We start from the raw sequence: 56,579 nt of genomic DNA, 5'->3' as shown, positions 1-56,579 counted from the left end.
ACGAGCCGTCCGACTTCGCCGGACTGCCTGTGGTCGGCGCTGACCCGGCGCACGAAGGCGTCACGATGGCGCCGCCGGACTGGGCCGTGCGGCTGGTCAAGGCAGGCAAAGGCCTGGTGTTCTTCGACGAGCTTTCCTCGGCGCCGCCTGCCGTTCAGGCAGCGTTGCTCAGAGTGGTGCTGGAGCGCCAGGTCGGCAGTCTGCGGCTGCCGGAGACGGTCCGCGTCGTCGCGGCGGCCAATCCGCCGTCCAGCGCGGCGGACGGGTGGCACCTGAGCCCGCCACTGGCCAACCGTTTCGTGCACCTGGACTGGACGTTCGACGCTCGCGTCGTCGCGCGCGGCATGGCGGGCACGTGGCCCGCGCTGTCAGTCCCTGTCGTCGAGCGGAGCAGGACGGCCAACGCCGTCGCGAAAGCACGTGGCACGGTCTCCGGTTTCCTGACCGCACGACCGGGTCTCGTGCACCACCTTCCGTCGGATGCCGAGGCACGTGGGCGGGCATGGCCGTCGCCCAGGACATGGGAGATGGCGCTCAGACTCCTTGCTGTGGGCTACGCCTGCGGCGCCGAGCGTGAACCGCTGGCGACCGCGTTGGTCGGCGCGGTCGGCCAGGCGGCCGGCATGGAGTTCCTGGCGTACATGGAAGAACTCGACCTGCCCGATCCGGACCACGTGCTGGCCGACCCGGCCAGGTTCGCCTTGCCGGATCGTGGCGACCGGCAGTTGGCGTTCCTGACCGCGGTCGTGGCGGCCGTGCAGGGCAGGCTCACGCAACAGCGGTGGGAGGCGGGCTGGACGGTCCTGGCCAAGGCGGTCGACGCGGGTGTGCCGGACGTGGCGGCGAGGGCGGCCACCGATCTGGCCGTGATGCGTAAGCCGGAATGGCCGGTGCCCAGCGGGATCGAGGCGTTCCTTGACCTGCTCGACATGTCCGGTGCGCTGTAATGGAACTCGACCGCACCAAACTGCTGGCAGCGCGGTACCGGGCGGCGAGTGACCGCCCGTATCTGGCCACGGCGATGTACGCACTGTCCATTGTGGTCAGTGAAAACGTGCCGACCATGGGTGTGGACAAGAACTGGCGGTGTTACGTCTCGCCTGCCTTCGTGGCGCGCACGCCGGTCGAGCAACTGGCCGGGGTGTGGATGCACGAGGTCGCCCACCTGTTGCGTGATCACCACGGACGAGCGAGCCGGGTGCCGACCCGCGACCACCACCGGGTCAACGTCGCCCAGGACTGCGAGATCAACGACGACCTGATCACCGACGGCGTCCCCTTGCCGGCGTTCCGGGTCGTCCCCGGCGACTTCGGCCGGTCGGCCGGCCGGCTCTTCGAGGAGTACCTGCCGCACATCCCGCCGACGAAGGGGGACCACGACTGCGGTTCCGGTGCGCACGGACACGCCGCGCCGTGGGAGACCCAGGAAGGTCCTGCCGTCAGCCCCGTCGAGGCGGATGCGATCCGGCGGCAGACGGCCGAGGCCATGCGGGCGCACCACAAGGCCGGCGGCACCCTCCCGAGAGGCTGGCAGCGATGGGCCGGCCAGCTGCTGGAACCGGTGGTCGACTGGCGGGTCGTGCTCGCCGGGGCGGTGCGCGAAGCGGTCGTGTGGGCCAGCGGCGCGATGGACTACACGTATCGGCGTCCGTCACGCAGAGCAAAGGCGATGCCCGGTGTGGTGCTGCCGAGCCTGCGCCGTCCGTTGCCCAGAGTCGCGATCGTCATCGACACGTCCGGATCCATGGGCGAGGCCGAGTTGGCCACGGCGTTGTCCGAGGTCACGGGCGTCCTGCGGGAGGTGGGCATCCGGGGTGACCGAGTCACGGTGCTCGCTTGTGACGCCGACGTGCACACCGTCGCACGCGTGACCAGAACCGCCGACATCGAACTGGCTGGCGGTGGCGGCACCGACATGCGGGTGGGCATCCAGGCCGCGCTGACCGCGCCGGACCGGCCACAGGTGGTCATCGTGCTCACCGACGGCCACACACCGTGGCCGGAGGAGACCCCTTCGTGTCGCGTGATCGCCGGGCTCGTCGGCGACACTCCGCCCGAGCCACCTGCGTGGATCGAGGCCGTGCGTATCCGCCCTAGTTTGCCGGATTCGTCCGCCGGGTAAATGGCCCTTGTGTCCGGCTTCCTCGACTGGATCGACGACCGGCTCGGCGACGGGCTGGAGAAGGTGCTGTGCTCGCACCACGCTCGCCGGTTGCGGCGGCTCGGGTGGGCCGACGTGATGGACACCGCCAAGGGAGGCGGTTTTTCCGAGCACGCGCCGATCCGTGCGGGTTGCCGGGCGGACGTGCTTGTGGACGGTGAGCAGGCGTTGCCCGCCATGGTCGAGGCGATCACCGGCGCACGGTCGCACGTGCATCTCGCGGGCTGGCATTCCAGCCCGGACTTCCGGCCGACCCGTGGACCGGACTCGCGGACCCTGCGGGAGATCCTGTCGTCCGTGACCGGGCACGCGGACGTCCGTGCGCTGCTGTGGGCGGGGCCGCCGGTCCCCGCGTTCGAGCCGACCAGGAAGAGAGCGCGGCTCGCCCGCGAGGAGTTCATGCGGGACACCAAGATCCAGTGTGTTCTTGACTCACGTGAGCGGACCTTGCACTGCCATCACGAGAAGTTGCTGATCGTCGACGACGAGGTCGCGTTTGTCGGCGGGATGGACTTCACCGCGATGGAGGGCGACCGGCACGACAGCCCGAAACACCCGGCGGACCGGCCGATCGGCTGGCACGACCTGACGATGCGGGTCGAGGGACCGGTGGTCGCCGACGTCGCCGAACACTTCCGGCAGCGCTGGATGGAAGTGGCCGGGGAGACGTTGCCGGAGCCGCGCGTGCCGGACCCGGCAGGCGACTCGACGGTCCAGTTCGTCCGCACGATCCCGGAGAAGACCTACGATTTCAAGCCGCGCGGCGACTTCAGCCTGCTCGACGCGTACCTGCGTGCGTTGCGGTCGGCGAAACGCCTGGTGTACTTGGAGAACCAGTTCCTGTGGTCGCCGGAGATCACCGAGGTGCTGATCGACAAGCTGCGTGACCCGCCCGACGACCGGTTCCGAGTGGTCCTGCTGCTGCCCCGCAAACCCAGCAACGGCGCGGACACCACCCGCGGCCAGCTCAGCAGGTTGCTCGACGCCGACGACGGCGGCCACCGCCTCCTGGCGGTCACGCTGACCTCGCACGACGGCGACAACTCGGTGCCCGTGTACGTGCACGCCAAGCTGGGCATCGTCGACGACACCTGGATGACCGTCGGTTCAGCGAACCTCAACGAGCATTCGCTCTTCAACGACACCGAGGCCAACCTCGTCACCGACGACGAGAAACTCATCCGGCAGACCAGACTGCGACTGTGGGCGGAACACCTGGAACTGCCGGAGGAAGAGGTGGGCGGCGATCCCGCGGACGTGGTCGACCACCTGTGGCGCCAGTACGCCGAGCAGCACGATTCCCATCGGCTGACCATGCTGCCCGGCGTCTCACGGCGTTCCGAACGGCTCGAAGGGCCGCTGCGCGGATTGCTGGTCGACGGTTAACCGGCCGCGACCTGCATGCCGCGCAGTTCGTACCCGGCGATGTCCTCCTTGAACGTGATCCGCGGCGGCTGGACCATCCGGATGCCGTCCAACGAGAACATCCTGTGCAGGAAGATGTCCGCCTCCATGATCGCGATGTGCGAGCCGGGGCACTTGTGCGGACCGTCCCCGAAGGACAGACCGGTCGGGCTGCCGCCGTGGGCCATGGACCTGCCCGGGCGCAGCGCCAACGGCTCCTCGCCGACCACTTCGGTGTCCAGGTTGGCGTGGTCGATCTGGATCCGGACGACCGAACCGGACGGCACGGTCACCGAATCGACCTGGATGTCCTTGGTGGTCCGTCGTTTCAGGTGACCGAGGACCGGTTCGAGCCGCAGTACCTCGTGCAGGATCGACAGCCGCTCAGGCTCGTCGGCGGCCACGTACGTGGCCCGCACTTCGTCATTGGTGAACATGTGCCACGCGGCCATCACGATGAACTCACGGGTGGTGACCATTCCCGCCGCCGCGAACGTCAGGCATTCGCCCAGGATCTCGGCGGCCGAGCAGCCTTCGTCGATCAGGTGCGAGATCAGATCGTCCCGCCGCTGCGCCCGCCGGGCCCGCACGGCCGGCCGGACGTCCGCGAAGTAGATCTGGGACCAGCCCCTGAGCTGCCGCCACACCCAGTAGAGGCCGTGCAGGCTGGTGAAACCCGGCGTGCCGAACTTCTCCGGGAAGAAGTAGTCCAGCCGTTGCTTGATCCCCGGTTTGCTGTTGGTCAGGCCGATCACCGCGGACGTGACGTCCACGGCCACCTGGAAGCTCATGTCGGCCAAGTGGACCGCGCCGCCCTTGCGCAGCAACGCGATCTGTTCGTCGGCGACTCGCTCCATCACCGTGCGGTACGCTTCGTCCACCCGTCTGGGCGTGAAGAACCTGGCTGTCTGCTTACGGTGTTCCCGGTGCTCAGGACCGTCCCGGTAGAGCACGGGCCGGCGGATCTTCTCAGGGAACCCTTCCACGGTCTCGATGCCGAGACCTGCCTGGACTGTGTCGTGGTCGCGTAAGAACGCGCGACCGGCCACGTATCCGTTGATCTGCCAGGTCCCGTCCGGATTGTGCTGAACGGGACAGCCGGCCGGTGCCGGGCCTCGATCGACTTTGCGCCCGTCGGCAGCCATGTCTTCTCCCTCTCCTGCAACGACCCGTCAACCATCGTCGGCACCCTCGTGAGTGTTTGTCAGTGTTCTAACACTGACAAACACTCACGAGGGAATGAGATCACACCCCGGCGGCGGACAGGGCCTTGTCGGCGAAGTCGCACGCGACCGGCGCGCGAGGCCCCAGATCCCGGAACGTCGCCAGGTCCTGCCTGCTCGCCCACGTGGTCATGCCCACCGCGGGCAACGGGGCACCCGGCTGGATGTCCAGCAGTACCGCGTAACAGACCTCGTTCTCCTGACCCGAGCCGAGATCCCACTGCGCGTGCCCGACCGTCGCCAGTGGACGGCCGGTCAGCCCGCCGGTCTCCTCGGCGAGGATGCGGCGCACGCTGGTCAGCACGTCCTCGGTCGGCTGCCGACGGCCACTGATGATGTCCAGGCCGCCGCCGAACACGCCGGTGCCGTTGGGCATGGCGCGGAACCACACCTTTCCCTGTGCCACCACCGCGAGGCTGATGATCGCCTGCTGGCCGGGCGCGAACTGCGGCAGCAACAGCTGGTAGCCGTTGGCCGCGGTGACGACCTGGTCCTGCGGCTGCGGCTGGTACCCCGGCGGCATCGCGGCAGGAGGCGGCGGCTGCTGCGGAGGAAGCGGCGGCTGCGGTGGATAGCCCGGAGGCTGTGGCGGCGCGTATCCCTGCGAGGGGTACCCGGGTGGCGGCGGTGCGTACCCTGGCGGTCCGTATCCCTGGGGCCCGGGTCCTGGCGGGGGATAGCCGCCGGGCGGGCCGTAGAACTGGTTCGGCGGCCCCTGCCGCTTGTTCTTGGTGGACACCACGATCACGACCACGACGGCGACCAGGATCAGCGGGGCCAGGACGGTGACCATCAATGCGTTCACCGCCTGATCATGCCGTGTCCGGCCGAAACGGCGTCCGCCGGTCTGCCCTTCTGGGCATGTCGCGGCCCACCGGGGATGCCCTAGCGTCCGCCTGGAGCGTCGAAGGGGCACGTGATGGACAGGCGAATCGGGCAGCAGCCTGAGGATCGGACACCGGCCACATCCGCCTTACCCAGGAGCGTTGCCGGCCTGCAGGGCGCGGGCAACGCGGCGATGTCCCGGCTGCTGTCGGTACAGCGCGACGTGGTGAGCGACGTCGAGGACCGCATGTCCTACGGGGTCACGGATTGGGCGGTCACCGACACCGAGGCCGTGGAGTCGTTGAACGACCTGGCGACTCTTCCCGGGCCCGCGCTGACCGCCGCGTTGGGCAGGCTTTCGCAGACCGCCAAGACCCGCCTGCTGGACAACCTGCCGTCCAGTGCCCGGCAGACGTCCGCGTTCACCAAGGTGCTCGTGGCCATGGGGCCTGACGCCGTCCAGCCGTACGTGGACAGCCTGCTCAGCTACGGTGTTTTCGACTGGGCGATCACCGATGAGGACGCGGCCGGAGTGTTCCGCATCCTCGTCGCGTTGCAACCGGCCCAGCAGACCACGCTCGCGCAGAAACTCGGCAGCACCAGCCGTTCCCGTCTGGCCGAGAACCTCGCCCGCTCGTCGGCGATCGGTGAGGCCGAGCACGGCGCGCTGCGCGTGTTGTTCGACGCCACACCGGATGCCGAAGTCGAGACGCTGAAGCTGTGGATGAGACTGCGGTTCCGGATCGAGTTCGGGACCCAGACCTCCGGCGGCGAGGTCGCCGAGGAATGGGACGGAGCCAGCCTGCGCCGGATGTACAACGTGTTGCAGTCGTTGCCGCCTGGCGCGGTCGAAGGCAACCCCGAACTGCTGCGGATCGACCGCTACCAGGACACCGGACCCGCGGGCGGGTACTACGGCAGCGACCGCCGAATCGCCATGGGCTACGGCGATCTGCGGGCCCGTGACGGCGTTGTCGACGCGACGGCGAACCCTTACGGCGGCGGCATGAGCGTCGTTCCGGCGCCGCTACAGGGCCAGAACCTCTTCGACGGCGTGGTCCGGCACGAGGTCGGCCATGCCGTCGACCGCAGGCTCGGCCTGTCGGACTCGTACTGCATCGGCAACGCCGCGGGCGGCAACTGGCAGGCTCACGGTGACGGTGGTTCGCTGGCCGCGACGCTGGTCTCGGGCAGTGCGGGTGCCATCAACGGCCTGCCGCCGGAACAGAAGACCGCGATCACCGACGCGCTGCAGGACGTCATCAACGACCGCGTCCCTGATCAGATCCAGACGCGCCTCGAAGCGCTGCCGTTCTGGTCGGCCCTCGACGCGGCCACGAAAACAGCGGTTCTCGCCGACGACGCGGTCCGTGCGCTGCAGGTCTGCTTCGCCGACAAGAGCCCCGGTAACCCGTGGTACCGCCCGGCGGACGACGGTGGTGTCGCGATCGGTGGCCGGGTCTACCAGGAGGCGTACGCATCCCAGTGGTGGAGCTACGACCCGGCGACGCGGACCAGGAAGGTGTCGTCGTACCAGTTCCGCGCACCGGGTGAATGGATCGCCGAGGCGTACAACGCGTACTACGCTCCACCGACCAAGGGAGCGATCCTGGCCGCGGCCGACCCGGCGACCAAGGCGTGGTTCGACGTGCACGTCGACCAGGCGACCGGTGGGGAGGGCGCGGCCGGGCCAGGACCCGCGTTGCCGGACGGCAGCACCGGACCCGGCTTCCCCTGACAGTGTGTCTACTGAGGATACTCACGGTCGCGCTGCTGCTCGTGGCGTGCGGTCCAGAAGGAACGGGAATGGTGAACGAGGCAGAGCTGCGAACGGCGTTGCACCGCGAGCTCCGGCTGGACAAGGACCGGATGCGCGTGGACATCGGGCCGGAAGTCCCCGGCTTGCTGGTGTTCCACGCGTACGACCCGCAGGACCCGCGCAGCGGCGCCACCGGGGTCTTCGACGGGAGGCTGCACTTCTCGTTCGAGGAGAACGTGGCCCTTGTCCTGCGAGCCCTCGGCTACGGTGCGCGTGAGGTCGACCCGATGCTGGTCGCCGGGGCGATCGGCAAACTCGAAGGCAACCCGGGAACGCCGTTCCTCACCGGCTTCGCCATCGAGCAGTCCGGCAATCCCGCGGTGATGACGCTGCCGAGACTGGTGTCCGTCGACGGCCAGCAGGTCGTCGAGTACTGGAACATGACTTCGCGCAGGCCCTTCTGGCGTTCCCGGATCCTGCGCGAACCGGACGGCACCTTCGAGGTACGTCAGGAACTGCCCGGCGGGAGGTAGCCATGTCCGTTTTCCGTCCACAGTCGATAGTCTGCACCGCCTGCGGCACAGCGAATGTCGAGACGGTCGCGATGAGCCTGCACGGCTCGCGGGTGCCGCAGATCGTGGCGGCGATCGTCGCGGGCACGTTCCAGTGCTTCACCTGCGCGGGCTGCGGCCTGGAGTATCGCGCGGACGGGCCGCTGATCTACGTCGACTTCGACCGCAAACGCTGGATCGGCGAGTTCCCGCGCACGATGGAACCCGGCTGGGCCAACCTGGAACAGCAGCCGATGGACGTGTTCCGGCAGTCGCTGATCGACCTCGCGCCCGCCTTCCTGCGTGCCGAGGCCGACGGGTTCACGGTCCGGGCGGTCTTCGGCCTCGACGCGCTGGCCGAAAAGATCCGCCTGCTCGACGCCGGCATCGACGACCGCGCGGTCGAGGTCGCCAAACTGGCCATCGTGCAGCAGACCGGTGCGGTCATGTCGCCTGGACGCCGTCCTCGCGTGGTGGAGGCTTCCGCGGAGTCGGTGACCTTCGTGTTGTGGTCGACGGACGGCGAGCAGTTCTGCGTGTCGATGCCCACCACGGAGATCGTCTCGCTGGCGGCCGAGGACGCCTGGCGGTCGCTGTTGCGGGAGATGCGGGTCGGGCCGTACGTCGACCTCGGCCGGATCATGATGGACGGCCGGGCTGAGGTGGCCGTGCCCGCTGGGTGATCGCCGCCGGTCGGTCACGTTCGCTTCCAGCTGAGCAAACGGTTCAGGTGCGGGTCGTTCCCGGCGGTCGACACGTCGGCGTGACCGATGAAGATCGTTCCGCTGGTGCCGTCGATGGTGATCGGCGTGCCTTCGGGGATGGTTCGCGTGCCGATGGTGATCGCGCCGTCAGCGACGGAGAGGGCGGTGACGCCCACGACGGCCGGTTTGCCCATCGACCGTGCGACAACGGCGGCGTGGCTGGCCGGTCCACCTCGTGCGGTCACGATTCCCTTGGCGGCAGCAAGGCCGTGCATGTCGACGGGGGACGTCTCAGGCCGGACGAGGATGACCGGACCCTCGGCGCGGGCGGCTTTGTCCGAAGTGGTCACCACTGCGCCCGCGGCCACCCCGGGACACGCGCCGATCCCACGGCCGAGGACGTTCGCCCCGACGACCCGAGGCGTCCGGGCGTTCCGGATGTCTGTCGTGGACACTCTGTCCACCGCCTCGTCACGACTGATCATTCCTTCGTCCGCGAGGTCGACCGCGAGACGAACCGCCGCGCTCCCGACGAACCTGCCGGGCCGTACTTGCAGGAACCACAGCTCTCCGGCTTCGAACGTGAACTCCACGTAGCAGGCGTCACGGTAGTGCTGTTCGATCCTCGTCAGTGCCTTACGAAGTCCGTCCCACACCTGAGGTTCTCTGGACAGTTCGGTCAGCGGCAACGTGGGCTCGGCCCCGGACACGACGGCGTCCCCCTGCTGTCCGAACAGGACATCTCCGTAGGGAACTGGAGCGCCGGTGTTGGGATTGCGGCTGAACGCTACGCCTGCGCCGCTGTGGTCGTCGCGGTCGCCGTGCACCATCGACTGCACGATCACGGCTGTGCCGAGGTCGTCAGGGATGTCGTGGAGTGCGCGATAAGTCCTGGCGCGTGGTGTGTTCCACGACTCGAACACCGCGGTGACGGCCTGTTCCAACCCGTCGCGCACGTTCAGGACCGTGTTCATCATGCCGGGCATGGAAATCTTGCCGCCGGATCGCACGGAAACAGGGCCGCTGAGGTCCATGCGAGCGAGCTCGGCCGTCAGATCGTCAGGAAACCGTCCGGTGTGAAGGAATTCACGGCATGCCTCCGTCGTGATGACAAACGCAGGTGGCACGGGCAGGCCGAGACGCATCAGTGTCACGAGGCCAAAAGCCTTGCCACCAATGAGATCCGCTGGTTCGTCGAGGTCCGCGGTGAGCTTGTGGATCCACTTCATCGCGGTAACCTGGGCCCGTGTCGAACTCTTCGCATCAGACCACGTCCGATCTTTTGGTGTTGCACACTCTTCGCTGCATCGGCGTGGCGGACCTCGGCCGGATCGCCGACGCCGCCGGGCTCACACCGTCCGCTGTGGAATCCGAGCTCATCGACCTCGCGGTGGACGGGCTCGTCACCCGTGAGCCGGGCGGGTTCGGCGGCTGGAGCGTCACCGACGCCGGCCGTGCGGCGGACTCCGAGCGTGTCGCCGAGGAACTGGAGACCTCGGGCGCCCGGGAGAGGGTGACCAGGGCGTACGAAGACTTCCTCGTCCTCAACCCGGAACTGCTCGACCTGTGCACCGCATGGCAGATGCGTTCGGTCGACGGCGTCGCGACGCTGAACGACCACGCCGACTCGGCGTACGACGCCCGCGTGCTCCGCCTGTTCAACGAGTTCCACCAGCGAGCCGAGGCTGTCTGCGCGGTCCTGACGTCGGCGATCTCGCGGTTCGAGCGCCACCCGATCCGCCTCCGCTCGGCTCTGGCCAGGGCGAACGCGGGCGAGCCGGACTACCTCAGCGAACGGATGGACTCGTACCACTCCGTCTGGTTCCACCTGCACGAAGACCTGCTCACCACCCTCGGCCAGTCTAGATGGTCATAACATCCAGATGATGACGCCATCGTAGCCGACGCTGTGGTTACATGGGGTGTTTCTTCGAGATCCTGGGGGATCGATGCGGATTCTGGGTGTGCTCACGGGTGCCTTGCTGGTCACCGCGACGCTGGCGGCCCCGGCCACAGCGGCCGGAACCGTCACGGTCGGCACGCGGGACGAGCTGATCGCGGCCTTGGCCAACGCGACAGCCGGTGACACTGTGTTCGTCGCCGGTACGGCGTCCATCGACCTGACGGGCCACAAGGGCATCGTGATCCCGGCCGGGGTGACGCTGGCCAGCGACCGCGGCACGAGCGGCGCACCAGGCGCGCTGCTGTACAACACCGAGCTGGACCTTGGCCAAGGCAACGAGTCGTGGGCACAGTTCCGCGTGACCGGCAGCGGCACCCGGGTCACCGGCCTGCGGCTGCGCGGCCCCGACTCGGAGATCAGGGACAACGCGTACCAGTACGACAATTCGCGGGGTATCGAAGCGGTCAGTGCGTCCGATCTGACCGTGGACAACAACGAGTTGTCCGCCTGGTCGCACGGCGCCGTCGTCATCCGCGACACCATCGAGGCGCGGTACAGCCGTAACAACGTCCACCACAACCGGCGCACCGGCTTGGGGTACGGCATCGTGCTGGTGGGCCACTCCAGCGCGGTCATCGAGTACAACACCTTCACGCAGAACCGCCACGCCATCGCGGGCAACGGGATTCGAACCCAGCGTTACGAGGCCAGATACAACCTCGTGGTGGACAACGCTCGCAGCCACGGCTTCGACATGCACGGCGAGGACGAGGCCCTGGGCAACGGCGCGCCGTACGCCGGTGACGTCATCCACATCAAGCACAACACCTTCCGGTCCAAAGTGGAGACCGCGGTCAAGGTTCGTGGCCGGCCTGCCACCGGCGCCTACGTGTCCGGCAACTGCTTCGCGCACACGTCCGCGAGTACCGCGATCCAGCAGACCTTGTTCACCGGCAACATGAACATCGGGCCGAACACGTACAACACCACGACCACCAACTGTCACACGTCGCCGAAACCGGTGGCGTGGCAGCTTTCCGACGGCGGAACGGCGGCGCCGGCCCCGCTCGCGCCGTACACCTTCGACGTCTCCGAGATCGGGCTGGGCGACTTCGACGGCGACGGCCGGACGGACGTCCTGCGCGCCACCGGAGCCCGCTGGTACTACTCGCCGGGCGGCACCGGCCGTTGGGTTCCCGCGGCGCAGTCCGGCACGACCCGGCACAACCTGCGGTTCGGTGACTTCGACGGTGACGGCCGGACGGACACGTTCACCGTGCAGGGAGAGCAGTGGATGTTCTCCTCGGGCGCGGTGACCTCATGGCAGCCGATGGCCACTTCGGCCGTGCCGTTGGCCGACCTGCGGTTCGGCGACTTCGACGGCGACGGCCGGACGGACGTGTTCAAGGTGGACAACGGAAAGTGGTACTTCTCCGCGGCCGGCCGGGCATCGTGGGCACCGCTGGCCGGAGCGAGCCTGCCGGTGGAATCGCTGGGCTTCGGTGACTTCGACGGCGACAGGAAGACCGACGTGTTCGCCATGGTCGACAGTCGCTGGCGTTATTCGGCAGGCGGCGTCAGCCCATGGCAACCGCTTGCGCTCTCCGGCACGCCGGCCTCGGCGCTGAAGTTCGGCGACCTTGACGGCGACGGCCGGACCGACGTGTTCCGTGCGGACAGCAGCGGCTGGTACTTCTCGTCCGGCGGCGCCAAGTCGTGGGCGCAGCTGCGGACTGGGTCGTGCCCGCAGAACAGCCTCGCCCTCGCCGATTTCACCGGTGACGGCAAGGCCGACGTGTTCACCGGCCGCTGCGGCGGCTGATGCCGTGTCAAGGGAAAAGGACACAGAACGGCACCCGATTAACGCGGTGGTATTAGCGGCGTCATGTCGGATATACTCTCCGTAATGATCCTCTTCTCCGGGTGTACGGTATGACGCTGTACTTCGAACTGTCCGAGGCGATCAAGAAGCGTTCCGTCGACCAGGTCGAACAATGGGCTGTCGACGTGCTCGGCGCGGTGGCGTCGGGGCGCCGCCCGATCAGGGCGGTAAAACACCCACTGGGTTTTCTCTGCCTGCCCGTGCATCGGCAAGGTGATGAGGGTGTGTGCATTCACGTATGGGGGCCGCGGTGGCACACATCGCTGACAACGTTACCGACGCATTGTCACAGCTGGGAACTGTTGAGTTGTGTGCTCACCGGGGAGTTGCACAACGAGGTCATCCGGGTGATCGACGACACCGAGGCGCCGACGCACCAGGTTTTCGAAGTGCACAGCAGCGCGGACGGTGACCGGTTGCGGGCGACCGGGCGGCTGGTCCGCTATGAGACGGCAACCGTCGACGTTTACGGTTCCGGCGATTGTTACCAGTTGCCGGCTGGTGTTTTCCACCAGACGGTCGTGCCGGACCGCGACGAACTGGTCGTCACGGTCGCGCTCGGACTGACCAACCCGGAAGCCGTCGACCGTTCGCTGGCCGCCCTGGACGTCGCCGATCACCAGGTCCGGCGGGAAACCTGCGGCGATGAGGAGACCATAGCCGCCGCTGAGGAGGCGAGCAGAGCCATCGCCGATCACGCCATGACCGGCAACGGCTAGGCCGTGTTTCAAATGCCCGATCGCGATAGCCGGGCCGGATGCGGCCCCTGACGCCACCGCGGGACCGCCCAAAGACAACCAGTATTCGCGGCGATCCCGCGGCGACGCCAGGAACCGCCCCACCGAGCCGATTCCGGCCTCCGGCCGGGGCAGACTCTCATCGACCGGGACATTCGAAACACGACCTAACCTAGCTCATCACCACCAGGACGCCGACGGAAGCGACGAGTGCGGTCACCGCGAGGATCGCTCCGGTCCACATGAACCGCCCCATCGGCACCTTCACGCCGGAAGCGTGACACCGTTCGTACCACAGCAACGTCGCCAATGACGCCCACGGCGTGATCACCGGCCCGACGTTCGTGCTGACCAACAGCGCCAGCAACTGGGTGTGGTTGTCCACCGGGATCACGGACTCACCCGCGACGTACGCGGGCAGGTTGTTCACCACGTTCGACAGCCCGGCGCCCGCTGCCGCGGCGCGGGCGGCACCGAGTGCGTTGTCGTCGGTTCCCATCAGGCCGTGCAGCAGCGCGTCCAGGCCGTGCAGGCTGATCGTGTCGATCACCAGGAACAGCCCGATCACGAAGACCAGCAGCCGCCACGGGATGAGCGCCCAGCGCAGCTCCGACTTCCTGCGCACGAGAAACGCGATCAGCAGCGCGCCCGCCGAGATCGACGACGCCACCCCGATCGGCACGCCGACCAGAATCCCGACCACAAAAACCAGGCAGACCACCGCGGCCACGGTGAACAACGGCTTGTCCGCGGGCTCCCGCCTGCGCGGCAGCTCATAGCGGAGCTGCCCGCCGCGCCGGCCTCGCCGCCAGTACCAGATCCACAGGCATGCCGCCGTGACGACGATCGCGGCCAGTTGCGGCGCCCACATCTTGGCGGCGAACTCCGACGGCGACAGCGCGACCCGGTCGGCCGCCAACAGGTTCGTCAGGTTGGAGACCGGCAGCAACAGGCTGGCCGTGTTCGACAACCACACCGTGGTCATCGCCAGCGGCAGCGGCGATATGCCCAATGTGGACGCCAGCGCGAGGATGACCGGCGTCAGCAGCACCGCCGTGGTGTCCAGGTTCAGCGTGATCGTGGTGACCGACGCCAGCGTCACGCACAGCAGGAACAGCAGGACGTACCGGCCGCGGCCGATGATCGACAGCCGGATGGCGACGACGTCGAACACCTCGGCCGCCGCGGTCAGCTCGGCCAGGATGATCACGGAGCCGAGGAACAGCAACAACGGCACGAGCCGGACGACCGTGGCCCGCGCGTCGGCCACCGGCAACGCGCCGAAGGCGACACACAGACAGCCGACGAGCAGCAGTCCGATCGCTATCCAGTCGAGAGCATGCAGGCGAGGCAAACGCCACCGGGAGCGCGTCATCGAGGAGGGCGGCTCCCCGGATGGTTCCGCGGCCTCGTCCTCGTTGATCTGGGCAGCTGACCGCCTTCCTGGCGTTGGCATAGCCGTCATCGTCCCACAGCCACCCTCGGCTGTGAGCGCGTCTTGGTCAGTTCTGACCGACATGGTAAGCGCTAGCCCACGCCTCAGAATGCGTCACTCACCCGAATGCATGAATATCGACCGTACTTCCAGTCGAATGCGAAACGAAAACCCGCTTCCTGCGCTAGTGGTAAGTAGCTAGACTATCCGCCCGAAGCCGCCGTGCTCCTTTGCCGCTGAAGTCGCTCTTCCGTTCGGAAAGGAATCATCGATGACACTGGTGGTCCTGGATGTCGTCGTTGTTCTGCCCCCGGAGTTGCGGCGGGCCTCGCTCGAACTCGGTGACCGGATGGTCGGCCGGATGGCCGAACACGGTCATGCCGCGCACTTCCGGCTGGGGCAGCCGTTCACCTCGGTGGGGGCCGGGGTGTGCGAGCCGCACGTCTCGGTCTTCATGCTCGCCGTCGCCGAGGACGAAATCGGCGAAGTGGTGAACGCGACCCGGCGGCTCGCCGGCACGCTCCCGGTTCTGCCCGCCGAAGGGCAGGAGTATCGGCACAATCCGTTCGGCGCGCCGGAACTGTTTTTTCGCAAGACAGCGAAATGGATCGATCTGCAACGCGCGGTGATCGCGGAGGTGGAGCCGCTGCGGCAGGGACGTCTTCGCGAGACAGACCCGGCCGGACTGCGGCTCCGTGACCTGATCGACGACCCGCGCACGGATCCTGGCCAGCGGGCGCAACTGCGGCGGTTCGGCTACGACGAAGTGACCGACGACGACGGACGGGACCGGTTCAACCCGCATGTGACGTTGGCGTGGCCGGTCGACCCGACGTTCCGGGTGGATCTCAGCGGCCTGCCACCGGCGCGGGACTTCAGCGGGACGCTGACCGAACTGGCCGTGTACGGAATGAGTCCCTATGGCACATGCACGACTCTGTACGGGACAGCACAGTTAGGCGCCGCGGTCGCCGTGGACGACGGAGCTTGATCGGTGTGTCCGTGTCAACGGGCGGGGAGGTACCGTGCGACAGCAGCCGGACAAAGCGACGCTGGCGACCTGGGTCGGCACGCGACGGGAGCGGCTTGGCTGGTCGCTCACGCGCCTGGCACGTGAATGCGAGGTGGCGGGCGGCCATTCCCTGACCGAGGACGCGCTCACCGAGATCGAGAACCAGCTCAGGCCGGTCGGTGTGCACGAGCTCAAAGTGCTCGCGCACGTCTTCGGTGTCCCCGCGGACGAAGCGGCCACGCTGACCGCGTCGGTCACCACGAAGGCGGCCGACCAGGCGTCCGATGTGGACCCTGGTGCCGCGGTGGTCCTCCCGGCCAGGGCGCCGCGCCCGCCCGACTCGGGCACGGTCGACTTCTTCATCAGCTACTCGCTGGCCAACGAGGACTGGGCGACGTGGATCGCCCACGAACTCGAGGACGCCGGCTACCACGTGATGATCCAGTCCTGGGACTTCGTGCCGGGCACGAACTTCTTCGAGTTCATCGACCGGGGCATCCGGGAGGCGTCCGCGGTCATCGCGGTGCTGTCGCAGAACTACCTGGGCTCCAAGTACGGCAAGATGGAGTGGATCGCCGCGCTACAGGCCGCGCACAACGACTCGACGACCAAGCTGCTGCCTGTCCGGATCGAGGAAGTCGTGCTCGACGGGCTGCTGGCGCCGATCACGTTTGTCGACCTGGTCGGGTTGACCGATCCCGCCGTGGCACGGGCCCGGCTGCTCGACCGCATCCGGCATGCGTTGTCCGGCCGCGCGAAGCCGGACGACACCCCCAGGTATCCACGGCTGCCGCAGACGGAACCGCCTGCCGTGAACCGGGTTCCCACGCAGGCGACGCGGTTCCCGCCCTCGATCGCGCACACGTCCGGCGAGCGGCAGCAGGTGAGCATCCTGCATGTCGCCGCCCCGCGGTTCGGCGCCGGACCGGACGGACCGGTCGAACGGTTGGCGCAGTTGCGGTCCGCGCTCGACGAGGCGGCTGACCCTGATCTGATCGTGGTGGGCGGCAGCCTGACGGAGTCCGGATCGCCCGCGCAGTTCGAGCAGGCGATGAGCTTCATCACCGGCTTGCGCTCCATGCTCGGCCTCGAAGCCAACCGGGTCGTGGTCGTTCCCGGCATCGGCGACATCACGGTGGCGGCGTGTGAAGCGTACTTCGCCGACTGCCGGGCGGACGGAATCGAGCCGCAGGCGCCGTACTTCCGCAAGTGGCGGCACTTCAGCCGGTTGTTCGGCCAGCTGTACCCGGACGTCGACAGCCCGGTGTTCGTCGACGGCCTGCCGTGGACGCTGTACGCCGTCGCCGATCTGAGAATCGCCGTGGCGGGGCTCAACTCCACGATCTCGCACACCCACCTGTCGCTCGACGAGCCGGGCTGGCTCGGTCCCGCGCAACTGGACTGGTTCGCGCAGAGCATGGCCGGCTTCGCGCAGTCCGGCCACCTGCGGATCGGGGTCCTGCAGCACGCGCCGACGTCGACGCAGGACCCGGCCGCGGACAAGCTGCGTGACACCGCGGAACTCGACCGGGTGCTCGCGCCGCACCTGAACCTGTTGCTGCACACCGAAGGCGCGTCCGGGCCCGCGGGTGAACTGCCCTCGGGCGTGCCTGTCGTGCGTCCGCCGCGGAATGGTGCGCAGATCCTGACCATCACCCGTGACGGCCTGACGTCCTGGTCGCTGGGAGCCGGGTCCCCAGCCGAGGCGGTTCGCGTGAACCGTCGTTGGCACGCGGTGGATCGGACGTTCCCCGCCGCCGACAGCGGCCCGTTGGACCAGGAACCGCAACCCACCGTGGAACCGGGCGAAGACCCGGTCAGCCTGTTGCTGCAACGGATCACCGAGGTGTGCGAGGTCCGTTACCCGGGCGCCCGGATCCGCCGGCTGGCCGGACGGCCGGCGTCGCTGCTGGTCACCTATCCCGATGGGGAGGCGGTGCACCAGTTCCGGGTGGCGGCTCACGTTGGCGCGCTGAGCGGTGACGACGTGGACGCGTTCGTCCGGGTGCTCCGGGGCAGCGGCACCGAACAGGGGGCCGAACTCGTCTACCAGGGCCCGAACCCGGGAACCGCGCTGCTGGAGGACGCGGTGCGCGACGGCGTGCGGGTACGCAGTTTCGCCGAGTTCCAGGGGCTGCTGGATCTGCGCGACTACGTGACCGCACAGACCGAACGGCTGCGCAAGGACCTCGTCTACCCACCGGATCTGTATGTGCCGCAGCGGTTCCGTGAGGTGGCAGGGGTGGACTCGTCCGTGCGTCAGGACGTCGTGGCCGAGATGATCGAGCTGCTGTCGGCGGACGAAGGCAGTTTCATCCTGCTGATGGGCGACTTCGGCCGGGGCAAGACGTTCGCCATGCGCAAGCTCGCGATGGAGCTGCCCGTCAGGCTGCCGGGAGTGACCCCGATCCTGATCGAGCTGCGCACGCTGGACAAGGCGCACCGGGTCGAGACGTTGGTGGCCGCGCACCTGGCCAACCACGGCGAGGCGCGGATCGACCTGCGCGCTTTCACTTACCTGTTGCGGCAAGGCCGAGTCGTGTTGTTGTTCGACGGGTTCGACGAACTGGCCAGCAGGGTCACCTACGAGCGTGCCGCGGACCACCTGCAGACGCTGCTCGCCGCGGCGCAGGGGCAGGCCAAGATCGTGGTGAGCAGCCGGACGCAGCACTTCCAGAACGACGAGCAGGTCCGTACCGCGCTCGGCGAACGGGTCGGTGTCCTGGCGCACCGCCGGATTCTGCAACTGGAGGACTTCACCCCGGAACAGATGGGCAGGTACCTGGTCAACCGGTACGGCCACGACCAGCGGGCCGCGCACGAACGGCTCGATCTGGTCAGCCGGATCGAGGACCTGGGCGGCCTGGCGCGCAACCCGCGGATGCTCAGCTTCGTCGCCGATCTGGACGCCGACCGGCTCGCGGCGGCGGCCAGGGCACGGCAGGCGATGAGCGCGGCCGGGCTCTACCAGGAGGTTCTGAGCTCGTGGCTCGCCTTCGAGTACCGGCGGGTGCACGGTATGCGGGGCAGCCCCACCGGTCTGTCGATCGACGAGCTCTGGCACGCGGTCACCACGTTGGCCGTGCGGATGTGGGAGTCCAACGAGGTCCTGCTGCGGCTGGACGACGTGGCCGAGATCGCGCAGGCGTTGACCGGCCTGGCCGACACGCCGCTGTCCCCGCCGCAGGCCACGCACGCGGTCGGCGCGGGCAGCCTGCTGGTGCGGACCGAGGAGATGTTCGGCTTCATCCACGGTTCGGTGATGGAGTGGCTGGTGGCCAACGAGATCGCCGCGCAGTTCAACCGTGGCGACGAGAATCCGCCGCTGCTCGGCCGCCAGGTGCTGTCCCAGCTGACCGTCGACTTCCTGTGCGACCTCGCCGATCCGCACCGGCTGCGCGCCTGGGCCATGCACCCGGACAGCGAGCACATCGCGAACACCAACGCCCTCAAGGTGAGCAAGCGGTTGCGGACACCGGCCAAGGCGGATCTGCGGGGTGCGTCGCTGCGCGGCGAGGACTTCTCGTACCGGGATCTCAGCGGAGTCGACCTGACCGGCGCGGACCTGACCGACGCACGGCTGATCGGGACCAAGCTGTCCCGCGCGATCATGCGGGACGCCCAGCTCAGGCGCGTCCGGCTGGACGACGCCGTGTTGTCCGGCGCGGATCTCACCGGGGCGGACCTGACCGAGGCACGGCTCTCCGGAACCGATCTGCGTGGTGTGGAAGCCACGGGATGCCGGTGGTCACGCGCGGCCCTGCTGAACGTCACCGCTGACAACGCTTTGCGGACGTCCGCCCAGTTGGGCGGCGCGGCCGTGGCGCCAGGGCAGCCGGTGCTCGTCGGGTTGCAGCCGTCCGGGGTCGGCGTGCCGTTCGGCTTCGAGGTCGGCCGGCTGCCCCGGCCCCTGGCGTACAGCACGGACGGTTCCCTGCTCGCGGTGGGCAACGGGGACGGCGGCGTGTTGTTGTGCGACACGGACAAAGGCCTGCCGATCCGGACCTTGAAGGGGCATCTCGACCGTGTGTACGCGGTGACGTACGGCGCCAGTGCGTTGGTCACCGGGTCCGCGGACGGCACTGTGCGCTGCTGGGACCCGTCGACCGGCGAACAGCACGCCGTGTTCACCGACCATGAGGCGCCGGTCTGGCCGCTGACACAGGATCGTCGCGGCAAACTGGTCGCGTACGGCGACGCGGCCGGTGTCGTCTGGGTACGCGCCATGCCCGACGGGCAGGTGCTGCAGCAGTTGCCGGGCCACATCGAGCGGATCTGGGCACTGGCCTTCCACCCGGCGCCGGACACCGCGTTGCTCGCCACCGCGGACAACGCCGGGACCGTACGGATCTGGGACCTGGTCACGGGGACCGAGGCACACCGGATGAACGTGCCGGGTGCCGCGGCGATCTACTCGCTCAGCTTCAGCCACGACGGCAGGCTGCTGGCGGCGGGCGGCCGCAACGGCAGACTGTCCATTTGGGACACAGACACCGGCGCCCGCACCCATCACCTGACCGGTCATCCCGGCGACATCTACTCGGTCGAGTTCCACCCGAAACGCGCCCTGTTGGCCACGGGCGACACGGTCGGTGCGGTCCGGCTATGGCAGCTGTCCGGCGCGCAGGCCCGGATGTCGCCGCTGCGTTCCGAGGCCGCGTCCGTGTACCAACTCGCCTTCAGCCCGGACGGCACCGCCCTGGCGAGCGGTGACGCCGACGGCGGGTTGCGTGTCTGGGACATCCCTTCCGGTCAGGAACGGTTCGACGTGCAGGCACACCGCGGAGCGGTGTGGCCGCCCGCGTTCCGGCCGGACTCGCGTCAGATCGCGACCACCGGGAAGGACGGCACAGTACGGATCTGGGAGCCCGAGGACGGCAGGCAGATCCACGAGCTGTACGGCCACGGCCGCCGGATCACCAAGGTGAACTTCAACCCCGCGGGCGACCTGCTCGCGGTCAGCGGGAACGACGGTCGCGTGCGGGTGTGGGACCCGCACCTGGGCAAGCTGGTCACCGATCCGTTGCAGGGGCGGGCCGACCAACTGACCTCCGCGGTGTTCTCGCCGACAAAACCGTTGCTGGCCACCACGAGCAACGACGGCGGCATGCACATGTGGCACCTCGGCAGCTGGGAATCCGACCAGGAACTGGACGTCGAGACCGACCACGTGTGGGCCAGCGCGTTCGACCCCACCGGCAACGTCCTGGCCACGGCCAACGACGACGACTCGGTGCGGCTGTGGTGGCGCCCGACCGGGCGGCGGAAACTGATCCTGCACGACCACCGTGGCCGGGTTCGTTCCGTCGCGTTCAGCCCGGACGGCCGTACCGTGGCAACGGGTTGTGACGACTCGAAGGTCCGGCTGTTCGACGCCGACACCGGTGAGAACCTGAAGGTCCTGTTGGGACACTCGGACCGCGTGTACGAGGTCCAGTTCACCGCGGACGGCACGGTGCTGGCCAGCGTCAGCAACGACGGCACGGCCATTCTCTGGGACGTGGCCACCGGCGCGGCCCTGCACACCCTGGCCGGTCAGCGCGGCAAGCTGTGGACCGGCCGGATCAGCCCGGACGGGCAGGTGTTCGCCACCGCGGGCGACGACACCCTGATCCACCTCTGGGACCTCGGCACCGGTGCGCACCTGCACGCGCTGGCCGGGCACACCCGGCGGATCTGGTCGATCGACTTCAGCCCGGACGGGCGGATGCTGGCCAGCGGGGCCGACGACGGGACGACCCGGTTGTGGGACGTCGGCGACCGGTCACGGCCGCGCTTGTCGCTGACCCTGCTCGGGTTGCGCGGCGCGTGGGCCGCCGTGGCCCCGGACGGGCGGTACAAGACCGAAGGCAAACTCACCAGCGAGTTCTGGCACGTGATCGGGTTGTGCCGGTTCGAGATCGGCGAACTCGACACCGTACTTCGCAACGTGCACACGGTACCCGCCGATGAACCGTTCTGACCGCGGTTCAGCGCACCGCCGCCACGATCAGCGAACCGCCCAGCGTCGGCCAGCGCCGGGCGGCCCACGCCGACCGGATCTCACCGCGCCGCGTGCGCCAGACCACGTAGTTGGACAGCGGCCGCTTCGGCGTCAGCCCCGCCTTGCGCAGGCCGGTGGCCAGCAGTTCGTACGTGAACGGGCGGATGTGCAGGCTGAGGTACTCATGGAACGGGTCGACCTGCCTCGGCGAGCGCCCGAGCAGGAACCGCAACCTGTCCTGTGCCGTGGCCAGATTGGGCGTGGTGATCACGACCACGCCGCCGGGGCGCAGCACGCGACCGCATTCGCGCAGCAGCGAAGCCGGGTCGTAGAGATGCTCGATGATCTCGCCCGCGAGGATGCCGTCCAGGCTGGCCGTCCGGAACGGCAAGGCGGCACCGGCGTCCAAGCCCACCGCGAGCAGGCCGCGGTCACGCGCGGCACGCCGTGCGTCCGGCACGATGTCGCAGGCGATCGGGCGGAAACCTCTGCCGGCCAACGCGCTGCACGCCTGCCCTTCGTTCGCGCCGAGGTCCACGACGGTCCGGCCGGGCCGCAAGTGCTTGGCCAGCACCGTGATCGCCAGTTCGAGCCGACGGCGGTGGTACGGATCAGTCAGGTACCCGGCGACCTCGTCGTGCTGGTACCGCTCCCGGTTCGCCGCCGTGGCACGGGCTTGGATTCGGCTCACTGTCCCAGCATCGCATCCGGAGGGCTCGAGAACTTGGCGATAGACCATATCGTGTGGGACTGGAACGGCACGCTGTTCGACGACGGCTCCGCGCTCGTGCTCGCGACAGCCGACGCGTTCGCCGCCGCCGGCCTGCCGGAAGTGACCACGGAGCGGTACCGGGACCACTTCACCCGGCCGATCACCCTCTTCTACGACAACCTGGCCGGACGGACGTTGAGCGCGGCCGAGCAGGCCACGCTCGACCGGCAGTTCCAACTCTCGTACGCCCGCCGGATGGCCGTCGCGACACTGCACAAGGATGCCGTGAACGCGTTGACGATGTGGCGTGACGCGGGCCGGACGCAGTCGCTGCTGTCGATGTACCCGCACGGTCAGCTCATGGCGATGCGGCAGCTCGGGCCGATCGCGCGGTTCTTCTCCCGGGTGGACGGAACCACCGGCGACGAGATCCACCTCAAGGAACCGCATCTGCGCAAGCACCTGGCACACCTGGACCTCAGCCCGGAACGGGTGCTCATGGTCGGCGACAACGTCGACGACGTGCGTGCCGCCGAAGCCTGTGGCCTCGCCGCCGTGTTCTACCACCCTGGTGATCAGGCATTAGTGAGCCTGGCCAGGGCACAGGACCTTGCCGTGCCCATCGTGTCGAGCCTGTCCGGCGCGGTCCGGTGGGCGTTGACCGTCGTCGACGAGCTCAGTGGTGACACGCATGACAAGTAGTGACAAACCGAAGCGCAGGACACGCTCGCTCAGCCGGACCTTCGTCTGGTACTCGTTCGGGACCGCATGCAGCGTCGCGCTGGCGGTCGGCGTCCTGCTGGCCGCGCTGGACGACGATCTGAGCGCCGAGGACATCTCCTCGGCGATCGGGCTGAACCTGATCGCCAGCGTGGTGTTCGCGTTGATGTTCGTGGCACTGGCCAACTGGGTGCAGGACCGCAACGTGCAGAGCACGATCCGGGACGGCTTCAAGGAACTCGGCGAACAGGTCAGGAACAACGCGGCCACGACCGACCGGCTGTTCGTCCCGCAGAAGACGTACGAGCCGGTCAACCCCGGCAGCAACTACGGCGACGAGTTCAACATCGACGTCACCAGGGACCTGGAGGAGTCGGACTTCTTCGCGTTCAACGGTCCCAGCGCGCGCTACGTCGCCGCCCGGTTGCTGGCCGCGCGGCACCACCCGACGCACATCCGGATCGCGATGATCGGCCCGGCGAACGAGGCGGCCATCCAGCGCCGCGCGTTCGACCGGCGGTCCTGGGTGGGCAACGAAGGCCAGACGATCGACCAGATCAAGCGGGACCTGCGCAGGGAACTGCTGGTCAACGTGGTGGCGCTGTTCGAGTGCCGGCACATCTGCCCGATCGAGATCCTCTACACCGACAGCACGGCGGTCTACCGCTACGTCATGCTGGACCAGGCGGTGTACGTCTCGTGGTACTTCGGGCCGAAGTCGGCGCAGATGGAGCTGCCGGAGTCGTACCGGTTCGGCCGTGAGTCCTTTGTGTACTCCGTGTTCCGGCTGGACCTGATGCGCAAGTTCGAGATGTCCGACGACAAGGTGACCTTCAAGGCCAGCCACGACGACCGGTTCCTGCTCGGGCACCTGCGGCAGATCACCGGGGACGAGATCACCGAGGCCGAGCTGGAGCTCTGGCGGACCGAGCACCGCAAGGACAGCGACTCCTTCAGCGCGTACATGAGACTGCTGTACTCCGGCATCGAATGACGCCGTTAGGGGAAACGCCGGACTGGCGGCGTCCGTCTGGGGCATCATGCACACCGTGACGTACCCGCCACCGCAGCAGCCGCCTGGTCCGTACGGACCCCCTCCTCCCGGTTGGTATCCGCCTCCGCCACCACCGCGGAAGAGCAACACGGGTCTGATCGTGGCGGTGGTCGTGGCGGCGTTGCTGCTGATCGGTGGCGTAGTCACGGTCATTGTGCTGACCACCCGGGATGGCACGCCCACGGCCTCGACTTCGCGGCCGACGGCCAACGACGAGCACGTCCCGACGCCGACCCGGAAACCGACCGCGAAGCCGACCACGGCGCAGAACACAGGCGGCGAGGAAGCGGTCAAGGCGGTGGCACAGGCCTACGCGGATGCCGTGGCCCGTAAGGACGCCGCGGCGGCGAAAGCCCTGGTGTGCCGTCAACGCGACACCGGCGCGATGTACGAGGTCTTCGAGAAGGAGCCCAACCCCAAGTTCGTCGTCGGCAAGGTCACGATGTTCTCCCAGACGTCCGCCACGGTGCAGATGAAGATCGAAGGCGGCTCCAGCGAGGGCGTGCCGCACAGCTACATCTACGAAGGCAACAGCTGGTGTGTGGAGTACTGACCCAGCGGTCACCGACCGAGCAAGAAGCCGGTCAGCACCGGCGTGAGTACGTCGGGCGGAACGACGTGCTGCTGGCCTTCGAGTAGCCGGAAACGCCCGTTCGGCAGCGCTTCCCCGATCTGCCTGCTCGCGTCGATCATCCACGGCGGGCTTGCGTCACCCGCGAGCACGAGTGCCTGTGTCGTGATGCCGCGGGCCTGCTCGACGGGCGTCATGCCGTTCCGGCTTCGAGGGCTCATGACCGCGTAGGGGTCGTACAGGATCGTGGGTGCGTTCGCCTGTATGGCAGGGTCGTTCGCCATGTGGTCGAGAATCTCGGGCGGCATGCCGATCGGGGCGTAGAAGGTTTTGACCGCGTCGGCGTTGCGGCCTTGCGCCAGCAAGTCCGCGATGTGCGCGGCTTCCTTGTCCTCGCGCTGGCGTTCTTCGTCGCTGCCGTCGCCGAAGGGCGGCTCGTGCAGGACGATCTTGTCGATCGGCAGTCCGCGGGCGGCGGCGTGCATCACCAGGGCCGCTCCCGATGAGTGGCCGTAGACCGAGGCCGTGCCACCGCATGCGGCGATGAGTGCCGCCAGGTCTTCGACTTCCCGATCGACGGCGTAGGGCGGCGTGTCCTCGCTGTCACCGCGGCCTCGGCGGTCGTAGCTGATCACGGTGAAGTGCCGCGCGAGCTCTTCCGCCCACGGACGATGACCAGCCCGTCCTTGCAGCGCGCCCGCCACGAGGAGCAGCGGTTGCCCGGTACCCAGCAGCTCGTACGCGATCTGCGTCCCGTCGTGCGATCTCACGTTCATGGCAGCTCCCCGGAAGTTTTATGTGAACTGAACTGTACTGTACAGTTCAGATATGCCGGACGTGAACCCCCGAACCGCGGCCAAGCGGAGTGCGATCCTCGACGCCGCCCGCACCTTGTTCCTGCGCAAGGGATACGGCGGCGCCAGCATGGACGAGGTCGCGGCTGTCGCCGGCGTGTCCAAGGTGACGGTGTACAACCACTTCGCCGACAAGGAACGGCTGTACATCGAGGTCGTCCGGAACGACATCAGCGCGACCGCGGCGCTGACCCACGAGATGGTCGAGGCACTCGCGGACAGCGAAGATCTCCAGGCCGACCTGCGCGAGTTCGCCCGCAGGCACATCGTCGAGGTGACCAAGCCGCACCTGATCCGCCTCCGCCGGTTGATCATCGCGGAGGCCGAGCGGTTCCCCGAGCTGGCCCGTGCCTGGTACGCCGCCGGTGCCGAACGCGCCCATGCCATGCTCGCCACCCAGTTCGAGGCGCTTGCCCGGCGTGGCCTGATGCGGGTGGACGACCCCCTGCTGGCCGCTCAGAACTTCAACTGGCTGGTGCTGTCCATCCCGTTGAACAAGGCCATGTTCCACGGCGACGACACCGGCTTCACCTCGGACGATCTCGACCGGTTCGCTGACGAGGCCGTGCGGGTCTTCCTTGCCGCCTATGCCGTGTGACAGTGCCATCGAACCGCTCTCGGTGAGCGTGGCCCTGTCAGGGCTAGCAAGGCAGCGGTCTGGCCCGGTCTCGCCCAGTGCCGGGAAGCTTGCGGGCATCCCGCGTTGGAGCACACCAGAATCCAAGGAGAAGGCCCGTGATCCGGATCGCGATCATTCTGGGGAGCACCCGTCCCGGGCGCCGCGTCGTGGACGTGGCGCGGTGGGTCGCCGAGGCCGCCGGACGGCACCCCGCCGCCGTGGCTGGAGAAGCCAGCCTCGAACTCGTCGACATTGCCGACTACGAGCTGCCGATGCTGGACGAGCCCGCCCCGGCAGCCACCGGTTACGGCTACCTGAACGCACATACCAAGCGATGGGCGGCCACGATCGACAGGTTCGACGGGTTCGTGTTCGTCACCCCGGAGTACAACAGCGCCATCCCTGCCGCGCTGAAGAACGCCATCGACTACCTGTACGCGGAGTGGAACGACAAGGCCGCCGGAATCGTGAGCTACGGGGCCTTCGGCGGCATCCGCGCCGCCGAACAACTACGGCAGACCATGGGCGAGATCAAAATCGCCGACGTGCACGCCCAGGTCGCGATCAGCCTGTATCACGACTTCGACTTCAGTGACTCTCCACTCGGTGCCGTCGCTCCCGGCGAACGCCACGAAACCACCCTCACCACCATGCTGGACGAAGTCCTCGCATGGTCCCGTGCGCTGCGAGTGCTGCGCACCCCGGCCACGGCCGACAAGTAGGGCCCACGAGGAAAGTGCAGGTATACGAGGACATCGCGTGCCGTGGTGCCGCCTCGGCACGCCCAGGTCCACCAGGCCGGTGCGGAATCCGACGTCGACACCTTGACCGCGCACCGGCTTCGGCGACCGCCCTCTGTCCGCTGAGTCCATCCAGGATGTCGCTTACAACGGTGTGCGCGGGGTCGGCTCGACCGGAGCTCCGGCCAGAGCGTTCTGCTGGGCTCGTGTGATCTGCCGTGCGTCCGCGGCATCCGCACGGCGGATCACGAACAGTTTCGCGAGGGCGAGCATGCTCGGGCCGGTGAACAGCGCGGCCAGCCACGGCTGCCCGTTGATGCCGACGAACACAGCGGATGTCAGCATTCCGATGGCGATGACAAATCCCGCCCCCAGGCCGCACATGTAGCGAACATGGGCCATCCGCGCGAGGCGATGCTCGTGTTCGCGCCGCAGTTCCGGCTCCAGCGCCCTGAGTGCCGCTTCGAGGTGCTTGGGTGGCAGCTTCGCCCACATCTGGGCGATCTGCAAGGCATGCGATGACGGCTTGGCCTGCTGCGGCTCGTCACTCATGGGCGGATCCCCGTGGGTCATCGTCGTAGGTCGGTTCCGGTGGGGTGGTGAGCAACTCGGCCGGCGGCGGGCCAAGTCTGACGAACAGGCGTTCCAGGCCTCTTAGGGTGTTGTCAGCCGCCTGCGCCGCATCCCGGTCCGCGACGGCCAGGTCCTGCGTCGCCGCACGTCCGCGTTGTGCACGGCTCTGCGGGATAGCCAGACTGGGTGAGAATCCGGTCGACCGAGGACGGGCCGAAAACCTGTCCAGGCCCCAGAGAAGAGCTGCCGATGCGGCAAGGGCGACGACTGCGATCGCGGTGTAGGCGACGTTCCCGGCGATAGTCCAGTAGAGGGCGGCAGCGAAGACTCCGATCAGCAGATCGGTTCGTGCCAGCGTTCGCAGTGCAGTGGCGGGCCGCGATGGCGTCCTCGTCTGTCTGCCGGGCTCGAATCCCGGCCACCATTCGGACGGGTTCTCGGACTCGCTGTCCGGAATCCGGATCGGGAGGTACCACTCGCTCTCCTCGCGCCGTCGGTGGGCGTCGCGGAGCCTGGTCCGCCAGGCGTGATACCCATCGACCGCCTCACGGGCGGTCCAGGCGCCGTCGTTGCCTGCGCCCGGCGGCACCTTCCGGCTGGCGCTGATCACCAGCAGCGGGTCGGACCGGCCTGTCTCGTTGCGGACGTCGTTGATCAACCGCAGGAGCTGGTAGCCGCCGTTGGTGACGGTGATGTTGTCCAGCAGCAACACCGGATAGGTCCGCCGCCGGGTGCGCCACACGTGCCACGGCCGCCGCCGGTAGGCCCTGCGCAGGTCCTCCAGAAAGGCGTTGACCAGCAACCGCGAAAGCTGGTCCGGTGATTCCTGCTGAAATACCCCGTAGGCCAGACGCCGGGCAAAGGACAGGAAACTGCCGGACATCGCCGGTGTCAGGTACGGCTGCCGCATGAACCAGCGGTACCGGCTCGGCAACAGTGGCACCCGCCCGGTGGCCGCGAGCCAGAACCACACCGAGGTCAGGACCAGCAGGGGACGCATCCACCAAGGCGTCCTGGCGGGCCCGTGACGGAGGTCGTCGACTGGTGAACCGAACCGCTCCAGCAGAGTGTGCACCTGAATCCGGCGCGACAGCTCGCGGTCCGGCATGAGATCGTCGTGGGGGATCGCCAGGCTCATCAACCATGCGACCAGCGTGAACAGCTTGAACCGCAACCGGCCGCGGAACCAGGAGCTGCTCGTGAGCTGGTCGCTGGCACGCCACAGGATGTCCCGGATGGCTTCAACACCATTGTCAACGCCGTCGTCTCGATCCATGTCAAGGACGACGTGGGCGTGCCGGACAGGCTCCGGTTCCGCCGTCGCCAGCAATCGACTGAGGTGCCCGAGCACGTCCTGGTGCGGGACCGAACGCACCAGACACACTATGGGCAGACCCTGACGACCCGGTGACGGGTCCCGCTTGCCGCCCGATGTCCACCGGCCTGACTCGCTCGACCTGAGGGGGCGTGCACCGGTCCGCGGAGCGCGAGACAACTCATCGATCAGCTCGGTCAGCTGGTCGGCTCCGTCGAAGCGCATCGGACGAGAACTCTGCAAAGGTTTCTCTCCTCCCGCCGGTGTGCCGACACGATGCCACAGGTCCGCCGCCGCACTTGCCGGTGGTCACCCGCGTTCGCGCAGGTTCGCGACCAGCTCCGAATCCCCTCAGTCGACCAGGTCGAACTCCTTGCGTCCGAACGACTCGCCGTTGATCTGGATCTCCAGGCCGTGTCTGCCCGGGTGGTAGACGCGCGTGGTGATCGGCTTGAACGAGTGGGCACGGTCCACAGTGAACTGTTCGCCACCCGCGAGCTTCCGGGTGACGAGCTTGAACACCTTGGGCGTCTGCGTGCCGTTGGCCTTGCGGTGGTGCACGACGTAGTCGATCACCAGGTTCGCCGGGGCCGAGCCGGTGTTGTGCACGGTGAACGAGAACGCCAGCCGATCGCCGATCCGCACGACGTCCACGGGTAAGGCCGGCCCGGTCAGCGTGATGCCTTCGGGCCGCGTGAATCCCAGCAGTTCCAGCGCGGGCGGATACCCCTTCTTGATCAGGGTACGTAGCCCGTGCTTGATCAGTTGCGGGCTGCCGTCGGCCGACCAGCGTGCGGCGACCTCGACGGCCAGGTCCGGGTCGGCCTTGCTGATGTCGTTGAGGTGGTTGGCCACCGAGCGCCGGACGTACGCGGACTCGTCCCGGTACAGGGCGTCGAGGATCGGGACCGCCGCCGACGGACGGCCGACGATCGCCTTGACGCGCCGTGCCCAGGGCAGGAACGGCCGCGTGCCCTCGGAGGCCAGCCGCCGGACGTGCTCGTTCGGGTGTCCCGTCCACTTGAGCACGATCGGCAGCGCGCGATCCAGGTCGGCGTCCAGCAGCGCACGAATCCCGAACTCGGCGGTCAGCCGGGTGGTGAGCGAGGCCTGTAACCCGAGCGCGGACGTGAACGCCTTGGCACCGCCGTGGTCCAGCGCGCTGACGGACACCGCCTCGGTCACCGGCCACAGCATCCACCCGGTGAACGCCGGGTCGGTCAGGCACTGACGGACCAACGCCTCCAGGTCCGGCCAGCCGCCCGCGTCCGCCAGCAGCGCGTCCCGCACCAGGTCCACGCGCTCGCGCAGGGTCAGCCCCGCCAGCTTGACGCCCTTGACCTTGCCCGGTGTGCGCCCGGCCCGCGCCAGGCACTGGGCCAGCGCTTTGACCACGTCGGCACCGAGCATCTCGTCGGCGAACGGCATCCCACGACCTCCACTCTCGTCCCGATGTAGTGATAGCGGAGGGGTACGACAGTTCAGAGGAAGGTGCGGACGAGCAGGAACACGTTGAGCCCCGACACGACCACGGCCGCCGCAGCTCCGATCGCCGTGACCAGGGGTTTGTTCGCGTGTACGCCCATCACGTCCCGGCGTTTGCCGAGCAGCACGAGCGGGACGAGGGCGAACGGGATGCCGAAGGACAACACGACCTGGCTGATCACCAGCGCCTGCGTGGGGTCCGCGCCGAGGGCGAGAATGGCCAACGCGGGCGCCATGGTGGCGAGCCTGCGCAGGCCCAGCGGGATACGGCGGCGCAGGAACCCCTCCATCACCACTTGCCCGGAGTACGTGCCGACGCTGGACGCCGCCAGCCCCGAGGCCAGCAACGCCAACGCGAACGCCAGCGAGGCCCCCGGCCCGAGCAGAGCGCCGAGGCCGCTGTGCATCTGCTCAAGCGATTCCGGCGGAGCGGACGTTCCGGTGTGGAACGCACCCGCTGCCACGACGAGCATGCTGACGTTGACAGCACCGGCGATGGTGAGCGCCACGGCGATGTCCGCCTTGCTGGTCCGCAGCGCACGGTCGGTCAGTTGGGGGTTGTGGTGTTGCTGGGTCAGCGCCGAGTGCAGGTAGATGACGTGCGGCATCACGGTGGCACCGAGCATGCCGGTGGCCAGCAGCACGCTGTCCGCGCCGTCGAAGCCGGGCAGCAGGCCGCTCGCGGCGCCGGTCAACGGGCCGAGTTGCAGGGTCTGGTAGAGGAACCCGCCGAGCACGACCGCGAGCAGCCCGACGATGACCGACTCGAACCGCCTGCGCCGCAACGGTTGCAGCACAAGGATACCGGCCGACACGATCGCGGTGATGATCGCCGCGGGCAGCAGCGGTATGCCGAACAGCAGGTTGAGCGCCACCGCCGCGCCGACGAACTCGGCGAGATCGGTGGCCATCGCGACCAGTTCGGCCTGCACCCACAACATGCCCGTCACCGGCCGGGAATAGTGCTCACGGCACAACTGCGGCAGGTTGCGCCCGGTGACGACGCCGAGTTTGGCTGACTGGTACTGGATGAACATGGCCAGCAGGCTCGCGCTGACGATCACCCAGAGCAGCAGGTAACCGTGTGCGGCGCCGCCGGCCATGTTGGTGGCGAAGTTGCCGGGATCGACGTAGGCGACCGCGACGACAAACGCCGGACCCATCACCACGGCCGCCGAGCGCAGCCTCGCCATGACGGGTGTTCGCACTGAAGTGGCGACCATGCAAGCGTTCTCCTCGACACGAAGGCGCCGGCCGCCGGAGACCGGCGGCCGGCGGGACACAGCCGCGTGAAGGCCGGTTCACGGCGGCCGCGTCACTGCGGACACCTCAGGTGAGCTTCTTGATCGCCTTCTCGATCAGGCCGAGGTTCTCCGGGCTGGTCGCGTACAGCAACGGGTCCGGCTTGGGAGCCGATGCCTTGCCGCCCAGCGGTTCCGCGTCCATCTTGTACGAGAACTCGTGCATGCCGTCCGGGGCCGGTCCGCTGGCCCACCGGCCCTCGGGGCCGTGCGTGCCGTCGGAGTTGTGCCAGATCGTGCCCGCGTGCTCCTGGTGCTCCTCGTCGAACAGCGTGCTCGGGCTGACCGGGCCTTCCAGCCCGTCCTCCTGGAGCTCCTCGATCGCCGCGAGCCACATGTTCTGGTGCGCGGTGTCCCTGGCGAGGTTGAACTTGAGCATGTCGCGCACGCCCGGGTCGTCGGTCATGTTGTACAGCCGTGCGGTCTGCAGCCTGCCCTGCGCCTCGGCCGCCACGTTCGCCCGGAAGTCGGCCATCAGGTTGCCGCTGGCCACGATGAACCGGCCGTTCCACGGCACCCCGTTGCTGTCGGACAACGTCGGCCCGCCGCCGCTGACGATCGCCTGCTGCGGGTCCATCCCGCCGATCACCGCGGCCACCACCGGGTCGTTGTCCACCATCGCCGCGGTCGTCTCGGCGGGCGCGCCCTCCAGCAGCCGGGCGACCATGGTGGCGAGCATCTCGACGTGGCCGATCTCCTCGGTCGCCACGTCCATGATCAGGTCCTTGTACTTGCCCTCGATCCGGCAGTTCCAGCCCTGGAACAGGTACTGCATGGTCACGGTCATCTCGCCGTACGCACCGCCGATGAGTTCCTGGAGCTTGCGGGCGTAGAGCGCGTCCGGGCGCGCGGGCCTGGCCTCGAACTGCAACCTGCTGGTGTGCAGGAACATGTTGCCTCCCTTTGGATTCGACGGTCGCAGACGTTAGGAACGGCGTGTGATCGCGGCGCCTCGCCCGTGCCACCGCCGCGCGACGGGCGCGTCACCGCCGCAGCTCAGCAGGCCGAAAATTTCCGCCGATTCCCGTGTTACAGCACGTTTCGTGGGCATCCGACGGGTCTGACAGCCAACTTGAACCGATGGGCGACCCCGATGACAGACACCTCGCCACCGCCCCGGATCCGCCTGCTCGGCGGTTTCCGCCTCGACTGCGACAGCCGGCCCGTGCACGTGGTGCCTGGCGTCCGCAGACTCCTGGCCTTGCTCGCGCTGCAGGAAACTCCCATCGAACGCACGGCCGCGGCCGCCTTGTTGTGGCCGGACGCCACCGCGAGGCGTGCCGCGGCGTGCCTGCGGTCGATGCTGTGGCGGTTGGTCAAACCGTCCCAACCGCTGGTGCTGTCCAACGAGAACATGCTCGAACTCGGCTCCGGTGTCGAGGTCGACTTCCACCGGGCTCGCCGGCTCGCGGCCGTGGTCGCGGCGCGCGAGTCCCCCTCGGAAGAAGGCGCCGTCACGCTGCTGAAAGCCGATCTGTTGCCGGGCTGGGACCACGACTGGGTGCAGGCGGAGCAGGACTGGTGGCGGCAGGCGCGGTTGCGTGCGTTGGAGGCGCTGAGCCACCGGCTGTGGTCGTCCGGCGACCGGTACCAGGCGTATGCGGCGGCCATGGCGGTGGTGCGGACGGATCCGTTGCGGGAAAGCGCGCACCGGACCTTGGTCGAGCTGCACATCGCCGACGGCAATCCGGCCGCCGCGGTGCGCCAGTACGCGACCTACCGCACCCGCTTGCGCGACGAACTCGGGCTCAGCCCGTCGCCACAGATCCACGACCTGGTCAGGCCGCTGCTCAGGCACGTCTAGTTTTCCGGGCGCCGCGCCGGGTAGCCGAAGACATGCGCACCCTCTTCCCGTCCGCCTGCCTGCTGCTCGGCCTGGGGATCGGCGGGTTCATCGACGGGATCGTGCTGCACCAGCTGCTGGAGTGGCACCACATGCTGTCCGGCTGGTACCCGCGGGACATGCAGGCCAACATGCTCGCCGACGGCCTGTTCCACCTGCTGTGCCTGATTCTGGTGATGGCAGGTGTCGCGCTGCTGGTCCGGGCGGCGCCGCAGGCCCCGCCGGACCGTGGCAGGCGTGCGTTCGGCTGGATACTCGCCGGCTGGGGCTGGTTCAACCTGGTCGAAGGCGTCATCGACCACCTCGTGCTCGGTGTCCACCATGTCCGTTCCGGTGCGGGGCAACTCGCGTACGACCTGGCTTTCCTGGCCTTCGGGGCCGCGCTCGTCGCGATCGGCACTCTGCTCGGCCGGGGGCGGGTGAGGGAGCCGGGGTGACGGTCGACGGCGGTGGCTTCCGGATGCTGGCGGGCTTGCTCGAAGCGAGCCACCTGGCGTCCATGGAAGCGCTGCCCGCGCTGGTCACCAGGCATTGCGCGGCGGCCGGGTTCTCCGGCGTGACGATCCTGGTCCCCGACCTGCGCCAGGAGAACCTGATCATGCTGGACCCATCCATGGGTCGTACCGAGGTGTCGCCGGTGGACGCGGGCATGGCGGGCCGGTGTTACCGGCACGTCGAACTGATCGCGTCCGACCGGGGGACCGCCGGCCACCACTTCTGGCTTCCGCTGCTGGACGGGACCGAACGGGTCGGCGTGCTCGGCGTGGTCGCGCCCGTGCACGACAAGTCCACAGTGGAACGACTGCGTGCGCTCGCGTCAGCGGTCGCCTTGATCCTGGTCAGCAAGAAGCCGCACAGCGACTCCTACGCCGAACTCGTGCGGAGCCGGCCCATGTCGGTGTCCGCCGACCTGGTGTGGCCGCTGATCCCGCCGCTGGCGTTCGCCACCGAGGACGTCGTGGTCACGGGCAAGCTCGAACCCGCCTACGAGATCGGCGGCGACGCGCTGGACTACGCGATGACCGGTGACGCCGTGCACCTGTCGATCTTCGACGCCATGGGCCATGACCGGGCGGCGGGCCTGACCGTCGCGCTCGCGGTCGGTACGTGCCGGAATTCCCGGCGGCGGAACAAGAGCCTGACGGAGACGAGTGTGGCCATCGACGAGGCGATCGCCGAGCAGTTCGGCAGGCGCAGGTTCGCCACCGGCATCCTGGCCCACCTGGACCACCGGACCGGGATGTTCAGCTGGGTCAACCGCGGCCACCCACCGCCGTTGCTGATCCGGCAGGGCCGCTGGCTGAAGGAGTTGTCCTGCCGGACGAGCCCGCCGATGGGGTTCCGGTTGCCGCAGGAGCCCGTGGAATGCGGGCAGCACCTGGAACCGGGCGACCGCCTGCTGTTCTACACCGACGGGATCGTGGAGGCCCGCGCCCCGTCAGGCACGCTGTTCGGCCTGCAACGCTTCGCCGACTTCGTGGTCCGGCGGGAGGCCGACGGGCTGTCCGCGCCGGAGACCCTGCGCCGCCTGATGCACGAGATCCTCGAATACCAGCACGGCGAGTTGCAGGACGACGCGACAGTGCTGTTGGTGGAATGGCGCAGTCACCGCGAACGCCGTATGGTCACGTCCCGTCGCGTGAACTGGCGACAAGCGCAGCGGTGAGACCGCCTCGCCGGAACGGGAACGTATGCGCGCCGGGAGCCGTGATCACCCGCTCGCCGGCCAGGTCACGGCACCACTCCGCCGGGCTGAAGGCGTCGTGCCGGCCGCGGATGACCGTGACCGGGCAGCCGATCGACTTGATCACCTCCTCGGGCCGGTCCTGTTGCGCGGACCGGACGAACCTCGTCAGGGCAACGGGACCGCCCCTGAGGTAGTACGGCCAGGTGATCGGGATCAACCCTTGCGGCTCGTAGCGGGAGTTGCGCATGAACGCCCTGAGAAGGGCTTTCGGCTCGCGCAAGGCGGGCGGGAACGTCGGCCCGGCCAGCACCACCGAACGTACCGACTCCGGCGCTGATCGGGCCACGTGCAGCGCCACCTGAGCACCCGTCGAGTGTCCGAAAAGGACCACCGGACGCCTGGCCACCGCGCGTAACCAGTCGACGGTCAACGCCGCGATATCCGGCAGCTCAGGGGGACAGGGCCGGGGCCGCCGATGCCCGAACCCGGGCACGTCCACGAGAAACGCCGGGCCCGAGACCGAACATCCCAGCATCGTGTCGATGAGGTAGCCCAGTGCGCCGAGCCCGGGAACCAGCACCACAGGCGGCGCCGTGCCGTCGCCATTGCTCGCGGTCAAACTCCGGACCTTGCGGCCGCCCACGTCGTCCCAACGTGCCTCGTACGGTGACATGGCACTGGACTACCCCGAAAACGTTCACAGCAAGACCTGGATCGTCAGCTCACCGGAAAGGCCGCCGACCGGCTCACCTCGGCCCATTCCTCGACCTCCGCGCCGCGGATCTGGTCCGACCTCCGCACCGCTTCGACCGCGTCGGCACCGAGCAGCAGCCGCAACGGAGGCGTCTCCAGGTTGACCAGGTCGACGAGGATGCCGGCACCGCGTACCGGGTCACCCGGCTGCTTGCCGTCGCTCGCGTCACGCAACCTGTGCATTTCGCCGACCGACGCGTCGTACTCCGGCCGGACCGAGGCACGCTCCATCGACGCGCCCTGCCAGTCCGTGCGGAACGCGCCCGGCTCGACGATGGTGACCCGGATGCCCAGCGGCTTCACCTCGTTGGTGAGCACTTCGGAGAAGCCCTCGACGGCGAACTTGGCGGCCTGGTAGGCCCCGAGGCCCGGCGATCCGCCGACGCGGCCGCCGACCGACGAGAACTGCATGAAGTACCCCGAGCGCTGCTCCCTGAAGACCGGCAGAGCCGCGCGGGTGACGTTGACCACGCCGAAGAAGTTCGCTGCGACCTGCGCCCGGAAGTCGTCCTCCGGCATGTCCTCGATGGGCGCGCTGTTGGCGTAACCGGCGTTGTTGACCACGACGTCGAGCCCGCCGAACTCGCGTATCGCGAACGCCACGGCTTCACGCGCGGCGGCCGGGTCGGTGACGTCCAGCGCGAACGTCCGCACCGCGGCACCGTGTTCAGCCACCAGCTCGTTGAGCTGTTCCGGCCGCCGGGCGGTGGCGACCACTTTGTCGCCGGCCTTGAGCGCCGCCCGGGCCAGCTCCAGCCCGAACCCGCGAGAACTGCCGGTGATCAGCCAGGTCCTGCTCATGATGTCCTCTTCCACTCGACCAACTAACTGGTTAGTTGCTTCCAGGGAACACCGCGCTGAGGCGTTTGTCAACCAACCGGTTAGTTACTAGGCTGGGCGGCATGAGAGACGCGGCGGAGACGAAGCGCAAACTGCTGGCCGCGGCCACCGAGGAGTTCGCGGAGCGAGGCATCGCAGGCGCCCGCGTCGACCGCATAGCGGCCGCGGCGGGCTGCAACAAGGCGATGATCTACAGCTACTTCGGCAGCAAGGACGACCTGTTCGACGCCGTGTTCGGCGAGGCCGTCGCCCGCTTCGTCGCCGACGTCCCGATGGACACCGACGACCTGCCTGGCTACGCGGGCAGGCTCTTCGACCGCTACGAGCAACGCCCCGAGGCGCTGCGGTTGTCGATCTGGCACCGGCTGGAACGCCCGAAAGGCAAGGGCCTCAACGAGGTCATGCAGGCGAACGACGTGCGCCTGCACGACCTTCGGCGTGCGCAGGAGGAAGGACGTCTGTCCACTCACTACACGCCCGTCGAACTGCTGGTGCTGATCCAGTCCGTCTCAACCGCATGGACAACGACCAATCCGGAACTCGACGAACACGCCGCCATCCCTCGGGAGCAACGCCGTGCCCTCGTGGTGGACGCGATCCGGCGGTTGATCGCGGAGAACTGACAGTCCTCAGCCGAGGACGGTCGTGACCTGCGAGGCCGGGCCGTCCAACGCGGGAAAACGTTCGCGCGTCCGCCCGTCGTGGCCGGGCACGATCGTCCCTCCCGTTTCGGCTGCCAGCCGGTTGAGGAACGACAGGGCGCGACGCATCTCGTCCAGATCGGTGAACGCGAAGAACGGCCACTCGTGCTCGATCTGCTCGTAGAAATGCGCCGCGTCCGAGGCGAGGATCAGCGGGCCCGACCGGCCTTGGACCACGGCGACCAGCTCGCCGGGACAGTGCCCGCCGACCGGGTGGACCGTCACGCCCGGATGGACCTCGGTCGCGCGCTCGACGAGCCGCAGGCGGCCCCGTTCCTCGGCTTTCCAGACCGCGTCGAGGTGTTCGGCCGTGGCGAACTCGCCTGCGAGCTTGCCGTCGCGCCACTTGCCGTGCCAGTACTCGTACTCCGCCGCTCCCGCGACGACCTGGGCGTTGGGGAACAGGCCGAGGTGTCCGATGTGGTCATAGTGGAAGTGCGAGGTGACGACCATCGACACGGCGGCCGGGTCGATGTCCAGCAGGCGCAGCGCGTCCGGTGTGGAGATGACCGGCTGCTCGCCGAGCCAGTCGCGTTCGCTGATGTCGTAGCCGGTGTCCAGCAGGATCGTGGTGGACGCGTCGCGCAGGACCCAGAAGTTGTAATCCATCTGCAGATCGCCGTCCGGCTGGCCATACGAGGCATAGTCGTGCAGCACAACGCTTTTCTGGGTCACGCGTTCCCCGTAGCGGACCTGGAGCACTTCGAATCCGGTCACCGCGCGGCCTCTTCCTCCAGGATCGGGGCGGCGACGGTCGCCGCGTGGATGCCGATCACGCTGACGATCTCCAGCACCTCCATGATCTCCTCCTTGGTCGCGCCGTACCGCACCGCGTTGCGGATGTGCAGTTTCAGCCCGGGGACGTAGAGATGCGTCGCGGAGGCGTCGAACGCCGTGTAGATCAGCTCCTTGACCTTCGGTGACAGCACGCCGGTCCGCCACGGCACCGAGGAGAACTCGGTGTACGCCTCGAACAGGTCCGGGTCCAGTTCCAGCAGGCCGTCCCAGAACGAGTGCCAGTAGCCGCGGTTCTCGGTGAACTCGGCCTTGAGCTTCTCCTGCCGCTCGTCCAGCGGCGCGGGCCCGGTGCGGAGTCCTTCCTCCTCCAGGACTTCCAGCAGCAGCGGGACGCCGATGTTCGCGGCGTGGATGCCGAGCGTGGAGGTCAGTTCGAGCACCTCCATGATCTCCTCTTTCGTCGCACCGAAAGCGAGCGCGGCACGGATGTGCTGCCGGATTCCGGGCGTGTAGAGGTGCGTAGCGGCGGCGTCCGCGGCGATGTAGACGAACTCCTTGACCTTGTCCTCGAGGTGGTTGCGGCGCCACGGCACGGCGGAGAACTTCAGGTACGCCTCAAGGAAACCGGGGTCGAGCCGCAGGATGCTCTCCCAGGCGTCGCTCCAGGTGCCGCGCACCTTGATGAACTCCGCCTTCAGTTCCTCCTGGCGTGTCGTCAGGTTCGTGGTCATGGACGTTCCTCCCGGTGCTGCGAGGCCTGAAGCCAACGGACGATCTCGGTGTGGTCGGCCGTGGGCGGCAGGTCCTCGGCCGCCTTGGCCCACAGTTCGACGGCGGACTCGCCGAGCAGCGAAGGCGCGCCGGTCTCCCGGGCGAGCTCGACGGCGATGCGCATGTCCTTGAGCATCAGGCGAAGCCCGAAGCCGGAGTCGAACGTGCCGGGCAGGACGAACTTCGGCCACTTCGCCTCGGTGGAGCCGCTGCGGCCGCTCGATCCGTTGACCACGTCCAGCATCACGGCCGGATCGAGGCCGAATTCCTGGCCCGCGAGCAGCGCCTCCGAACTGACCAGCAAGTGGGTGGCCGACATGAGGTTGTTCAGCGCCTTCAACGCGTGACCCGCGCCGACGGCGCCGACGTGCTGCACCTTGCCGAACCGCTCCAGCACCGGACGCACGCGTTCGACGTCACCGGCCGCGCCGCCGGCCATCACGGTCAGCGTGCCGGCCTCGGCGCCGTCGACTCCGCCGGACACCGGGGCGTCGACCACTGGAACACCGCGCGCGGCGGCCCGTTCGGCGAGAGTCCGGGTCGAGTGCGGCCGGGAGGACCCCAGATCGACCAGTACGGTGCCCCGGCGCACGGCTTCGAGCAGACCTTCCTGGTAGACCACGTGTTCCACGACGTCCGAGTTGGGCAGCATGAGCAGGATCGCATCCGCGCCCGCCGTCACCTCGTCCAGAGTGGACACGGTGATCCCGTTGTGGCGAGCCGGATCGGTGTCGAAACCGCGCACGGTGTACCCGGCCTCGACGAGCCGCCGGGCCATCGGGGTACCCATGTTGCCCAGTCCGACGAAGCCGATCACCGCGCCGGGGGCCAGTGGCGCGTTCACTGGACCTCGATCCCCTCGGCGGCGAGATCCGTGAGCACCTTCTCGGCGACCCGGAACGACTCCAGCGCGGCCGGGACTCCACAGTAGATCGCGGACTGCAACAGGGCTTCCTGGATCTCGGCCTGGGTGCAGCCGTTGCGCACCGCGCCCCGGACGTGTACACCGAGCTCGTGCATCCGGTTCAGCGCCGTGAGCATCACCAGGTTGAGCAGGCTGCGTGTCCGCTTGGGCAGCCCGTCACGCGTCCACACCTCACCCCAGCAGTACTCGGTGACGAGCTCCTGCACCGGCCGGCTGAAGTCCGTCACCTTGGCCAGCGAACGCTCGACGTGCTCGGCGCCGAGCACCTCCTTGCGTGTCGCCAGGCCCGCTTCGAACCGTTCCTTGTCCATGGTTCCCCCTTTCCTCTTCACCGCTGTGCGGCGAGATAGTCGTCCTCACTGACCGGTGTCTCCCACTGGGTGGTGCCGAGTGAGATGGCCACGTGTGACATCGCGCAACCGGTGCTCGCGCCATGCCAGTGCCGTTCGCCGGGTGGTACCCACACCACGTCACCGGGCTGGAGTCGTTGCGGCGCTTCCCCTTCGCTGCACACCCAGCCGCTGCCCGTGGTCACCTGAAGGATCTGGCCGCGTTCGTGACGGTGCCAGTGGGTGCGGGCGCCGGGCGTGAAGTAGACGGAGTTGATCGTGACGCCGTCGGTGGTGGGCAGAATCGGGTCCGCCCATACCGTGCCGTCGAACGTCGCACCCCGCTGTTCGGTCTGTGCGCCCTCGGCCCTGCCGTGGATGATCTTCATGCTTTCTCCTGGTCGTGCAGGCGCACGCCGCCCGCGGCGTCGCCGATCGCGTCGACGACACGGTTGCTGATCTGGTCGGCGTATCCGAGCGAGTTCGCCAGCGCGAAACTCGCCATCGGTCCCGAGGCGTTGAGCGTCGGCACGCCCAGCTCACGCAGCCGGTTCACGTACAGCACGATGTCCTTCATCATCAGCGTGCTGGTCAGCCCGCCTTCGAGGTAGTCACCGTCGACGATGTGCGGGAACCGGTTCAGCGTGGCGAAGTTGATGCCGGTGCTGGCGTTGAACACGTCCAGCAGCTGGTGCATGTCCAGGCCCGCCTTGCGCCCGGCGACGAGCACCTCGGCGGTCGCGGCGAGGCTGACGGCGTTGAGGAAGTTGTTGAGCACCTTGGTGGTGTGCCCGGCGCCGCTGCCTCCCATCGCGAACACCCTGGCACTGAACGGTTCCAGCGTCGGTTTCAGGGCGTCGATGGCCGCGGCGGAACCGCCGACCATCAGCGTCAGCGTGCCCTTCTCGGCCGCGGCCGCGCCGCCCGAGATGCCCGCGTCGACGAACTCCACGCCACGCTCGGCGAAGGCCGCGTGCAGCTTGACCGTCGAGGACGGCTCGGCGGTGCTGAGATCCACCACGATCTGTCCCGCACGACAGTGTGCGAGCACACCGTCCTCGCCCAGAACTACCTTTTCGACCACTGGAGTGTCCGGAAGGGACAGCAGCAGGTGGTCGGCGGCCTCGGTCACCTCGGCGATCGAGCCGGCGGCCTCGGCGCCCGCTTCCTCGGCACGCCCGGAGACCGGGTCGTAGCCGATCACCGTTTGTCCACTGTCGACTATCCGGCGGGTGATCCGGCCGCCCATGTTGCCCAGACCGATCACGCCGACCCTTGGCGTACTCATTGTTTCTCCGTTTCGAACGACACCCGGCGGTCGACCTCCGCGGTGTCCCAAGCGCCCGCACCACCGGACGGGCGCACTGTGCTGACGATCGCGGAACCACCGTCGACCGAGATGACCTCACCGTGGACGTAGGAGGCGTCATCGCTGAGCAGGAACGCCACGACAGCGGCGATCTCGTCGGGTGAACCGGTACGGCGCAACGGCACCGTCGTGCCACGCCGGATCATGTCGTCCCCGCCGCCCGTGGCTGTCTGGTTCGCGGCGAACAGGCCGGTCGGGACCAGACCGGGAGCGACCGCGTTGACCCGGACACCCAGCGGTCCGCCGTACATCGCCGCGCCCCGCATCAACCCGAGCACACCGTGTTTGGTGGTCTGATACGGGAGCAGGTCGTGGCTTCCCCGCAGGCTCGCGATGGACGCGGTGATCACGATCGCGCCGCCGCCGCCTTGGCCGGCGTACTGGCGGAAAGCCGCGCGCACACCGAGAAACGGCCCACGCAGGTTCACACCCACGACCCGGTCGAAGTCCTCGACGCTCATCTCGGGCAGTTCGGTGAACGGACCGGTGATACCGGCGTTGAGGTGGTGCAGATCGAGCCGCCCGAACTCCTCGACGGCCGACCGCACGTACCGCTCGACGTCCTCCTCCCGGGACACGTCGCCCGGGACGGCGAGCGACCGGCCCGGAACGTCGGCGGCGACCTGCCGGGCGCCGTCGGCGTCGACGTCCACCAGGACGACACTCGCGCCCGCACCGGACAGCCGCCGTGCGGTCGCCGCACCGATCCCGCTCGCGGCGCCCGTGACCACGGCGACCTTGCCGTCCAGCGACCGTGTCATGAGCTTTTCCTTTCCGTGCGTGGGCTGACCCGGACCGCGAAGCCCGGATCGGCCGGGTCCCACGGTTCGAACCGGTCGAGCACCAGCGGGTCGTGGCCGGGCAGCAGCACGGTGTCCGGCCGCGCGGCCAGTGCGCCGAGCTCGTCGAAGCCCTGGTACATCGCCCGCAGGTCGGCGACCACGAAGAACGGCCGGTCGCGCTCAAGTTCCTCGTAGTAGTGCACGGCATCGGAGGCGAGCACGACCGTTCCGCCGTCGGTCCGGATCACGGCGGCCAGCTGACCGGGCGTGTGGCCGCCGATCTCGCGTAGCTCGATGCCGGGGGCGAGGTCATGTCGTGCGGACAGGCGGGTGACCCGGCCGTCGCGGTCCGCCTTGGTGATCGCCGCGATGTCAGGCGGTTCGGCGGAGTGTCCGAACTGGAGGCGTCCGGCGTACGGACTGGTCCAGAAGTCCAGCTCCCGGGCGGAGATCAGGATCTGGGCCAGGGGGAACAGGTCCACGTTGCCGGTGTGGTCGTAGTGGGCGTGGGTGATCACGACCTGCTCGACCCGCCGCGGGTCGATGTCCAGTCGCGTCAGGGCTTCCGGGACCGGGCATGTGATGGTACGGCCGCGCCGCTCGCCGACCTCAGGGGTGAAACCGGTGTCCACGATGATGGTGCGCTTGTCGTCGCGTACCACCCAGAAGAAGTAGTCCATCCCGAGTGGACGGTCTGGTTCGTGGTACAGGTGGTAGTTCAGGTAGACCTGGCTGGCCACCGTCTGCCGCGTGCCGTAACGCACGGCGATCACCTCGTAGGTGTCCTCCATCAAGTTGCCTCTCGCACCCGTTCGTCCACAGTGACAGGTTCATCATCGGCGCCGATGTGCCTGCCCGCCGTCTCCGGCAGGAACTTCCACAGGAACGCGGTGGCCACGAGGGCGACGAGCACCATGTAGGACGCGGGCCAGACGCTGCTGCCCGTGGCACTGGCGATCGCGCTCGCGATCAGGGGGCCGGGGCCGGCCACGAACGCGAGCGCGATGTTGAACCCGGTGGCGCTACCGCTGGAGCGGGTCGCGGCGGGGAACAGCTCGACGAGCATGACCACAGTGGTGACGCTGACCAGGGACTGCGGGACGATCAGCAGCAGCATGCCGAGCAGGACCGGCACCGTGCCGCCCTGGCCCATCAGGACGAACGCGGGCAGGCCGAGGATCACGTAGCCGACGCTGCCGGTCAGGTTGACGCGGCGGCGGCCGTACCGGTCGGAGATCGCGCCCGCAACAGGGCACAGTGCCATGTAGACGGTCAGGCCGATCACGCTCAGCGTCAGTGCCTCGGTGCGCGACAGCTGCACGGTCTGGGACAGGTAGTTCACCACGTAAGTGGCCAGGTAGTAGAACCCGAGGCCCTGCACCGCGGCGATGGCCAGGGTGAGCAGCACCGGCTTCAGATCACGCTTGCCTGCCGTGCGCAGGGGTTTGTCGACGACCTTGTCGAGGACCTTGAGCTCCTGGAACACCGGCGTCTCGTCGAGCTTGAGCCGCACGTACAGGCCGATCACGGTGAGCGGGGCGGCGAGCAGGAACGGGATGCGCCAGCCCCACGAGGCCATCGCGTCGGCGCTCAGCGTGGACTGCAACAGCAGTGCGACGAGGCTGCCTGCCACGGTGGCCAGTGCCGCGGTGGCCGAGATGACGCTGGCGAAGATGCCGCGCCGATGGCTGGGCGTCGACTCCAGCAGGAACGCCGCCGATCCGGTCCATTCCCCGCCTGCCGAGAAGCCCTGGAGGCATCGCAGGACCACCAGCAGTACGGGTGCGAGCACGCCTACTTGCGCGTAGGTGGGCAGTGCCGCGATGAGCGTCGTCGTCACGCCCATCATCAGCACCGATGCCGACAGCGTGAACCGCCGTCCGCGCCGGTCGCCCAGCGAACCGAGCACCAGCCCGCCGACCGGCCGGAAGAAGAACGCCACGCCGAACACGGCCAGCGAGGCCAGCAGCCCGGTGGTCGCGTCGCCCGCGGGGAAGAAGACTTTGCCCATGATCGGCGCGAAGAAGCCGTAGACGGCGAAGTCGAACCACTCCATGAAGTTGCCGACGCCGACGGCGAGCGCCGCCTTGCGTCGTTCTCGGCCCAAGGCCGGGGACTGCGTTGTCATCACTCGGCTCCCACGATCAACCTTGATCGAGTGTCCACTCAGCGGACAGAACATTCATTGAGTGGACGAATTGGGCTAAAGCTAGGCGGGCGATACGCTGATGTCAATGCTCACGGATGTCCGCTGAGTGATAAGCTTGTCCACTATGCGAAGCGCTGTGGAGCCGCCGAGCGGGACCGTCGCGCGTGTCATGGCGGTGTTCCGCGCGGTCGTCGAGGCACCTGGGGACATCAGCGTCGCCGAGCTGACCGAGCAGCTGGGACTGCCGCGCCCGACCGTGCACCGGCTGCTGGATCTGCTGGCCAAGGAGGACATGCTGGAACCGGACCCGGCCACCCGGCGCTGGCGGCCCACCGCGGAGTGCCAGCGGCTGGGCGCGTTGCTGACCAGCAAGCGTGACCTGGTCGCGCTGGCCCGCCCGGTCCTTGCCGAGGTGGTGAGGCGCAGTGAGGAAGCCTGTCTCCTGGGTGTGTACCTGCCGCGCCGCCGGGAGATGTTCTACGCGGCGGAGCACACCTCGCCGAACCCGCTCTCGTACCGGATCGAGCTGAACTCACCCGTGTCGGTGATGTGGGGTGCGTCCGGCCGCGCGATCCTCGCCTTCCTGCCCGAGGAGGAGATCGAAGCCATCCTCGCCGACCGCACGCCCGCGCCCGGCTCCGGCGAGAAACCGCCGAGCCCGGCCGCGCTGCGCCGGGAACTGGCGCTGATCAGGGCGAAGGGCTACGCCTTCTCCCGCGGCGAGAAGATCGTCGGCTCGCGTGGCATCTCGGCGCCCATCCTCGGCGCGGACTGTGTCGCGGTCGGCAGTCTGACGTTGACCATCCCGGAGATGCGGTTCCGCGAGGAAGCCAAGGAACAACTCGCCGAGATGGTGATCGGTGGCGCCCGCCGGCTCAGCTCCACCCTGGGATATCCGCACGGCGGCTGACGTCCGTCCTCATCGGACCTTCGCGGAAACCGGGTGAAAACCGGTCGCCGATGCGGGACACTCACGCGGTGCTCCTGACCATGACCACGACCCGTCAGCCCGCGACCGACCTCGGCTTCCTGCTGCACAAGCATCCCGAGAAGGCACAGTCGTTCGCGGTCGCGGCAGGCACGGCGCACGTGTTCTACCCCACGGCACGTGAGGACGAATGCACCGCGGCGCTGCTGCTCGACATCGACCCGGTCGAGTTGGTCCGTGGCAGGCACGACCGTGCGTTCACCTTGAACCAGTACGTCAACGACCGGCCGTACGCCGCCGGGTCGATGATGGCGGTCGCGCTGAGCTCGGTGTTCAAGACCGCGATGAACGGCATCGCGAAGTCGCACCAGGAGCTCGCCGACACGGCCATCCCGCTGGCCGTCCACCTCCCGGCGCTGCCGTCACGCGGTGGTCCGGACCTGGTCACGGCGTTGTTCGAACCACTCGGCTGGCAGGTCGACGCGACGGCTGTGCCGCTGGACCCGGAGTTCCCCGACTGGGGCGACTCGCCGTACCTGGACGTCCGGCTGACCGGGACCCACCGCGTTTCCGAAGCGCTCAGGCACCTGTACGTGCTGTTGCCGGTGCTGGACAACGCGAAGCATTACTGGGTGACCGAGGAGGAGGTCGGCAAGCTGCTGCGGGCGGGTGAGGGCTGGCTGGCCGACCATCCGAGGCGGGAGCTGATCAGTCAGCGGTACCTCAAGCACCGCAAGGCCTACGTGCGCTTCGCGCTGAGCCGGTTGGCGGAGGCGGACGAATCCGACGAAGAGCAGCTCGACAACGCGCTCGACGAGCCGGTGGTCGCCGAGGAACCGGACCGCTCGGTGCCGCTTGCCGTGCAGCGCAGGGGAAGCGTTGTCGCCGTGCTCAAAGCGGCCGGTGCGCGCCGAGTGCTCGACCTCGGTTGCGGCGGTGGCGCGCTTCTGCGTGACTTGATCAAGGAGCCGTCCTTCACCGAGATCGTCGGTGTGGACGTGTCCGCGCGTGCGCTGGAAGTCGCCGCTCGACGGTTCGAGCGGACTCCGGAACGGGTGCGTAGCCGCCTGACGCTCAGGCAATCCGCTTTGACCTATGTGGACAAGTCGCTCGCCGGGTACGACGCCGCCGTGTTGATGGAGGTGATCGAGCACGTCGACGAGCCGCGCCTTCCTGCGTTGGAGTACAGCGTTTTCGGTGCGGCAAGGCCGGGTACGGTCGTGGTCACGACGCCGAACGTCGAATACAACGTCCGGTTTCCGACCTTGCCCGTGGGCAGGATGCGCCACTCGGACCACCGTTTCGAGTGGACTCGTGCCCAGTTCCGTACGTGGGCGGATGGCGTGGCGCAACGCTACGGCTACACCGTCCGTTACCTGCCGGTCGGCCAAGAAGATCCGGAAGTAGGCCCGCCGACCCAGCTTGCCGTGTTCGAGGTGTCCCGATGAAACTGTCCATTCCAGACATGGCACTGGTCGTGCTCGTCGGCGCGTCCGGCTCAGGCAAGTCCACCTTCGCGCACAAGCACTTCCGGTCGACGCAGGTGCTGTCCAGCGACTTCTTCCGCGGCCTGGTCTCCGACGACGAGAACGACCAGACCGTCTCCGAGGCGGCGTTCGACGCGTTGCACTACGTCGCCGCCAAGCGGATGACCGCGGGCAAGGTGACCGTGATCGACGCGACGAACGTGCAGCGGACGTCGCGTGGTCACCTCATCGCCTTGGCCAAGAAGCACCACGTGCTGCCGGTGGCGATCGTGCTCGACATGCCCGAAGGGCTGTGCATCGAGCGCAACGCGGCGCGACCGGACCGCGACTTCGGCGCGCACGTCATCCGACGGCACCGCAACGAGCTGCGGAAGTCGTTGCGGTCGTTGGAGAAGGAAGGCTTCCGGCGGGTGTACGTGCTGCGCACGCCCGAGGAGGTCGAGGCCGCCGAGATCGAGATCGAGCCGCTGCTGAACGACAAGCGGTCCGAGACCGGGCCGTTCGACGTGATCGGCGACGTGCACGGCTGCCGCGCCGAACTGGAGGAACTGCTCGAGAAGCTGGGCTACGTGCTGGACCGGGACGCCGAAGGCCGCCCGGTCGGCGCCGTGCACCCGGAAGGGCGTCGCGCGGTGTTCGTGGGCGACCTCGTCGACCGTGGCCCGGACACGCCTGGCGTGCTGCGCCTGGCGATGGGCATGATCGAGGCGGGCAACGCCTTGTGCGTCTGCGGGAACCACGAGCAGAAGCTTGTCCGGGCGTTGCGCGGGCGCAATGTCCGGGTGTCGCACGGGCTTGCGGAGTCGCTGGAGCAGCTGGGCGCGGAGCCCGAGGAGTTCCGCAAGCGAGTCGAGGCGTTCTGCGGCGGCCTGATCGCGCATTACGTGCTGGACGGCGGAAATCTCGTGGTCTCGCACGCCGGTCTGCCGGAGAACTACCACGGCCGGGCGTCGGGCGCGGTCCGCAGTTTCGCGCTCTACGGCGACACCACCGGCGAGACGGACGAGTATGGCCTGCCGGTGCGCTACCCGTGGGCACAGGACTACCGTGGTCGCGCCATGGTCCTATATGGACACACCCCCACGCCGGTCGCGGAGTGGATCAACGGGACCATGTGCCTGGACACCGGATGCGTGTTCGGTGGACGGCTGACCGCCTTGCGTTACCCGGAGCGTGAAGTCGTCTCGGTTGCCGCACACAAGGTCTGGTACGAACCAACCAAGCCGTTGCTGCCCCCGTCGGAGCTGCCGCCGCCCGCGGTCGCCCGGCGTGATCCCGACGTGCTCGACCTGGACGACGTGATCGGCCGCCGGATCGTCGAGACACAGCACCACGGCCGCGTTTCGGTCCGTGAGGAGCAGGCCGCGGCGGCACTGGAGGTGATGAGCCGGTTCGCGGTCGACCCCCGGTGGCTGCTCTACCTGCCGCCGACGATGAGTCCGGTCGCGACTTCACCGCTTCCTGACGTGCTGGAGCATCCCCGTGAGGCCTTCGAGGGGTACCGCGCTGACGGCGTCCAGTCCGTTGTGTGCGAGGAGAAGCACATGGGTTCCCGGGCGGTCGTGCTGGTGTGCCGGGACTCCGGCGCGGCCCGGTTCGGCATCGACGGCGCGGGCGCGGTCTACACCCGCACCGGACGGTCGTTCTTCTCGCCGGAGTTGACCGAGCAGTTGCTTGCCCGCGTCCGGGCCGCGGCCGACGGCCTGTGGGACGAACTCCGGACGGACTGGCTGCTGCTGGACGCCGAGCTGATGCCGTGGAGCGCCAAGGCAAGCGGGCTGATCACCCGGCAGTACGCGCCGGTCGGTGCGGCGGCTTCGGCGGCCCTTTCGGCGTCACTGGCGGCGTTGTCCTCAGCCGAGGACCGCGGCGTGGATGTCGGTTCGCTGCTGGCTTCCACGCGGTCGCGGGCGTCGAACGCCGCTGGTTTCCGTGCCGCCTACCGGCGTTACTGCTGGCCTGTCGACGGACTGGACGGCGTCCGCCTGGCGCCGTTCCAGCTGCTGGCCGCCGAGGGACGCTCGTTCGCGACCGAGCCCCATTCCTGGCATCTGGCCATCGCGGACCGGCTGGTCGCGGCGGACCCTTCGCTGTTCGTTTCCACCAAGCGCTTGTTCGTGGACACGACCTCCGAAGAGTCGGTCGCCGCGGGCATCGCGTGGTGGGAGGAGATGACCGGCGCCGGTGGCGAAGGCATGGTCGTCAAGCCCGCCGCGAACCTCGTCCGCGGTGCCAAAGGCCTGGTGCAGCCGGGAATGAAGGTCCGTGGCCGGGAGTACCTGCGCATCATCTACGGCCCGGACTACACCGAGCCGCACCACATCAAGCGGCTCAGGCAACGTGGCCTGGGACGCAAACGGTCGCTCGCCGGCCGGGAATATGCCCTCGGGCTGGAGGCCCTTGACCGAGTCGCCCGCAACGAGCCGCTTTGGCGCGTACACGAATGCGTGTTCGCCGTGCTCGCACTGGAGTCGGAACCAGTCGATCCCCGGCTTTAGGGCCCTGGCCGACGCCAGGGGCCTTCGGACCGGAACCGGCCCGGTCGATCGATGATCGGCCGGGTCCGCCCGTCGTCAGGCGTTGGGAAAGTCCCGGCGTTGTGAGTACGCGACGGGATGGGGCTTCGAGATCGCGCCCATCAGCTCCGCGAAACGCTTGGCTTCAGGGTTGCCACGGGTCGCCTGCACAGCGTCCATGTCGCGCCACGTGGTGCAGTTCAGGACGTGTGTTCCGTCGTCGCTGGGCAGGATCATCCCGTCGATGTATCCGTCCTGACGACTGAGCACCTCACCGAGGCTCCCGCTCATGAGCTCCACGAGCTTCGCCTGGTTCTCCGGCGCCACATCGAAGCGTATGACCATGGTGACGTAACCGTTGCCCATCGTTCTCCTAAGGCATGACAGAAAAGACTTACTGAGTGACATTTCGGAGGCGCCCGTCAGAGTACGAGGCGTGCCCTGAGAAAAAATGGCGAGTTTCAGCAAGGATCACCGGCTGTCGCACTGTTCTCCGGGCGTGGCTTCGCCCGGACCAGACGCGGTGGCGGCGGAAGCCATGTCAACCGCGCTAAGATCCGATGTCGGCCTCAGTGGAAGCCTTCGGGGCATGTCACACCCAGGAGCGTGCTATGCGCATCGGTGAACTGGCATCACGATCAGGCGTGAGCATCCGGTCCCTGCGTTACTACGAGGAGCAGGGACTGCTGGCCAGCACCCGCAGCGCGACCGGGCAACGGCACTACACGACCGACCAGATCGAGCGGGTCGACTTCATTCAGCGGCTGTTCGCGGCCGGCCTCTCCAGCCGTACCATCGCCGAACTGCTTCCCTGCGTCGAATCCCCCAGCGAGGGCAACTCGGACGCCGCCTTCGAACGAATGATGCTGGAACGCGACCGGCTGACGGCCCACATCGCCGACCTGCAACGCACCCGCGACTCGCTCGACAACCTCATCGCCGCGAACCGGGCCCACCGCGAGACCCTGCAAGCGGCAGCGGTCAGCCAGTGATCCGGAGTCGCACCGCGGCTCCCCGACGTCATCCGCCGACCCGCTCGCGCGTGTGAACCCCGTCACTCCCGGTTGCCCCTCACATCAATGTCAGTGCCTAGCTTTGCGGCCGTTGTCCCAACCGCAGGCTAGGAGGAATTCATGGACATCAAGGGAGTAGTCGCGCTGGTGACTGGTGCCAACCGTGGCATCGGCCGTCACTTCGTACAGCAACTGCTTGAGCGTGGGGCGACGAAGGTCTACGCCACGGCACGCAATCCGGAACGTGTCGACATAGCCGGAGCACATGTTCTGCAGCTGGACGTCACCGACCCGTCGTCCGTCGCGGCGGCTGCGGCAGCGTCGCCGGACGTCACGCTGCTGATCAACAACGCCGGGGTCTCCTTGAGCCAGAACTACCTCGACGGGAATCTCGACGACATCCGGCTGGAGCTGGAGACGCTCTTCTGGGGCACGTTGAACACGACCCGCGCGTTCGCGCCGGTGCTCGCCGCGAACGGGGGCGGCGCGGTCCTCAACGTGCTGTCGGCCATGTCGTGGTTCTCCTACGACGGCGCGAACTCCTACGCGTCCGCCAAGGCCGCGCAATGGGCGCTGACCAACGGCACCCGCCTGGAACTGGCCCGTCAAGGCACCTTGGTCACCGCCTTGCACATGGGTTTGGTCGACACCGACATGGCGGCTGGTTACGACGTGGACAAGCTGGACCCGGCCGACGTCGTGCGCACCGCTCTCGACGGCGTGGCGGCCGGAGCGCTGGAGATCCTGGTGGACGACGCCAGCCGACAGGTCAAAGCCGCGCTCGCCCTCGATCCCAGTGCCCTGTACCCGCAGACAGCGGCCGCTGCGTGACCGCGTTCCCCACCTCCCCCTGACACCCCACCCTCGTGAGTGTTTATCGGTGTTCTAACCCTGATAAACACTCACGAGGGGTCCTGAGAAGAGAGACAACAATGAACTCAGTGCGGGATGCCGCCACCGCGGACACGAACGCCGCCCCGACGACCGTGGTTCTTGCCGGCCGGGTCTTCGTTCCTCCCGGTGATCTCGAGACGTTCATCGCCGAGGCGCGGACGGTGTACCCGGTCGCGGCGGCGAACCCGGGAAACGTGCTGATGTCGTTCAGCGTCGAGGACGCGGCGGCCGGGATCGTCACCGTGCTGGAGAAATGGACGTCCCAGGAGGCGCTCGATCGGCACGTGGCCACGCCGGTGGTCACGGCGCTCCTCACCAAGTGGGGCCCGCGCATCCGCAACGAGGTTCAGCGGTTCGACGTACTCGACCCGAGCGGCCCCGGTGGACAGGAACAGCCCGGTGGCGCGCTTCCACCGGCGATGCAGATGATCCAGTTGCTCGGCGGGTTCCAGCTCGCGCAGGCGCTGTACGTCATGGCCAAGCTCGACATCGCCACGCGACTCGACGACGGGCCGAGGACCGTGGCTGATCTGGCGGCTGCCAGTGGGGCGCAGCCGGAGCCGTTGGGCAGGCTGATCCGGTCCCTCGCCACGGTCGGTGTTTTCCGGCACCTGCCTGACGGGACCGTCGAGACCACACCGCTCGGTGCGACGCTGTCCGCGAACCGCCCGGACTCCGCACGAGCCGCTGCCCTGTACTGGATGGAGACGCACTACCTCCCGTTCAGCGACCTGCTGCACAACGTCCGCACGGGCGAGACGGCTGCCAACCACTACTACGGGGAGCCGTTCTTCGACTGGATCGTCAAGAAACCCGAGCTGGTCGAGTTGCAGACGAGCACGATGGCCAACGTGACCGGCGGCCTGCGCGCCGGGATGTTCGATGACTACCGGCTTCCCGCCGGTGCGGTCGTGGCCGACATCGGCGGAGCGAACGGTTCGGTGCTCGTGCGATTCCTCGCCAAGGAGCCGGACCGGCGGGGCATCGTGTTCGACCTGCCCGAGGTCGTTCCCGGCGCCCGGCGGCACATCGAGGAGCAGGGGCTCGCCGACCGTGTCGATGTGGTGGCCGGTGACTTCTTCGAATCGGTGCCACCCGCGGATGTCTACGTCCTGGCGTACGTTCTGCACGACTGGGACGACGAGAAGTGCCGGCGCATCCTGGGCAGCATCGAGGCCGCCGCCAAACCCGGTGCCCGGCTGGTGATCGTCGAAGGCCTGGTGCCCGCAGGCGACGAGCCGCACCTCACCAAGATGATCGACCTGATCATGCTCGCCATGGGAGGAGGCAAGGAGCGCAGCGCGGACGAGTTCGAGCAGTTGCTCTCCTCGGCCGGGTTCACGCTGGACCGCATCGTGCCGACCCCGACCCCGTTCTCCTTCATCGAAGCCACCGTGCGGCCCTGACCACCCCCAGCTCACCCCTCGTGAGTGTTTATCAGGGTTAGAACACGGATAAGCACTCACGAGGGGGTTCGGGGTGTGGGGGTCAGCCCTCGGTGATGACGATCGAGGTTTTCGCGGCCCGGTGCCTGAGGTCCCGCAGCGGGCGGTACTCGGGGGACTCGTAGAAGTCGAGAACGCGCTTCGCCGAAGGGAACTCGATCAACGCCACCACCCCTGGGTCCCAGGAGCCCTCGATCACCCGTGTCGTGCCGCGCGGAACCAGGAAGACACCGTCGAACTGCTTGACCACACCGTCCACATTGGCGGCATAGTGCCGCATGGCGTCCGGGTCGATCATTTCCTCGATCGTGACGATCATGTATGCGGACATGCCGACTCCTTGGAGGGATTGAACTTCTGGGTACGAAACCGCGGGGTCGACGTCATGACCCCGCCGGGGCGAGGAACCGCTCAAGGGTGCCGACGAACCAGTCCGGGACCTCCTCGGCGATGAAGTGGCCGCTCGGTGCCGCGACGCCGGAGACGTGCGGGACGTACGGACGCAAGGGCGCGGCCACGTCCACATCACCGACGTGGCGCCCTGCCGCGACGACGAGCACCGGCATCGGCAGGCCGTCGCGTCCGGCGAGCAGTGCCCGGTTGGCCGTCCCGTCCTCAAGCAGGGTCCGGTACTGCTCGAACCCGCCGCGCAACCGGTCCTTTCCTTGGTAGGCCTTGGCGTAGTAGGCGAGGTCGTCGTCGGTGAACGTCCCCGGAGTGCTCAGCGCGCCGAACGTCGCGGAGACGAATTCGAGCTCGTGGCCGTCGAACAGCATCTCGGGGATCTCCGGAGCCATGAAGAACCCGAAGTGCCACATCCCGCCCTCGGCGACGTTCATCGCCTCCTCCAGGCCCAGCCCGGGGATCAGGGCATCGAGCAGGACGAGCGCGCTGACGTCGCCGGGATGCGAAGCGGCCCAGGCGAAAGCGACCATGGCGCCGATGTCATGGCCGACGACGACAGCCGGGCCGGTGAGCCCGAGCTCGGCGAGGACGCCCCGCATGTCGTCGGCCTGGTTGGTCTTGGCGTAGCCGCCCGCTGGCCGGTCACTGGCACCGGCGCCACGCAAATCGGGAACAACGACGGTGTGGCGCTGGGCGAGCGCGGGCATGACGCGCCGCCACGCCCGCGAGGTCTGGGGCCACCCGTGCAGCAGCACCATCGGGGGACCGGTTCCACCGACAGCGGCGGCGATCCGTGTTCCGTTCGTGCTGATCCGGTGCACCTCGAAGGCAATCGGCAGCCAGTCAGGACGGGCCGTGGTCTCCGCACCGGGGAGCTCGTGCTGTCGCAGGGTCATGTCGTGCCTCATCCACTCTCCCGGGCGCGGCCACGCAGGGGCCCGAGCCCTTGTCAGCCGCGTGCGGGCTCGGGCGCCACCGCCGGCACGATCACGTGCTCGATCAGGCGGCGAAGGAGGTCGGGGTCGAGCTTTCCGGGAGTTTCGAAAACGAGCCGGAAGAACGCCGTCGCCGGGACCACGCTGCTGATCAGCTCGATGTCGACGTCCGGCCGCAGCTGCCCGCGCTCCGCGGCCCGCTGCAGCAGTGCGCGCAGATGCGCCGTCCCGAGGTCGACCACTTTCTGCCGGATCGCCTCGTGGACCTCGGGTTCGCGGTACACCGCCGTGGCGAGCCCGCCGACGAGCCGCGTGCCCTTGACGTCGAAGTAACCCTCGACCCCGGCCAGGGCGAGCAAGTCCGAGCGGAGCGAGCCGGTGTCGGGTAGTTCGAGGTCCGACGGCGCCAGCAGCGCGACCGCGTCGGTCACCAACGCGGCCTTCGACGCCCAGCGCCGGTACAGGGTCGCCTTGCTCGACCTCGTCCGGGCCGCCACGGCATCGAGCGTCAACCTGTCGTAGCCGATTTCGACGAGGAGAGCCAGCGCGCCGAGCAGTACCTCCCGCTCACGCGCGCCCTCCATCCGTTGTCGGGCCACTGATTCCGGCATCTCCGCACCTCCCGCCGACCAATATAGAACGAAACCGTTTCGTACACAACGTGAGGACGGCTCGACTTCTCGTCTTGCCGCCACAGCGACCTAGCTCGCCGGTTTGCCGAACCAGTGGGCGGCGGCCTGCGCGAACTCGTCGCGATCGGGGGCGTCCTCGTCGACCCAAGCCACAACGCCGTCAGGACGGACGAGCAGGGCGCGAAATCCCAGGTCCTCGCGCACCTGACCGGCTGCATACCGGATCCGGCCCGCCCAGCCCTTGGCCGTGGTCTCCAGCACGTGGTCGCTGCCGAATTCGAGCGCGATGCCCTGGCCCTGGCGCATCAGGTCGCCGAGGCGGGTGCCGTCCTCGAAGCGGAAGTCCGGGGCGGTCCGGCCGACGAGCGGGTGCTTGCCGCCCAGGTCGTAGCGGTGGAACAGGCCAGAGGTCTGCCGGTACACGTGTGTCGTTCCGTCGGGGGTGTTCATCAGGTCGTGGACCAGTCGCCGCAGTGCGAGGGCGTTGGGACCCGGCTGCATGGTGGCCACTTGGGCGCGCGACCAGTCGAGCACCGAGGCACCGACCGGGTGGCGCTCGCTGTGGTACGTGTCGAGCAGGCCGTCGGGCGCGTGCCCGTGCACGGTGGCGGCGAGCTTCCAGCCGAGATTCACGGCGTCGCCGATGCCGAGGTTGAGTCCCTGGCCGCCGAGGGGCGAGTGGATGTGCGCCGCGTCGCCCGCGAGCAGCACGCGGCCCTTGCGGTAGGCGGTCACGTGCATCGCACGGTCCGTGAAGCTGGAGGCCAGATGGACCTTGGTCAGCGTTACGTCGGTGCCGGAGATGCGGCGCAGGACCGTTTCGAGGTGCTCGCGGGTCGGTGGCTGGGAACGGTCGAATGTGCCGCCGTCGAAGTCCATCATGCCCAGATAGCCTTCGAACGGCGTGCGCAGGTACATGCCGTTCGGCGTCAGAGTGAACCCGAGCGGCAGCCGATGCGGGTCGCCGAACGTGATGTTGGCGACGTAGCCGGTGAACAGCGGCTCGGTGCCCTCGAAGTCGAAGCCCACGAGTTCGCGAACCGCGCTGCGGCCGCCGTCGCATCCCACCAGCCAGCGCGCCGCGTACTCCTGTCCGCCCGCCGTGGCGACCACGGCCTCGTCGTCCTGGGCCACGGCCGTGACGGCAACACCCCGGATGATATCCACACCGAGCGCGGCGGCCCACCGCGACAGCACCGCCGTGACTGCTTCAAGGCTGGTCATGAAGCCTTCCATCGCCGGGCTGGGCAGCCGGAACGAGAGGGCGGACGCGTCGATGGTGGCCGCGTCGAGGCCCAGGCCCGCGAAATGGCTCACCCCACGGGGAACCGGCACTCCCACCGCTTCGGGGTCCGCGCCGACCTCGTTCTCGTCGGCGCCCGAAGCCTTCACCACCGCTGCGAGCAGTCCGCGGCGGTAGAACGCCTCGGCCGACCCTGCGGTCAGGCCCCGTAACCCGAGCGGGAGCGTCTTCAGCGGCGAGCCGGGTTCCTGGTCCCGTTCGAGGACAAGCACCGAGCAGCCGGCCAGGGCGAGCTCGCCTGCCAGGAACAGGCCGACCGGACCGCCGCCGGCGATCAGTACGTCATGCATCAGAGAGACTCCTGCTTGGGAAGATCGGACTGGGCTAGCGGAGATGGGTGAGACCGGCGAGGACGATGGCGATGCCGGTGAGGAACTGGTCGCGGTCGTCGTGCTGCTTTGTCTGGCCCACGATGGCGTGCATGAACGGGTAGTTCTCGGGATCGAGCTCCTGCCACGCCGTGGACGTCGCGTCGAAGAACTCTTCGCGATCCATGTCGGGCTGGATGCCTGAGGTGTCCCCGTCCATGCGGGCGTTCTGGCTGACGGCTCCGAGGATGTAGTGCACGAGCGTCGACGTCGCGTCGAACCAGGAGGCTCGCGGCACGCCCA

54 protein-coding genes (2 of these 54 cut by a window edge) are annotated in these 56,579 nt (G+C 68.4%); 26 read left to right on the top strand and 28 right to left on the bottom strand.

The window, feature by feature from the left end:
- The 3 genes in view from GC106_RS31930 to GC106_RS31920 are tightly spaced (each overlapping or abutting the next) and all read left to right on the top strand, a layout consistent with a single transcriptional unit that may run on beyond the window.
- On the top strand, positions 1-947 hold the 3' portion of the coding sequence (locus GC106_RS31930; protein ID WP_173138337.1) for an AAA family ATPase. The gene continues 223 nt to the left of window position 1, outside the view; the window shows 947 of its 1,170 coding nt (coding positions 224-1,170); its start codon lies beyond the left edge, outside the window; it ends in the stop codon at positions 945-947.
- Positions 947-2,122 (top strand): vWA domain-containing protein, encoded by a 1,176-nt coding sequence (locus tag GC106_RS31925; RefSeq protein WP_173138335.1) that lies wholly within the window; start codon positions 947-949, stop codon positions 2,120-2,122. Before GC106_RS31930 ends, GC106_RS31925 begins: the two co-directional genes overlap by 1 nt.
- Positions 2,123-3,547, top strand: coding sequence for a phospholipase D-like domain-containing protein (locus GC106_RS31920; RefSeq protein WP_173138333.1), 1,425 nt, complete (start codon positions 2,123-2,125; stop codon positions 3,545-3,547). It abuts the gene before it with no gap.
- Here the strand turns inward: GC106_RS31920 and GC106_RS31915 are convergent.
- Both GC106_RS31915 and GC106_RS47135 read right to left on the bottom strand, forming a co-directional pair.
- A complete protein-coding gene (locus tag GC106_RS31915) occupies positions 3,544-4,710 on the bottom strand; it encodes a cytochrome P450 (RefSeq protein WP_173138331.1) in 1,167 nt (388 codons plus the stop codon). The two genes, GC106_RS31920 and GC106_RS31915, sit on opposite strands and share 4 nt — an antisense overlap.
- Positions 4,711-4,810: 100 nt before the next feature.
- Complete coding sequence (locus tag GC106_RS47135; RefSeq protein WP_217281243.1) at positions 4,811-5,593, bottom strand: NUDIX hydrolase; 783 nt, start codon at positions 5,591-5,593, stop codon at positions 4,811-4,813.
- Positions 5,594-5,707: 114 nt separating this feature from the next.
- Here GC106_RS47135 and GC106_RS31905 point away from each other — a divergent pair, with 114 nt between their 5' ends.
- From GC106_RS31905 to GC106_RS31895, 3 genes are all read left to right on the top strand, one after another.
- Positions 5,708-7,351 carry a hypothetical protein gene (locus GC106_RS31905; protein WP_173138329.1) on the top strand — a complete coding sequence of 548 codons (1,644 nt, stop codon included), beginning with the start codon at positions 5,708-5,710 and terminating at the stop codon, positions 7,349-7,351.
- A gap of 68 nt (positions 7,352-7,419) precedes the next feature.
- Positions 7,420-7,905 carry a hypothetical protein gene (locus GC106_RS31900; RefSeq protein WP_173138327.1) on the top strand — a complete coding sequence of 162 codons (486 nt, stop codon included), beginning with the start codon at positions 7,420-7,422 and terminating at the stop codon, positions 7,903-7,905.
- A 2-nt stretch (positions 7,906-7,907) separates the two neighbouring features.
- Positions 7,908-8,606, top strand: coding sequence for a CpXC domain-containing protein (locus GC106_RS31895; protein ID WP_173138325.1), 699 nt, complete (start codon positions 7,908-7,910; stop codon positions 8,604-8,606).
- Positions 8,607-8,620: 14 nt separating this feature from the next.
- Here the strand turns inward: GC106_RS31895 and GC106_RS31890 are convergent, their stop codons facing one another.
- Positions 8,621-9,856 (bottom strand): PEP/pyruvate-binding domain-containing protein, encoded by a 1,236-nt coding sequence (locus GC106_RS31890; protein WP_173138323.1) that lies wholly within the window; start codon positions 9,854-9,856, stop codon positions 8,621-8,623.
- Between the two features lie 17 nt (positions 9,857-9,873).
- Here GC106_RS31890 and GC106_RS31885 point away from each other — a divergent pair, with 17 nt between their 5' ends.
- The 3 genes from GC106_RS31885 to GC106_RS31875 all read left to right on the top strand — a co-directional run bounded on the left by GC106_RS31885 (position 9,874) and on the right by GC106_RS31875 (position 13,131).
- The gene (locus tag GC106_RS31885) at positions 9,874-10,503 is read left to right on the top strand and encodes a helix-turn-helix domain-containing protein (RefSeq protein ID WP_173138321.1); all 630 of its coding nucleotides are present in this window, start codon (positions 9,874-9,876) and stop codon (positions 10,501-10,503) included.
- Between the two features lie 73 nt (positions 10,504-10,576).
- Complete coding sequence (locus GC106_RS31880; protein ID WP_173138319.1) at positions 10,577-12,352, top strand: FG-GAP-like repeat-containing protein; 1,776 nt, start codon at positions 10,577-10,579, stop codon at positions 12,350-12,352.
- Positions 12,353-12,462: 110 nt separating this feature from the next.
- Positions 12,463-13,131, top strand: a complete 669-nt coding sequence (locus GC106_RS31875; protein ID WP_173138317.1) for a hypothetical protein — start codon at positions 12,463-12,465, stop codon at positions 13,129-13,131.
- Between the two features lie 190 nt (positions 13,132-13,321).
- On the opposite strand, the gene GC106_RS31870 is transcribed toward GC106_RS31875, so the two are convergent.
- Complete coding sequence (locus tag GC106_RS31870; protein WP_173138315.1) at positions 13,322-14,524, bottom strand: ArsB/NhaD family transporter; 1,203 nt, start codon at positions 14,522-14,524, stop codon at positions 13,322-13,324.
- A gap of 331 nt (positions 14,525-14,855) precedes the next feature.
- Here GC106_RS31870 and GC106_RS31865 point away from each other — a divergent pair, with 331 nt between their 5' ends.
- A complete protein-coding gene (locus GC106_RS31865) occupies positions 14,856-15,575 on the top strand; it encodes a hypothetical protein (protein WP_173138313.1) in 720 nt (239 codons plus the stop codon).
- A gap of 34 nt (positions 15,576-15,609) precedes the next feature.
- Positions 15,610-21,558 carry a WD40 domain-containing protein gene (locus tag GC106_RS31860; protein ID WP_217281242.1) on the top strand — a complete coding sequence of 1,983 codons (5,949 nt, stop codon included), beginning with the start codon at positions 15,610-15,612 and terminating at the stop codon, positions 21,556-21,558.
- 7 nt (positions 21,559-21,565) lie between these two features.
- Here GC106_RS31860 and GC106_RS31855 read toward each other — a convergent pair whose 3' ends face one another.
- Positions 21,566-22,270, bottom strand: coding sequence for a class I SAM-dependent methyltransferase (locus GC106_RS31855; RefSeq protein WP_217281241.1), 705 nt, complete (start codon positions 22,268-22,270; stop codon positions 21,566-21,568).
- A 33-nt stretch (positions 22,271-22,303) separates the two neighbouring features.
- On the opposite strand from GC106_RS31855, the gene GC106_RS31850 reads away from it, so the two are divergent.
- The 3 genes from GC106_RS31850 to GC106_RS31840 all read left to right on the top strand — a co-directional run bounded on the left by GC106_RS31850 (position 22,304) and on the right by GC106_RS31840 (position 24,618).
- Positions 22,304-22,993: an HAD family hydrolase gene (locus GC106_RS31850; RefSeq protein WP_173138309.1), complete on the top strand. Its 690-nt coding sequence runs from the start codon at positions 22,304-22,306 to the stop codon at positions 22,991-22,993.
- Positions 22,983-24,005, top strand: a complete 1,023-nt coding sequence (locus GC106_RS31845; RefSeq protein ID WP_173138307.1) for a hypothetical protein — start codon at positions 22,983-22,985, stop codon at positions 24,003-24,005. Before GC106_RS31850 ends, GC106_RS31845 begins: the two co-directional genes overlap by 11 nt.
- Before the next feature lie 160 nt (positions 24,006-24,165).
- Positions 24,166-24,618: a hypothetical protein gene (locus GC106_RS31840; RefSeq protein ID WP_173138305.1), complete on the top strand. Its 453-nt coding sequence runs from the start codon at positions 24,166-24,168 to the stop codon at positions 24,616-24,618.
- Positions 24,619-24,626: 8 nt separating this feature from the next.
- Here GC106_RS31840 and GC106_RS31835 read toward each other — a convergent pair whose 3' ends face one another.
- Positions 24,627-25,412, bottom strand: coding sequence for an alpha/beta fold hydrolase (locus GC106_RS31835; RefSeq protein ID WP_173138303.1), 786 nt, complete (start codon positions 25,410-25,412; stop codon positions 24,627-24,629).
- A gap of 52 nt (positions 25,413-25,464) precedes the next feature.
- On the opposite strand from GC106_RS31835, the gene GC106_RS31830 reads away from it, so the two are divergent.
- Positions 25,465-26,088 carry a TetR/AcrR family transcriptional regulator gene (locus GC106_RS31830; RefSeq protein ID WP_173138301.1) on the top strand — a complete coding sequence of 208 codons (624 nt, stop codon included), beginning with the start codon at positions 25,465-25,467 and terminating at the stop codon, positions 26,086-26,088.
- Between the two features lie 137 nt (positions 26,089-26,225).
- Positions 26,226-26,831 carry an NADPH-dependent FMN reductase gene (locus GC106_RS31825; protein ID WP_173138299.1) on the top strand — a complete coding sequence of 202 codons (606 nt, stop codon included), beginning with the start codon at positions 26,226-26,228 and terminating at the stop codon, positions 26,829-26,831.
- A 162-nt stretch (positions 26,832-26,993) separates the two neighbouring features.
- Here GC106_RS31825 and GC106_RS31820 read toward each other — a convergent pair whose 3' ends face one another.
- From GC106_RS31820 to GC106_RS31800, 5 genes are all read right to left on the bottom strand, one after another.
- A complete protein-coding gene (locus GC106_RS31820) occupies positions 26,994-27,401 on the bottom strand; it encodes a hypothetical protein (protein WP_173138297.1) in 408 nt (135 codons plus the stop codon).
- On the bottom strand, positions 27,394-28,797 hold the full coding sequence (locus tag GC106_RS31815; RefSeq protein WP_173138295.1) for a hypothetical protein: 1,404 nt from the start codon (positions 28,795-28,797) through the stop codon (positions 27,394-27,396). Before GC106_RS31815 ends, GC106_RS31820 begins: the two co-directional genes overlap by 8 nt.
- 291 nt (positions 28,798-29,088) lie before the next feature.
- A complete protein-coding gene (locus GC106_RS31810; protein WP_173138293.1) occupies positions 29,089-30,165 on the bottom strand; it encodes a DNA alkylation repair protein in 1,077 nt (358 codons plus the stop codon).
- 53 nt (positions 30,166-30,218) lie between these two features.
- Entirely contained in the window at positions 30,219-31,445 is a 1,227-nt protein-coding gene (locus tag GC106_RS31805; protein ID WP_173138291.1) for an Nramp family divalent metal transporter, read from the bottom strand.
- 106 nt (positions 31,446-31,551) lie between these two features.
- Positions 31,552-32,415, bottom strand: coding sequence for a manganese catalase (locus GC106_RS31800; protein WP_173138289.1), 864 nt, complete (start codon positions 32,413-32,415; stop codon positions 31,552-31,554).
- Between the two features lie 201 nt (positions 32,416-32,616).
- Here GC106_RS31800 and GC106_RS31795 point away from each other — a divergent pair, with 201 nt between their 5' ends.
- The 3 genes from GC106_RS31795 to GC106_RS49500 are packed head-to-tail and all read left to right on the top strand — an operon-like array spanning position 32,617 to position 35,032.
- Positions 32,617-33,327: an AfsR/SARP family transcriptional regulator gene (locus tag GC106_RS31795; RefSeq protein WP_173138287.1), complete on the top strand. Its 711-nt coding sequence runs from the start codon at positions 32,617-32,619 to the stop codon at positions 33,325-33,327.
- A gap of 32 nt (positions 33,328-33,359) precedes the next feature.
- Positions 33,360-33,803, top strand: a complete 444-nt coding sequence (locus GC106_RS31790; protein WP_173138285.1) for a DUF2243 domain-containing protein — start codon at positions 33,360-33,362, stop codon at positions 33,801-33,803.
- Positions 33,800-35,032 (top strand): PP2C family protein-serine/threonine phosphatase, encoded by a 1,233-nt coding sequence (locus GC106_RS49500; RefSeq protein ID WP_217281239.1) that lies wholly within the window; start codon positions 33,800-33,802, stop codon positions 35,030-35,032. Before GC106_RS31790 ends, GC106_RS49500 begins: the two co-directional genes overlap by 4 nt.
- Here the strand turns inward: GC106_RS49500 and GC106_RS31780 are convergent.
- The gene (locus tag GC106_RS31780; RefSeq protein ID WP_173138283.1) at positions 34,992-35,726 is read right to left on the bottom strand and encodes an alpha/beta fold hydrolase; all 735 of its coding nucleotides are present in this window, start codon (positions 35,724-35,726) and stop codon (positions 34,992-34,994) included. The genes GC106_RS49500 and GC106_RS31780 overlap by 41 nt on opposite strands.
- Positions 35,727-35,770: 44 nt before the next feature.
- Complete coding sequence (locus tag GC106_RS31775; RefSeq protein WP_173138281.1) at positions 35,771-36,607, bottom strand: oxidoreductase; 837 nt, start codon at positions 36,605-36,607, stop codon at positions 35,771-35,773.
- 101 nt (positions 36,608-36,708) lie between these two features.
- On the opposite strand from GC106_RS31775, the gene GC106_RS31770 reads away from it, so the two are divergent.
- On the top strand, positions 36,709-37,269 hold the full coding sequence (locus tag GC106_RS31770; RefSeq protein ID WP_173138280.1) for a TetR/AcrR family transcriptional regulator: 561 nt from the start codon (positions 36,709-36,711) through the stop codon (positions 37,267-37,269).
- A 6-nt stretch (positions 37,270-37,275) separates the two neighbouring features.
- Here GC106_RS31770 and GC106_RS31765 read toward each other — a convergent pair whose 3' ends face one another.
- Genes GC106_RS31765 through GC106_RS31725 form a run of 9 tightly spaced genes read right to left on the bottom strand, consistent with a single transcriptional unit; the run spans position 37,276 to position 44,389 of the window.
- Positions 37,276-38,064, bottom strand: a complete 789-nt coding sequence (locus GC106_RS31765) for an N-acyl homoserine lactonase family protein (RefSeq protein ID WP_173138279.1) — start codon at positions 38,062-38,064, stop codon at positions 37,276-37,278.
- Positions 38,061-38,816, bottom strand: coding sequence for a carboxymuconolactone decarboxylase family protein (locus GC106_RS48205; protein ID WP_173138278.1), 756 nt, complete (start codon positions 38,814-38,816; stop codon positions 38,061-38,063). Before GC106_RS48205 ends, GC106_RS31765 begins: the two co-directional genes overlap by 4 nt.
- Positions 38,813-39,700, bottom strand: coding sequence for an NAD(P)-dependent oxidoreductase (locus GC106_RS31755; protein WP_217281238.1), 888 nt, complete (start codon positions 39,698-39,700; stop codon positions 38,813-38,815). Before GC106_RS31755 ends, GC106_RS48205 begins: the two co-directional genes overlap by 4 nt.
- The gene (pcaC, locus tag GC106_RS31750; protein WP_173138277.1) at positions 39,697-40,092 is read right to left on the bottom strand and encodes a 4-carboxymuconolactone decarboxylase; all 396 of its coding nucleotides are present in this window, start codon (positions 40,090-40,092) and stop codon (positions 39,697-39,699) included. Before pcaC ends, GC106_RS31755 begins: the two co-directional genes overlap by 4 nt.
- A 17-nt stretch (positions 40,093-40,109) precedes the next feature.
- A complete protein-coding gene (locus GC106_RS31745; protein WP_173138276.1) occupies positions 40,110-40,499 on the bottom strand; it encodes a cupin domain-containing protein in 390 nt (129 codons plus the stop codon).
- Entirely contained in the window at positions 40,496-41,398 is a 903-nt protein-coding gene (locus GC106_RS31740) for an NAD(P)-dependent oxidoreductase (protein WP_173138275.1), read from the bottom strand. Before GC106_RS31740 ends, GC106_RS31745 begins: the two co-directional genes overlap by 4 nt.
- Positions 41,395-42,240, bottom strand: coding sequence for an SDR family NAD(P)-dependent oxidoreductase (locus GC106_RS31735; RefSeq protein WP_173138274.1), 846 nt, complete (start codon positions 42,238-42,240; stop codon positions 41,395-41,397). Before GC106_RS31735 ends, GC106_RS31740 begins: the two co-directional genes overlap by 4 nt.
- Positions 42,237-43,052, bottom strand: coding sequence for an N-acyl homoserine lactonase family protein (locus GC106_RS31730; protein ID WP_173138273.1), 816 nt, complete (start codon positions 43,050-43,052; stop codon positions 42,237-42,239). Before GC106_RS31730 ends, GC106_RS31735 begins: the two co-directional genes overlap by 4 nt.
- Positions 43,052-44,389: an MFS transporter gene (locus tag GC106_RS31725; RefSeq protein ID WP_173138272.1), complete on the bottom strand. Its 1,338-nt coding sequence runs from the start codon at positions 44,387-44,389 to the stop codon at positions 43,052-43,054. The genes GC106_RS31730 and GC106_RS31725 overlap by 1 nt, the downstream gene beginning before the upstream one ends.
- 145 nt (positions 44,390-44,534) lie before the next feature.
- Between GC106_RS31725 and GC106_RS31720 the strand changes: the two genes are divergently transcribed.
- The 3 genes from GC106_RS31720 (at position 44,535) to GC106_RS31710 (ending at position 49,323) form a co-directional block, all read left to right on the top strand.
- The gene (locus GC106_RS31720) at positions 44,535-45,320 is read left to right on the top strand and encodes an IclR family transcriptional regulator (RefSeq protein ID WP_173138271.1); all 786 of its coding nucleotides are present in this window, start codon (positions 44,535-44,537) and stop codon (positions 45,318-45,320) included.
- 68 nt (positions 45,321-45,388) lie between these two features.
- Positions 45,389-46,786: a 3' terminal RNA ribose 2'-O-methyltransferase Hen1 gene (locus tag GC106_RS31715; protein ID WP_173138270.1), complete on the top strand. Its 1,398-nt coding sequence runs from the start codon at positions 45,389-45,391 to the stop codon at positions 46,784-46,786.
- A complete protein-coding gene (locus GC106_RS31710; protein ID WP_173138269.1) occupies positions 46,783-49,323 on the top strand; it encodes a polynucleotide kinase-phosphatase in 2,541 nt (846 codons plus the stop codon). Before GC106_RS31715 ends, GC106_RS31710 begins: the two co-directional genes overlap by 4 nt.
- A gap of 75 nt (positions 49,324-49,398) precedes the next feature.
- Here the strand turns inward: GC106_RS31710 and GC106_RS31705 are convergent, their stop codons facing one another.
- Entirely contained in the window at positions 49,399-49,707 is a 309-nt protein-coding gene (locus GC106_RS31705) for an antibiotic biosynthesis monooxygenase family protein (protein ID WP_173138268.1), read from the bottom strand.
- 245 nt (positions 49,708-49,952) lie between these two features.
- On the opposite strand from GC106_RS31705, the gene GC106_RS31700 reads away from it, so the two are divergent.
- From GC106_RS31700 to GC106_RS31690, 3 genes are all read left to right on the top strand, one after another.
- A complete protein-coding gene (locus tag GC106_RS31700) occupies positions 49,953-50,333 on the top strand; it encodes a MerR family transcriptional regulator (RefSeq protein ID WP_173138267.1) in 381 nt (126 codons plus the stop codon).
- 141 nt (positions 50,334-50,474) lie between these two features.
- Positions 50,475-51,185 (top strand): SDR family oxidoreductase, encoded by a 711-nt coding sequence (locus tag GC106_RS31695; protein ID WP_173138266.1) that lies wholly within the window; start codon positions 50,475-50,477, stop codon positions 51,183-51,185.
- Between the two features lie 101 nt (positions 51,186-51,286).
- Positions 51,287-52,654, top strand: coding sequence for a methyltransferase (locus GC106_RS31690; RefSeq protein ID WP_173138265.1), 1,368 nt, complete (start codon positions 51,287-51,289; stop codon positions 52,652-52,654).
- A gap of 82 nt (positions 52,655-52,736) precedes the next feature.
- On the opposite strand, the gene GC106_RS31685 is transcribed toward GC106_RS31690, so the two are convergent.
- From GC106_RS31685 to GC106_RS31665, 5 genes are all read right to left on the bottom strand, one after another.
- The gene (locus tag GC106_RS31685) at positions 52,737-53,024 is read right to left on the bottom strand and encodes a DUF1330 domain-containing protein (RefSeq protein WP_173138263.1); all 288 of its coding nucleotides are present in this window, start codon (positions 53,022-53,024) and stop codon (positions 52,737-52,739) included.
- A 52-nt stretch (positions 53,025-53,076) separates the two neighbouring features.
- Positions 53,077-53,994 (bottom strand): alpha/beta fold hydrolase, encoded by a 918-nt coding sequence (locus GC106_RS31680; protein ID WP_217281236.1) that lies wholly within the window; start codon positions 53,992-53,994, stop codon positions 53,077-53,079.
- A gap of 53 nt (positions 53,995-54,047) precedes the next feature.
- Positions 54,048-54,644, bottom strand: coding sequence for a TetR/AcrR family transcriptional regulator (locus GC106_RS31675; protein WP_173138261.1), 597 nt, complete (start codon positions 54,642-54,644; stop codon positions 54,048-54,050).
- Between the two features lie 90 nt (positions 54,645-54,734).
- Positions 54,735-56,258: an FAD-dependent oxidoreductase gene (locus GC106_RS31670; RefSeq protein WP_173138259.1), complete on the bottom strand. Its 1,524-nt coding sequence runs from the start codon at positions 56,256-56,258 to the stop codon at positions 54,735-54,737.
- A 34-nt stretch (positions 56,259-56,292) separates the two neighbouring features.
- On the bottom strand, positions 56,293-56,579 hold the 3' portion of the coding sequence (locus GC106_RS31665; RefSeq protein ID WP_173138257.1) for a TetR/AcrR family transcriptional regulator. It continues 415 nt past the right edge of the window; 287 of the gene's 702 nt are visible here — the last part of the coding sequence; its start codon lies beyond the right edge, outside the window — the gene reads right to left on this strand; the stop codon is at positions 56,293-56,295.

The organism is Kibdelosporangium persicum, from assembly GCF_013280595.1.
Taxonomy (GTDB): domain Bacteria; phylum Actinomycetota; class Actinomycetes; order Mycobacteriales; family Pseudonocardiaceae; genus Kibdelosporangium; species Kibdelosporangium persicum.
This window is presented reverse-complemented; position numbering and strand designations above follow the sequence as displayed.

What these genes read in the sequence shown, in the direction of transcription:
- GC106_RS31875 (WP_173138317.1), top strand. Translation starts at nt 12,463, where the DNA reads ATGACGCTGTACTTCGAACTGTCCGAGGCGATCAAGAAGCGTTCCGTC.
- pcaC (WP_173138277.1), bottom strand. Translation starts at nt 40,092, where the DNA reads ATGGACAAGGAACGGTTCGAAGCGGGCCTGGCGACACGCAAGGAGGTG.
- GC106_RS31695 (WP_173138266.1), top strand. Translation starts at nt 50,475, where the DNA reads ATGGACATCAAGGGAGTAGTCGCGCTGGTGACTGGTGCCAACCGTGGC.
- GC106_RS31925 (WP_173138335.1), top strand. Translation starts at nt 947, where the DNA reads ATGGAACTCGACCGCACCAAACTGCTGGCAGCGCGGTACCGGGCGGCG.
- GC106_RS31725 (WP_173138272.1), bottom strand. Translation starts at nt 44,389, where the DNA reads ATGACAACGCAGTCCCCGGCCTTGGGCCGAGAACGACGCAAGGCGGCG.
- GC106_RS31700 (WP_173138267.1), top strand. Translation starts at nt 49,953, where the DNA reads ATGCGCATCGGTGAACTGGCATCACGATCAGGCGTGAGCATCCGGTCC.
- GC106_RS31830 (WP_173138301.1), top strand. Translation starts at nt 25,465, where the DNA reads ATGCCGGACGTGAACCCCCGAACCGCGGCCAAGCGGAGTGCGATCCTC.
- GC106_RS31805 (WP_173138291.1), bottom strand. Translation starts at nt 31,445, where the DNA reads ATGGTCGCCACTTCAGTGCGAACACCCGTCATGGCGAGGCTGCGCTCG.
- GC106_RS31810 (WP_173138293.1), bottom strand. Translation starts at nt 30,165, where the DNA reads ATGCCGTTCGCCGACGAGATGCTCGGTGCCGACGTGGTCAAAGCGCTG.
- GC106_RS31890 (WP_173138323.1), bottom strand. Translation starts at nt 9,856, where the DNA reads ATGAAGTGGATCCACAAGCTCACCGCGGACCTCGACGAACCAGCGGAT.
- GC106_RS31895 (WP_173138325.1), top strand. Translation starts at nt 7,908, where the DNA reads ATGTCCGTTTTCCGTCCACAGTCGATAGTCTGCACCGCCTGCGGCACA.
- GC106_RS31880 (WP_173138319.1), top strand. Translation starts at nt 10,577, where the DNA reads ATGCGGATTCTGGGTGTGCTCACGGGTGCCTTGCTGGTCACCGCGACG.
- GC106_RS31710 (WP_173138269.1), top strand. Translation starts at nt 46,783, where the DNA reads ATGAAACTGTCCATTCCAGACATGGCACTGGTCGTGCTCGTCGGCGCG.
- GC106_RS31730 (WP_173138273.1), bottom strand. Translation starts at nt 43,052, where the DNA reads ATGGAGGACACCTACGAGGTGATCGCCGTGCGTTACGGCACGCGGCAG.
- GC106_RS31705 (WP_173138268.1), bottom strand. Translation starts at nt 49,707, where the DNA reads ATGGGCAACGGTTACGTCACCATGGTCATACGCTTCGATGTGGCGCCG.
- GC106_RS31865 (WP_173138313.1), top strand. Translation starts at nt 14,856, where the DNA reads ATGACACTGGTGGTCCTGGATGTCGTCGTTGTTCTGCCCCCGGAGTTG.
- GC106_RS48205 (WP_173138278.1), bottom strand. Translation starts at nt 38,816, where the DNA reads ATGACCACGAACCTGACGACACGCCAGGAGGAACTGAAGGCGGAGTTC.
- GC106_RS31920 (WP_173138333.1), top strand. Translation starts at nt 2,123, where the DNA reads ATGGCCCTTGTGTCCGGCTTCCTCGACTGGATCGACGACCGGCTCGGC.
- GC106_RS31690 (WP_173138265.1), top strand. Translation starts at nt 51,287, where the DNA reads ATGAACTCAGTGCGGGATGCCGCCACCGCGGACACGAACGCCGCCCCG.
- GC106_RS31915 (WP_173138331.1), bottom strand. Translation starts at nt 4,710, where the DNA reads ATGGCTGCCGACGGGCGCAAAGTCGATCGAGGCCCGGCACCGGCCGGC.
- GC106_RS31770 (WP_173138280.1), top strand. Translation starts at nt 36,709, where the DNA reads ATGAGAGACGCGGCGGAGACGAAGCGCAAACTGCTGGCCGCGGCCACC.
- GC106_RS31675 (WP_173138261.1), bottom strand. Translation starts at nt 54,644, where the DNA reads ATGCCGGAATCAGTGGCCCGACAACGGATGGAGGGCGCGCGTGAGCGG.
- GC106_RS31720 (WP_173138271.1), top strand. Translation starts at nt 44,535, where the DNA reads ATGCGAAGCGCTGTGGAGCCGCCGAGCGGGACCGTCGCGCGTGTCATG.
- GC106_RS31740 (WP_173138275.1), bottom strand. Translation starts at nt 41,398, where the DNA reads ATGAGTACGCCAAGGGTCGGCGTGATCGGTCTGGGCAACATGGGCGGC.
- GC106_RS31800 (WP_173138289.1), bottom strand. Translation starts at nt 32,415, where the DNA reads ATGTTCCTGCACACCAGCAGGTTGCAGTTCGAGGCCAGGCCCGCGCGC.
- GC106_RS31745 (WP_173138276.1), bottom strand. Translation starts at nt 40,499, where the DNA reads ATGAAGATCATCCACGGCAGGGCCGAGGGCGCACAGACCGAACAGCGG.
- GC106_RS31835 (WP_173138303.1), bottom strand. Translation starts at nt 25,412, where the DNA reads ATGAACGTGAGATCGCACGACGGGACGCAGATCGCGTACGAGCTGCTG.
- GC106_RS31780 (WP_173138283.1), bottom strand. Translation starts at nt 35,726, where the DNA reads ATGTCACCGTACGAGGCACGTTGGGACGACGTGGGCGGCCGCAAGGTC.
- GC106_RS31775 (WP_173138281.1), bottom strand. Translation starts at nt 36,607, where the DNA reads ATGAGCAGGACCTGGCTGATCACCGGCAGTTCTCGCGGGTTCGGGCTG.
- GC106_RS31680 (WP_217281236.1), bottom strand. Translation starts at nt 53,994, where the DNA reads ATGACCCTGCGACAGCACGAGCTCCCCGGTGCGGAGACCACGGCCCGT.
- GC106_RS31905 (WP_173138329.1), top strand. Translation starts at nt 5,708, where the DNA reads ATGGACAGGCGAATCGGGCAGCAGCCTGAGGATCGGACACCGGCCACA.
- GC106_RS31790 (WP_173138285.1), top strand. Translation starts at nt 33,360, where the DNA reads ATGCGCACCCTCTTCCCGTCCGCCTGCCTGCTGCTCGGCCTGGGGATC.
- GC106_RS31845 (WP_173138307.1), top strand. Translation starts at nt 22,983, where the DNA reads ATGACAAGTAGTGACAAACCGAAGCGCAGGACACGCTCGCTCAGCCGG.
- GC106_RS31685 (WP_173138263.1), bottom strand. Translation starts at nt 53,024, where the DNA reads ATGTCCGCATACATGATCGTCACGATCGAGGAAATGATCGACCCGGAC.
- GC106_RS31735 (WP_173138274.1), bottom strand. Translation starts at nt 42,240, where the DNA reads ATGACACGGTCGCTGGACGGCAAGGTCGCCGTGGTCACGGGCGCCGCG.
- GC106_RS31670 (WP_173138259.1), bottom strand. Translation starts at nt 56,258, where the DNA reads ATGCATGACGTACTGATCGCCGGCGGCGGTCCGGTCGGCCTGTTCCTG.
- GC106_RS31900 (WP_173138327.1), top strand. Translation starts at nt 7,420, where the DNA reads ATGGTGAACGAGGCAGAGCTGCGAACGGCGTTGCACCGCGAGCTCCGG.
- GC106_RS31795 (WP_173138287.1), top strand. Translation starts at nt 32,617, where the DNA reads ATGACAGACACCTCGCCACCGCCCCGGATCCGCCTGCTCGGCGGTTTC.
- GC106_RS31870 (WP_173138315.1), bottom strand. Translation starts at nt 14,524, where the DNA reads ATGACGCGCTCCCGGTGGCGTTTGCCTCGCCTGCATGCTCTCGACTGG.
- GC106_RS31820 (WP_173138297.1), bottom strand. Translation starts at nt 27,401, where the DNA reads ATGAGTGACGAGCCGCAGCAGGCCAAGCCGTCATCGCATGCCTTGCAG.